Below are 42,299 nucleotides of genomic sequence, written 5' to 3'. Positions count from 1 at the left end.
TTCTTGGTCTGGTCGGTCTGCTGCATGGCAAGGTTCTTTTTCACTAAGGCTTCAAACTCCGCCCGGTTGCTGATAGAGTAGTCCTCGATTTTCTTCAGCACTTCCGCGACGGTCTGCATAAGCAAGTCAGCGTCAATGATGTGTGGGGAATGGCACTTGGGGTTTTTGGCTTTCCCCTTGTGGTACTCGCTGCAATAATCATGTGCCGGGTGTCCTCGGCAAACCGCTCCAAATCCATGTACTCATGGCCGTGGTAGTTCTGCGCCCCGGCCTTGAGCCGCATTTCCTCCATCAGCTGGCCCACGGTCTTACGCTCAGGCATGGCGCGCACCTCCTTTCCCGCGTCCCTGGCCTTTCACAGTCAGGATACCGTCCAGGGTGGTAGCGGTGATCCGCAGGCGCTCAGCGGTGGCGATGTCATTCTTCACGGTCTCGTCGATGCCGTGGCCGCAGACCACCAGCACATGGGACCGGCGCAGATAGTCTCGCGCCATATCCAGCCCGTCCTTGTGTTCCTGGGGAATCTCGTCCTTGAGGAAGGTGGACAAGAACAGAACCGGGCAGATGGGCGAATACCCGGCGTCGTACACCTGGCGGCAGTAGGTGGCAGCGTTCTCGGCGTTCTCATACTGGTTGTTGCTCCAGGGAGCCGTAATGTAGGCAAGAGGTCGTTTCATGGCAAAATCCTTTCTCCCGGTATTGCCGGGCAACAGAAAAGCGGCTGTTTACCAGCCGCCTGTGTTCATATCGTGATTGACTTGTACGGTGTAGTGATTGCTGATCGTGGTGGGCGCGTTGAACAGCACTGCAAGCAAATACTGTTTCATATTGCGGACCTCCGTGGTGTTTTTCTGCATACCGTCCATGACAAATCGGATATGCTCGCTATCCAGCTTCAAGAACCGGGAGCGCACGACTTCATGGGGAAAGTCGCTGCCAGCGATCCGAGTGGTTTTACGTTTGGCACAAACGGTCTCCACCATCAGCTCCACAATCTCGTCCAGGTCCTCACGGTAGGTCGAAAACTCTCTGCACAGATAGTCATACTCGATGTTCTCCAGAATCAATTCCCGATAATTTTCTATCTCTGAGACAGACATCGCATCCCTTCCTTTCCGTTCCGGCAGCTGTGCTGCCGCTGTTTCCCGGAAGGGAATGGAATCGGTACTTGCTCCATGAGTATTTTGTTTTTGAGTATTTGGTTTCTCTATATTTAATTCTGCGGGCTTTTCCGTATCCGGTTTATCCAGATACGGGTTTTCCGTATCTGGTGAAGCCGTATCTGGTACAGCCGTATCCGGCCTTGGCGTTTCTGGCTGCCTGGGCTGGGGTTTCTCATAAATCACATACTCGGTGTCGCTGATCCGGCCTTGTTGGTCCCGCAGCTGGTTCCGCACGATGTAACCGGCGGTTTCCAACTCCCGCAGCGCACTGCCGATGGCATCAACGCCCTCCTTGCAGATTTTCGCAAGTCCACGGGTACTGTCCCTTGAGCGTGTCCAGATACTGCCGCAGGATGGTCTCTCGGCTCATGGCGTTCACCAGGGAGACCTCCATGCCGGAGAGCTGGATGTCTGCGGGCATCAGGTCAACGCCCTCCGGGTGGTGCAGGATACCCTCGCCGGGGCGCAGCGGCTCGTCCATCAGGATACGGCCCATCGCGTCGGACAGGGTAAAGGGCAGCTTGTCCGGCTGGGGGTGGCCCAGGCTGATGGTCAGGCTGCCTTGCGGGTCCCCGTCGATCAGCAGCACTTTCTTTCCGGCCTGCGCCAGCCCAATCCCCAGGTTCGCGCAGGTGGTTGTCTTGCCAACGCCGCCTTTCTGGTTGGCGATGGCGATGATTTGCGTGTTCAATGACTTCACCTCATTTCTGAATTGTTCTATGGCTTCTGGAAATAGAAAAAGCCGCCACTTCAAAAATTGAAAGTGACGGCCTTTTCTTATCCCGGAATGAAATTCCCCGGAAACGCAAAAAGCGCCCAGTAGAAAATACTGAGCGCTTGGCGATTAGATTTATTCTCTTTTGTTCAAATTAGGTCAAATTCAGACAAACCGTTTTCACGAAAAAGGTCTCTTGGAGATGTATAAATAAACATCCCCTTGGCATCCCAAAATCGCGTCTCGGTTGTCCTATTTTTTAACCCATAAGCCCTCTTTTTGGGGTGGTTGTCCACCATTTAACCCATAGAAAACGGGTTAAAAGAGGCTTCGTTCTGTCAAATTGCGTCAAACCATTTGAAAAGGAAAAACCCCGGAAACCGCGTAGTTCCGGGGTTTTTGACCACTTTTGATAAAGTTTAGCGCTTGCTGAACTGCGGAGCGCGACGGGCAGCCTTGAGGCCGTACTTTTTACGCTCTTTCATACGAGGATCGCGGGTCAGGAAGCCGGCTTTCTTCAGCTCCGGACGCAGGTTCTCGTCATAAACCAGCAAAGCGCGGGACAGACCATGACGGATGGCGCCAGCCTGTCCGGAAACACCGCCGCCGGAAACGCGGACAACGATGTCGAACTTGTTCTCCAGGCCGGTCAGGGCCAGAGGCTGACGAACAACCAGCTTCAGGGTCTCCAGACCGAAATACTCGTCGATATCGCGGTCGTTGATGGTGATCTTGCCGGTGCCGTTGTATACACGAACACGGGCAACAGAGTTTTTACGGCGACCAGTGCCGTAGAAATAAGATTTCGTCTCGTACATCTCGTTTGCCTCCTGTTACAGTGTATAAGCTTCGGGCTTCTGAGCAGCGTGGCCGTGCTCGCTGCCTTTGTACACGCGCAGACGTTTCAGCGCGCTGGCACCCAGAGAGTTGCCGGGCAGCATGCCCTTAACAGCCAGCATCATAGCCTTCTCGGGGTTTTCAGCCATCAGAGTACGGTACTGAACAGCTTTCATGCCGCCGATCCAGCCGCTGTGATGATAGTGATATTTCTTGGTCAGTTTGCTGCCGGTCAGAACCGCTTTGTCGCAGTTGATGATGACAACATGGTCGCCGCAGTCCACATTGGGAGTAAAGGTGACCTTATTTTTGCCGCGCAGCAGAACGGCGGCGGTGGCAGCGGTACGGCCGAGGGGCTTGCCAGCGGCGTCGATCACATACCACTTGCGGTCAACTTTGCCAGCTTTTGCAAGAGTTGTGCTCATGTGTATATCCTCCTAAAATTGTCTCGAAACAGGTATAAAAATCCTGCTTTTGAAATCGTGCAGATTTGATTATAGCGAAAAGTATGCTTCGCGTCAATACCTTTTTCTTAATTTTTTAATTTATGCATTTCAATCTCTCTCAATCTCTCTCAATCTCTTGTTTTCTCTTGTTTTCTAATGTGCGATTTTTAAAAAAGCGACAGGGTTCTGTTTGCCTTGCCAGCACGGCTGTGCTACTATATATAATGTATCCGCAGAAAGCGCGGAGGGAAGAGATCGAATTCCAATAAGGTGGTTTTGATATGGATTTTGACAGACGCTGTTGGGCTGAGGTGGACCTTGGCGCATTGCGGCACAATTATCGCCTGGTGAAAAGCAAGGCGGAAGACGCGGCAGTGATGGCGGTCGTGAAAGCAGATGCCTACGGCCATGGGGATGTGGCGGTGGTCACGCTTTTGGACGAAGAAGGAGCAGACCGGTTTGCCGTTTCCGGCTTTGAAGAAGCAGTCCGCCTGCGCCGGGTCGGCGTGGCAAAACCAATTTTGATTTTAGGCTATACCGGCGCACACAACGCGGCGGCTTTGGCAGTAAACGATATTATGCAGACTGTTTTTTCGCTGGAATACGCAAGGGAGCTTTCCCGTGCGGCCCAGCGTGCAGGCGTCACGGTAAACGTGCACCTGAAAGTGGACACGGGCATGGGGCGCATTGGTTTTACGGCACGGGATGATTTTGAGGCTGCTGTGGAAGAAATGAATGAAGTTTGCAGCATGCCCGGCTTGGCCGTGGTGGGCATTTTTACGCATTTTGCCGTGGCGGACAGCAACATCCCCGAGGATGTGGAATACACCAAAGCACAGTACAATGTGTTTGAACGCGTAATTCAGGCACTGAAAGAAAAAGGGCATTCCATTGCGGTGGCCCATTGCTGCAATTCCGCGGGCACATTTGCATGGCCGCAGTATCATCTGGATATGGTCCGCCCGGGCATCATTCTGTACGGGTGCGATCCTTCTTCCGATGTACGCCTGCCGGGGTTGACACCCGCCATGAAGCTGAAGGCGGTTGTGTCGATGGTCAAAAATCTGGCGCAGGGAGACAAAGTCAGCTATGGGTGCACGTTCACCGCAGAAAAGCCCATGCGTGTGGCGACATTGCCTGTGGGTTACGCAGATGGTTATCCCAGGGTAATGTCCAACCGCGGCGTGGTGTCTCTGCACGGGAAACCTGCCCGTGTGCTGGGCCGTGTATGCATGGACCAGATGATGGTGGATGTGACCGAAATTCCCGATGTGAAAGCAGGGGACGAGGCAGTGATTTTCGGCGATGGTATCGCCCACAGCGTGGATGATATCGCAGCGGCTGCCAATACGGTTAACTACGAGATTTTGTGCGATATCGGCCGACGCGTGCCTCGTGTCTATGTGGAAAACGGCAGGGAAGTGGATTTTGTCAATTATCTGGAAGGAGAATGAGCCGGATGAAAAAACTGCTGGTAGTGGTGGATTATCAGAACGATTTTGTGACCGGTGCGCTGGAAAATCCGGCTGCCCGGAAACTGGAAGACGGCATTGCTGCAAAGGTGACCGAATACGAGCAGAGCGGCGGCTACGTATTGTTTACACGGGATACGCATCCGGAAAATTATTTGCAGACGCGTGAGGGAATGTTTTTGCCGGTGCCTCATTGCGTTCGGGGAACAGACGGCTGGCATCTGTACGGAAAGCTGGCTGCTTATGAGAATGAGGTGCACCCCAACGTGATGGTAGTGGACAAACCGACATTCGGAAGCGCCGCTCTTCCGGGCCAGGTGCTGACGCTGTGCGGCGGGGCACCGGACGAGATTGCGCTGTGCGGTGTGGTGACGGATATTTGTGTGCTGTCCAATGCGATTGTGCTGCACAGCCACTTTTTGAACGCGCCGGTTACAATCCACCGTTCTCTGTGCGCGGCGGCAACAGAGGAGAATCACGAGCGGGCATTGGCCGTTTTGGCGGGAATGGGATACAATATTGTTTAAATGAAAAGGCGTGCGAATTTTCCGCACGCCTTTTCTTATCCGGTGTTATTCTTCTGCTGCCTGCAGATGGCCGGTGTTCTCGATCTCGGCGATCATGTCCACGCGTACCTGATGGCGGCCGCCTTCATACTCTGCGTTCAGCCATTCGTCTACGATCATTTTCGCGGTTTCCACGCCAATCACGCGAGCGCCGAAAGCGATGATATTGGTGTTGTTGTGCTGTTTGGAAAGTTTGGCGGAGTAAGGCTCGCTGCATACGCATGCGCGAATGCCTTTTACTTTATTGGCAGCCAGCGAGATGCCGACGCCGGTGCCGCAAATCAGTACGCCGCCGTCCACTTCGCCGGCCGCAACCATTTGAGCAACTTTGTAGCCGCTGATCGGGTAGTTGAAGCGCTCGGTGCTGTTGGTACCCACATCGACCATTTCAATTCCTTTGGCCTCCAGATAAGCTTTGATTTCTTTTTTCATCTCCACGGCTACGTGATCGTTTCCGATTGCCAGTTTCATATTCAATGCCTCCTGTTAAATTGGTCAAAAATCTGGCCCTTTTGTTTCAAAAGGGCCAGATTTCAGTTACAGATACTTGGGATCCGTCATACGTTTAAACGCATAGATTGCAGCGCCCACGGTTCCGTTGGCCTGGTTCGGCCGGGAATAGCGCAGTTCCAGATTGTTTTCCGGATAGGGCTTCCGCGCATAGCGATGGACGGCCGCTTCCAGCATTGCATGGGGGAACCCTTCCATTTGCAGAAGGCCGCCGCCAAGTACAACGCAGTCAGGATCAAACAAATTGACCTCTGCGGCGACCGCCTGGCCCATTCCTTCCACAAACTCCTGCATGATGCCGGAATCCATGTGCTCTGCAAAAATCTTTTTGATCGATGTCTCCGGGAAATGCTCGGCCTGGATGCTTTCCAGCGCCACGCCGGAGACAACTGTTTCCAGGCAGCTGACATTGCCGCATTTGCATACACGCTTGTTTCCATAGACGGGAAGGTGCCCCAATTCTGCCGCGACGCCGTTTCTGCCCAGCATGATCTTTCCGTTTACCAGAACAGCGTTGCCGATTCCCGTTCCAAAGTAAATGCCCGCCACGCAATCGCAGCTTGTCAGGCCAAGATCAACCAGATCAAAGAACAAAAGATTGTTCACGTCGCGGTTGATGTAAACAGGAATTCCCAGGGCACTGCCCAACTCTTCCACAACGGCGTAATTGTCCGGGATGCAGGCGATGTTGGGCGTTTGCACCACGACGGTACGCTCGCGATTAATGGTGGACGGAAAGCCAATGGAAACTGCCAGCGGCATGGCACCGTCCAAATGGCGGCCGCAATAGGTTCGGATACATTCGGCGAGTTTTTCCGTCGGATGTCCCACTTCCGCAAAGATACTTTGTGTGTCCAACCGCTCAAATGCGGTCATATTCTGTTGCTCATCCACCAGCGCAAAGCGCATATTGGTGCCGCCGATGTCTATGCCAAGTACAAGACGCTCAGATGCACTCATGGTGTCCTCCCCCTTTTTACGGTTTTACCCCTGTTTCTTCCTCAAACTGTGCTTTCATTTTATCACAGGCAGTCTGAAGGTCAACATCCAGAGAGAACAGACCGGAGGAACCGAGAATAAATACATCGGCGCCGGCCTCGTACAGGCGCTTGAACGTCTTTTTGTTGCACGAACCGTCGATCATGATTTTGTAATGCCAGCCATTTTCTTCGCGCAGGCGTTTGGCCTCGGCGATTTTGTCCAGAATCTCGGTGATAAACGGCTGGCCGGCAAACCCCACGTCCACCGTCATCAGGGTCAAAACATCAATTCGATTCAGATAGTGTTTGCAATAGGACAGAGGTGTAGCCGGATTCAGCGTAACACCTACCTGGCAGCCCGCATCCCGAATGCGGTTCAGCGTGCGGAAGCAATCCGTGTTGATGGTCTCGGCATGAGGACTGATCATGGCCGCACCGGCAGCAGCGCAGGCATCGATCCAGTCATTGGGATTGGTGGTCATCAGATGCACGTCCATGGGCTTTTTGGCCATCCGAGCGCAGGCTTTCATGAAATCAGGGCTCAGTGTAATATTTTTGCAATAATGGCCGTCCATGATATCGATGTGATAACCATCCATGTTTTGATCCAGTATTTCGATCTGGTGCTTGATGTCCAAGAAATCCATGCACATCAGGCTTACGGAAAACTCAGGTTTCATACATAATCCTCCCGTGAAAAATCAGTTTTTGCGGCTGGCGCCGAAGAAACGGTCCAGGGTGACGGCCAGAATCAGCAGGCAGCCCATGGCAAGCTGCTGATAGTAGCTGGAAACGCCGACCATGTTCAAACCGTTGTTGATTACGCCGATGATCAAACCGCCGATCACCACTTTGGGAATCTTGCCGATGCCGCCGAAGAAGGAAGCGCCGCCGATGATAACAGCCTCAATGGCATAGGTTTCATAACCGGTACCGGCATTGGGCTCGGCAGCTGCCAGACGGGCGATGTTGACCATACCGGCCAGAGCAGCGCATACGCCGGAGATGCAGAAAGCCAGGATGGTGTGCTTTTTGACGGTGATGCCGGCATACCAGGCAGACTGCGCATTGCCGCCCAGCGCATACAGGTTGCGGCCACATTGCAGCTTTGAGGTAAAGATGGTGAGGATCGCAGCGGTGACCAACGCCACGAGAATGGGAACAGGAATCACATCAAACAGTTTTCCGCCGACCACTTTGGAGAAAGAAGCAGGCAGGCCGGACACCGCACGGGCGTCGGTAATAATGTAGACAAGGCTGCGCAGAATGGCTTGCGTACCCAGCGTGATGATGAAGGGGGCAGGCCGGTAGCGGTGACCAGAAAGCCGTTCAGAAGGCCGATGATCGCGCCGAACACCACGACGCCGATGAGAACCGCCAGCAGGGGATTCATGCCGGCGTTGGCCATCAGCTGTGCGGTCAGTGCACCGGACAGAGCCATGGTAGAGCTGACGCTCAGGTCAATGCCGCCCAAAAGAATGGCAAAGAACTCGCCCAGACCCAGCAGAATGGTGATGGAGCTCTGCTCCACGATTTTGATCAGGTTGGAACTGGTGAGAAAACTTTCCGGGCGCAAAATGCCGAATACGATGATCATGATGGCCAGGATCGTGATGGTACTGTAACGGTCCCAGTAGTCCGTAAAGGTGAACTTTTTCTTCTCAAGCGTTTTCAATTTCCATTCCTCCCTGTGGTCACGCGGTTTCACTGACGGCCACTTCGCCGGTGGCAGCCTTCGCCAGTTTCTCTTCGGTTGCGTCTGCAATGTCGTACATTGCCGTGATCCGGCCATCGGCCATGACGGCAATCCGGTCGCACAAGCCCAGCAGCTCCGGCATTTCGCTGGACACCACGATCACGCCGATCCCGCGATCTGCAAGACCGCGCATCAATTTGTAATTTTCGCTCTTGGTACCTACGTCAATGCCCTTGGTGGGTTCGTCAAAAATCAAAAGTTTCACGTCGGCTGCCATCCATTTGCCCAGAATGACTTTCTGCTGGTTGCCGCCGGAAAGCTGCGAGGTAAGTTGCTCAAGAGACGCGCATTTGATTTGAATTTCCATCCGCTGCTTTTCCGCGATTTTTTTCTCCAGAGCATCGTTTGTAATACCGCCCATGCCATCCAGAGAAGAATTCTTCAGCTGATAGGCGATGGAAATGTTGCGCTTGTTGCTGAAGTTTTGGAAAAATCCGGTCTCGCGCCGGTTCTCGGTCACAAGACCAATGCCCTGGCGCAGCGCACTGTACGGATTTTTGATGTGCAGCTGTTTGCCGTTCAGCCAGACCTCGCCGGAAGCGATAGGGGCGGCGCCGTAAATGGCGCACATGGTCTCACTGCGGCCCGCGCCGACCAGACCGGAGAAGCCGAGGATTTCGCCTTTGCGCAGGGAGAAGGAAACGTCCTTCACGCGCCCGTCTTTGCGGGTGAGATGCTTGCATTCAAAGAGAACATCGCCGAACTGATAATGTTCTTCCGGTGCGTGCTGATAAGTACCTTTGATTTCGCGCCCAACCATCAGGCGGATCATGTCGTCGGTGGTCAGGTCGGAAACCTGATACGTGCCCACATAACCGCCGTCTTTCATAATGGTGATGCGGTCGCCGATCTCAGCAATTTCGGACAGCTTGTGGGAGATGAAAACAACGCCTTTGCCCTCTTCTTTGAGCTGGCGAATGATGGTGAAAAGCTTCTGCACTTCCTCTTCGGTCAGGGAAGAGGTGGGTTCGTCCATGACGATGACCTTGGCGTTGAATGCCACTGCTTTGGCAATCTCCACCATCTGCTTTTCACTGATGCTCAAATCGCCTACATTGGTGGTGGGCTTTCGGTGAGACAGGTTGACTTTTGCCAGAAGTTCTTCTGTGCGCTTGTTCATGGTGGCGTAATCCACCATGTGAGCAGGTCCCACTTTTTTGCAGGGCAGACGGCCCATAAAAATATTTTCACGAATGTCCAGCCAGTTGACCACACTCAATTCCTGATAGATGATGCTGATGCCGCCTTCCGCGGACAAATGCGGTGTGAGGCGTTTGTATTCTTTTCCGTTCAGAACAATGGTTCCTTCATCCGGTGTGTAGGCGCCGCTCAGCACCTTCATCAATATGGATTTGCCGGCACCGTTTTCGCCAAGCAGCACGTGGACTTCACCGGGCTTCACATCAAAGTTGATGTGGTCCAGCGCCACGACACCCGGAAAGCGCTTGGTGATTCCGTTCATTTGGACAATGGGCTCCATCGCGTCCTCCCCCTTCAAAAAATCGTTTGACTGCGCACTTTTCAGATGCTGTCAGCAGGATAGACATTCCGGCCGGGCCGCAATGCCCATCGCTCACAGCATCTTTCCATTAAGATTCCGACCATGCAGGCGGGGCCTGCATGGTCGGAGTGAAACGTTCGGATTTTATGTCAGGTAGTCAGCCGCGTTGTCAGCGGTGATCAGGATCGCGTCGATGCCCGTGGTGGGAACTTCAGCGCCCGGCTCCATGGGAAGATCTTCCTCAACGGCCTGCACCATCAGCTCCAGGCCTTTCGCGCCAACAGCGGCGGGGTCCTGCGCAACGGTTGCGCACAGCTTGCCGTCCGCAACAGACTGGATGGCGTCGTCATTGCCGTCGGTGCCGCAGACTTTGATGTCCTTGCCGGAAGCTTCAACGGCTTCCTGAACGCCCATGGCCATGGTGTCGTTGCAGCAGTAGATGGCTTTCAGGTCGGGATGCGCAGTGATGTAGTTGGTCGCCAGGTCATACGCTTTGGTGCGGTCCCAGTCAGCGGGCTGGCTCTCAACGATGGTCAGGCCGGCTTCTTCAAAAGCGGCTTTCGCGCCGTCGCGGCGGTTCTCACCGGAAACGGCACCGGCTTTGCCTTCGACGATGGCAACTTCACCTTCGCCGCCGATCTGCTCAATCAGGTACTCAGCGCCCATGCGGCCAACGCCCACGTTATCCGTGGCAACATATGCGGTGCAGGCGCCGCCCAGTTCGGCCAGAGCTTCCATGTCGACTTTCTCGTCGATGTTGACGATTTTGATGCCTTTTTCGGTGGCGTCAGCAATCGCGTTGTTCAGGTTCACGTTGGAGATGGGGGCCACGCCGATGGCTTTGTAGCCTTTGGAGATGGCATTTTCCAGCAGGGTGACCTGGCCTTCTACGTCATCCTCGGTGTTGGCTGCGTAAATGTCAACTTTGATTCCCAGCTCATCCGCTTTGGCCTGAATGCCGTCGCGCATGCTCTGCCAGAACTGGCTGGAGAGAACTTTCAGGATCACAGCATACTCAGCGTCGCCGCTTTCTGTTCCAACGCTGTCGGCCGGTTCAGAAGTGGAGGCGGTGCTTGCTGCGGTGCTGGTGCTGGAAGAGCTGCCGCCGCAGGCGACCATGCTCAAACCCATGACCACAGCCATCATGACTGCTACGAGAACTTTTGCTTTTTTCATGTCTTTATCCTCCTAAAAATTTGTGCCTGGCGATGCAGGCCGGGGAACGATTCCGGTGAAAACGAGTAATCGTTTTCGCAACGCCATAATAATATTATTTGTCCAAATAAAAGTCAATACAAGGGAAAGATTTTCATCAATTTGGTGAGTAATCGTTTGCTCAAATTGTGCAATTTACCTGTGAATATAACAAAACAACAACAAAAAAGCAGCGCACTGTCAGGCAGCGCGCTGCGAAAAAAGACGATTACCGCCGCGTGGAAGCTCGCACCTCCAAATAGACCGGTAATTGATAATACGTTTGTTTGGGCATTTTACCGCAAATCATTTCCAGAAGGAGTCCCGTGGCCAACTGAGCCATTTTGGAGACATCCTGATGTACACTGGTGATTCCGGGCCCGCAGGAAATTGCCAGCTGACTGTCGTCGAAACCGGTCACCAGGACATCCTCCGGAACGGAAAGACCGTGTTCGCGCAGGGCAATCAGCGCGCCGGCCGCGATGGTGTCGGTGGTGCACATGATGCCGTCAAAATGAAAGTTCTGTTCCAGAAGCCAGGTGATGGCATTGCGGGCTTTCTCACTGGACACCTCGGGCAAATCCACATACAAATGAGGGTCTTCTTCAATGCCATGTTCCGCGAGAGCCCTCTGAAATCCCCTGTAGCGGGAAAACTGGTTGGTGTCGCTGCTCAGGCACTTCAGAATTACCAGGTGCCGACACCCGGCATTTAAAAGTTCCTGTGTGGCCAGGTAGCCGCCTTCTTCGTTGTCGGACTCGATCATCACGCCGCTGCTGTTCTGGCTGCGGGACGGGCGGTCCACATAGATCACGGGCACATCGTCCAGTTCTGAGTAATTGCGCGTGCCGGAAATCAAAACAATGCCGCTGACATTTTGAGCGGAAAGGGTATGGATGTGTTTGCGCTCCAGTTTTTCCGATTCGTTGGTATTGCAGATCAGGCAGGAATACCCGTGCTCGAAGAAATTCATTTCCAATTTCAGAACCAGGCTGGAAAAGTGGGGGTTGGTGATGTCGGGTACCACAAGTCCTACAACGCGGGTCCGGTTGGTGCGAAGCCCCTTGGCGCTCATGTTGGGGACGTATTCCGTCTGCCGGATGATGCGGCGGACGCGTTCCTCTGTCTCTTTGGAAAAACGCCCGTTCTGGTTGATCACACGGGAGACCGTCGCGGTTGAAACCCCGGCCAGCCGGGCGATTTCCTTAATGCTTTTTACTTTTTCCACTCGGTTCCCTCCTGAACTGCACGGAACATACAGTAATTTATTACTGTTTTCAGTATACTGTTGCTGTACAATATTTGCAAGCCGAATCCAAAATACAGAAAAAGCGGGCGGCTTTTCGCCGCCCGCCAAGGAACATCAGGCCCCTTTGTATCCATCGGGATTCATGCTCTGCCACTTCCAGCTGGAAGCGCACATTTCTTCAATTCCGTACTGTGCTTCCCAGCCCAGTTCTTCCTTGGCTTTGCGGGGATCCGCGTAGCACTCGGCGATGTCGCCGGGCCGGCGGGGATCGATCACATAGGGAAGTTCTTTTCCGCAGGCTTTGGAATAGGCATGGATCACGTCCAACACGCTGTAGCCGTGGCCGGTGCCCAGGTTGCAAATGAACAGGCCGCATCCGGTGGCGAGTTTTTTCAGCGCCGCCACATGGCCGGTGGCCAAATCCACTACATGAATGTAGTCGCGCACGCCGGTGCCGTCGGGCGTGGGATAGTCATTGCCGAAGACATGTACTTTTTCCAGTTTGCCCACAGCGACTTTGGCAATATAGGGCACCAGATTGTTGGGGATTCCGTTGGGGTCTTCACCAATCAGACCGCTCTCATGTGCACCGATGGGGTTGAAATAGCGCAGCAAAGCCACATTCATGGTGGGATCGGCTTTGCAGACATCTTTCAGAATCTGCTCCATCATCACTTTGGTGGTGCCATAGGGGTTGGTGGTGGCACCCGTGGGGAAATCCTCGGTGATGGGCACAGTGGCGGGATCGCCATACACGGTGGCAGAGGAAGAGAACACGAAGTTCTTGACGCCGTATTTGCGCATGGCGTTCAGCACGGTCAGTGTGCAGCCCAGGTTGTTGGTGTAATACTCCAGCGGTTTCTGAACGCTTTCGCCGACCGCCTTGTAGGCGGCGAAATGGATGACCGCCTCAATCTCAGGATGGCTGGCGAACAGCTGATCCACCGCGGCCGCATCGCACAGGTCCACATTTACAAAAGGAACCTTGCGCCCGCTGATCTGCTCTACGCGGTGCAGCGCCTCTTCACAGGAGTTGTACAGATTGTCGGCCACAATGATGTCGTAACCGGCCTTCATCAATTCAATGCAGGTGTGGCTGCCGATGTATCCGGCGCCGCCGTTTACCAAAATCGCCATGGAAAAAACACTCCTTTTTCAAGTTCACGGATGGTTGTTCTTCTATGTTCATTGTACGGCCCGCGAGGCATTTGTTAAATGGATTTTTGCATACAAATTTTGCAGAATTAACTTATTCAATGCGGTTCTTGCCGGCGAGCACCTTCACGCTGGACGCGTATTCGCTGGGAGTCATGCCTGTGACCTTTTTGAAATGACGGGAAAAATAGTGGATGGAATTATATCCCAACATGGAAGCAATTTCCGTGAAGTTGTAACGTCCCTCGCGGATGTATTCCTGTGCAGCGCGGATCTTCAGTTCGCCGAAGTACTCCATCACGCCGCCGCCGGTTTTCTCGCGAAAGATTTTTTGCAGATAACTGCGGCCTACCAGATTTTCACGGCACACGTCGGCCAACGTCAGGCGCTGCGAAAGATTGGCATGAAGATAAGCAGTCACATGGTCCACAAAATCCTGCTGATTGCGCGTGCGAATCAGACTGGAAGGCTTTTCTTCGCGATGAAGCGTCTGTTCCTGACGGACCAGGGAAATCAGCATTTGCTCCAGGTGAGAAGAAATCATCCCGTCCGCACCAAAAGGCGCATCCTCGCGGCGGATCAGGCGGGTGGTCAGGGGGTCATTCAGCGGAGTGCTGAATGCGGATTCTGCCTCCTCCAGAACCGCTGCCAGATGCATACGTACCGTGTCACCTACATCAAAGCGGCGCCCGTCAAAAAAATGCATGGCGGGGTCGCGGCAGACAAAGCTGATCACGACCAGGTTGGGAGCAACCCCGGTGGTGCGCAGGGCGTGAAATTCGCCGGGCTGATGGAAAATCATCTGTCCCTTGTGAAGCCGATGGGTTTCCTCGCCGGCCAGAACGTCCAGTTCGCCTTTGTCCACATACAGAAATTCCCAGAAATCGTGTTGTTCGCCTTCAAAGTAGTAATTGCTGGAATACTCGAAATAGTGAACAGACACAATGGCCTCCACGCACAGAGCAGATTTGAGCGGCAGTGCCTCATATCCCATACAGCTTCCCTCCCCACGTTTTTTCTTACCTCTTATTTAAGCATATTTGCACGAAGTTGTAAAGCAGATTGTGCAAACAATAAAGGCGGATTATGCAAATTTTGCAGTTGCAGTCAAAGTGGATTTCGCAGCGCCTGAGAGGGATTTGAAAACAATTTTAGTTGTTTTGCACAAGGATGCCCCCCAAAGATTGTACACGGAATTTGGAATTTTTTACAGTAAAAACTTTAAAAATCACGTTGTATGTGATAATATTTTTGTATAAGTTGCCAAGGACGCTGGTCCGGCGACGAACGAAAGAGGGTAAGTAGTTTATGAATTATGCAAATGACCACATCCGTAATGTCATGCTTGCCGGCCACAGCGGTTCCGGCAAAACCACCCTGGCAGAGGCCATGCTGTACCTGACAAAAGGAACAGATCGTTTCGGCCGCGTGGAAGATGGCAATACCGTATGCGATTTTGACCCGGAAGAGATAAAACGGCATACTTCGCTTTCGATGGCTCTGGCACCTGTGGAGTATGACGGAGTAAAAATTAACCTGATCGATACCCCGGGTCTGTTTGATTTTGAAGTGGGCCAGCAGGAAGGTATTGGCGCTGCAGAGAGCGTTCTGATCACGGTTTCCGCCCGCAGCGGCCTGACCGTAGGCGCCCAGAAGGCGTACAAGCTGGCTTTGAAAAACGGCAAGAGCCGTATGATTTACATTGGAAAAGTAGATGCGGAACATGCTGATTTCTATAAGGTGTTTGAAGATTTGAAGAGCGCTTTCGGACCGTCCATCTGTCCGGTCGTAGTTCCCATTGAGCAGGCCGGCGGCCGCGTGTTCCTGAACCTGATCACCATGAAGGCTTACAGCTATGCGGCGGACGGCGCAGCGCGCGAGGTGCCGGTGCCCAGTTACGGTCACCGCACAGAGGGCCTGCTGGAGGCCATGCGCGAGGCCGTTGCGGAAACGGACGACACGCTGATGGAGAAGTTCTTCGAAGGCGAGCCGTTTACGCAGGAAGAGCTGACGGAAGGCGTGAAAAATGGTGTCAAGACGGGTGCGATCACGCCGGTATTCTGCGGCGCCACCACGCTTTTGGCCGGTGTGGATCAGGTCCTGTGGGGCGTGAAAAAGCTTCTGCCCAGCGCCGCACGTGCGGCCGGAGCCGAAGCCGCCGACCGGGACGGCAACCCCGTGGAAGTGGATTGCGTGCCCGATGCACCCCTGTGCGCCTATGTCTTTAAGACTGTGGCGGATCCCTTTGTGGGAAAACTGAGCTATGTAAAAGTAGTTGCAGGCGAATTGAAGGCTGACAGTTCGGTGGTGAACAGCCGGACCGGCGAGCCGGAGCGCCTTGGAAAACTGGTGGCGCTGAAAGGCAAAAAGCAAACCGACATTACGTCCATTGGTGCGGGCGATATCGGTGCGATCACCAAAATGGCCAACACAAAAACAGGCGATACGCTGTGCGCTCCCAGCCGGGTCGTGGCATTCCCCGCTCCGGTCTTCTCCACGCCCACATTGTCCATGGCGATCAAAGTCAAACAGAAAGGCGACGAGAGCAAGATCAGCGGCGCGTTGCAGCGTTTGATGGAGGAAGATCCCACCATCGGTTATGCTATTAATACGGAAACCGTGCAGCAGATTCTCTCCGGCTTGGGCGAGCAGCATCTGGACGTTGTGTGCGCCAAATTGAAGAGCAAATTTGGTGTGGAAGTCAGCCTGACGGAACCGCGCATTGCATACCGCGAATCCATTCGGAAAAAATGCAAGGCACAGGGGCGCCATAAGAAACAGACGGGCGGTCACGGCCAGTTCGGTGATGTGTGGATCGAATTTGAGCCCACCACAGAGGGCGATTTCATCTTTGAGGAAAAAGTGTTCGGCGGCAGTGTGCCCAAAAACTTCTTCCCGGCAGTTGAAAAAGGCCTGCAGGAGGCGGTTCACCACGGCGTTTTGGCAGGATATCCGGTGGTCGGCCTGAAAGCGACACTGCTGGATGGCAGCTATCATCCGGTGGACTCTTCGGAAATGGCCTTTAAAATGGCGGCGAAACTGGCTTATAAGGCGGCTTTGCCCGAGGCTGGCCCCATCCTTCTGGAGCCCATCGGCGCCTTGAAAGCGCATGTTCCCGGAGATGTGACGGGCGATATTATGGGCGAAGTCACCAAGCGCCGCGGCCGTGTTCTGGGAATGAACCCGGAAGAGGACAATACGCAGGTGGTAGACGCAGAAGTGCCGGTCAGCGAGATGCATGACTTTACCAATTACCTGCGCCAGGTGACGCAGGGCCGCGGAAGCTTTACTTTTGACTTTGTGCGGTATGAGCCGTTGCCTTCGATGCTGGAAGGAAAAGTGATCGAAGAAGCGAAGAAATTTATGGATGTCAAAGCGGACGAAGAATAATTTGTATGAACGGGACGGCACCCCATGCAAGCGGCTTGCGCGGGGCGCCGTCCTCTTCCGTGTGCATAGAGCTGACTTAAAATGCATACACTGAAGCAATGCAAAAACAGGGCGATAAGAGCATATCAACAGACATCGGTCGAACATTTTTTTCATATTACCGCTGCTTTTTTGCTATTTCGTCACAATTTGCACAAAAAATGTTAAGGTGCTTGACATCCCATTATAAAATGTATATAATATCTCGTATTGTATGCTTGTCATTCTGGAATGGCATGCCATATTGTTAGAATGAAGGAGACCGAACACCATGGAGAAAGAAATCGTAATGACATACGCGGGCCTGCGTGCCATCGAGGAAGAGCTGGAAATGCTCAAAACGGTGAAACGTAAGGAAGTGGCGGAAAAAATTAAGATTGCACGCGGCTATGGCGATCTGTCTGAAAATAGTGAGTATGATGAAGCCAAAAACGAGCAGGGAATGGTGGAAGGACGCATTGCGCTTCTGGAGAAAATGCTCAAACACGCCCGTGTGATTGATGAAGATGATTTGACCAATGATGCGGTCAGCGTTGGCAGCCATGTAAAACTGCGCGACGAAGACGGCGAGTTGGAGGAGTATGACATCACCGGTTCGACGGAAGCGGACCCTCTGTCCGGCAAAATTTCCGACGAGTCCCCGGTGGGCGCGGCGCTGATCGGTCACGCGGTGGGCGACAAGGTGGAAATCACGCTGCCCAACGGCGCGACGATCTGCTATGAAGTTCTGGATATCAGCCGTTCTGCCATCTGATTGAAAGATTTATTTCAACAAAAGACCTTTTTTTAAAAAACAGGTGCCCAGGCACCTGTTTTTATGTTATACTACAACTGCACGTCAGTGTATTAAGGCAGAATCGGGAGGACAACATGGCAAGTGAAGAACGAAACACAACAGCTCAGCCGGAAGAGCAGGAGCTGAGTGCGCAGGAATACAACGAATTGGTTGCCGTGCGCAGACAGAAATTGAAAGAGTTGCAGGAAGCCGGAAAAGATCCCTTCCAGCAGACCAAATATCCCCAGAGTGATTTTGCGGCTGAGGTCAAAGCAAACTTTGTGGACGTGCCCGAAGGGGAGCATGGTCAGGATGTTTGCATGGCCGGCCGTATGATGTCGAAACGCGTGATGGGAAAAGCGAGCTTTGCCGATCTGCGGGACCGCACGGGTGACATCCAGATGTACATCCGCCGGGACGACGTGGGGACGGAGGAGTATCAGGCCTTCAAAAAATTTGATATCGGCGACATTGTGGGCGTGAAAGGCTTTGTGTTCCGCACCAAAATGGGCGAGATCAGTGTTCATGTGAAAGAGATCGTGCTGCTCAGCAAGAGCTTGCTGCCTCTTCCGGAAAAATTCCACGGCCTGAAGGATACCGAAACCCGGTACCGTCAGCGGTATGTGGACCTGATTGTGAATCCCGACGTCAAGGAGACCTTTGTAAAACGCAGTGCGATCCTTCGCGAACTGCGCAGCTACCTGGACGGAAAGGGCTTCCTGGAGGTGGAAACGCCGATTTTGACGCCGTTTGAAATCGGTGCGGCCGCGCGGCCTTTTATCACACATCACAATACGCTGGATATGGACATGGTGCTCCGCATTGAGACCGAGCTGTATTTGAAACGGCTGATCGTGGGCGGCATGGAACGTGTGTATGAGGTTGGCCGCATCTTCCGCAATGAGGGAATGGACCCCAAGCACAATCCGGAGTTCACCACCATCGAGCTGTATCAGGCATACACGGACTACCACGGCATGATGGACCTGGTAGAGGATATGATGAAGACGGTCGCCATGAAAGTGTGCGGAACGCTTCAGGTGTCCTATCAGGGCAAAGAGATCGACCTCTCTCACTGGGAGCGCATGACCATGGTAGAGGCGGTGAAAAAGTATTCCGGTGTTGACTTTGATGAGGTTGAGTCGGATGCACAGGCCGTTGCACTGGCCAAGGAGCATCACGTGGAATTGCCGGAAATCCCCACCAAGGGCGCGATTCTGGCGGAGTTCTTCGATGCTTTTGTAGAGGACAACCTCATTCAGCCCACCTTTATTTACGACTATCCGGTGGAAGTCAGCCCGCTGGCAAAGCGGAAACCCAACGACCCCATGTTCACCGAGCGCTTCGAATATTTCATCAATGCAACGGAATTCGGCAATGCGTTCAGTGAGCTGAACGACCCCATTGACCAGAAGGGACGTTTTGAGCGCCAGGTTGCCGAGCGCAAACAGCTGGAGCCTGCCAGCAAGGCACAGGTGGACTACGACTATGTAATGGCGCTGGAGTATGGTCTGCCTCCCACAGGAGGTCTGGGCTTTGGTGTGGACCGTTTGGTGATGCTGCTGACCGATTCGGCTTCCATTCGGGACGTGCTGCTGTTCCCCACCATGAAGCCTTTGGACTAAAATTCCACAATATATAGTGTCTGATGAAATAGGACGGCGCAAGATGTAGTAAAAGAGGCTTACAACTACAACTTTTCTACAACTTTTGCTTGAAATCAGACGGCATCAGACGGGCCAAAATGAAGGGCAAATCCGTGTTTTTTATGCGGATTTGCCCTTTTTTGCAATTTTCACATTAGCACCAAATTACCCTTGATTGCCTCTGCTTTTTCCCTCATGTTTTCTTGTGTAATATGCGTATAAATATCCATAGTTGTGGAAAAATCAGCGTGGCCCATCACCTGCTGGATAAACTTGATGTCGTTCGTGCTTTCACAGAGCCGCGTGCAGAATGTGTGTCTCATGTTATGTACGCTAAAATGCGGCAGCAGTTCCGGCTCACGATCTTCCAGTTCAGCCTGATCCATTTCTTCGGCGTTGTAGGCGATGGAGATACGCTGGATGGCCCGATTGATATTATGGGCACTGAGAAAGTAACCTTCCCGATTCCTAAAAAGGAAACCGTGATACCCATTCATCACAAGGTCTTCCGGATAGAGGGTGTCCATGACTTCAATCAATGTGCGGAGCTGTTCAGCAACCTGCGGATACAGGATAGGGATGGTGCGGGTGCCGCTGGCCGTTTTAGGGGTGGTGATATGAAAACCTGCTTTCCCATCGATCACACGATAGATCAAGTTGTGATTGACAGAGATGGTGTTGTTCTCCAGGTCCACATCATTTTTAGTTAAGCCAGTACATTCTGCAACACGCATTCCCGTACCGAGCAGCACGACCATGACAGGCAGCCAGTGGCTATACATCGGTGACTTGGAAATGAACCGAAGGAAGTTCTTCTGCTGTGTCATGGTCAGCGCGATTCTTTTCTTCGGGGGTGCCCCGGCTCCCTCTGTTTTGAGAGAGCGGTAGACACCTTTGCTTGGATTTTTTCGGATGTAGTCATCATCGACCGCCAATTCAAGCGTGGGGTGAATCAGGTTATTGATGCTTTCCAAGGAATTGATCGCAAAGCCTTTTTTCAAAAGCTTCGTGTAAAATGTCAGGATGTCGCTCTTTCGGATGTTGGGCAGGGGAATGTTGGCAAACGGCTCATCCTTCACATAGTTGCTCCAAAGATATTCGTAATTCGCCCGTGTAGAAGCCTTTAACTGGATCTTCGTATCCATGAGGACTTTGAACATATCATTTAGGGTGATTTTCATATCAAGCAAGTGGTTGTCCGGGTGTTCAGCGTCCTGCTGTTGTTGGCCTCGGTTTGGTTCTGGCTGGATGGCTCTCTGCCGCTGGCCTACGGCCTGATTTTGGTAATCGCTTCTTTCATGGTGTTCAACGATTTGGAAAACGCCGGGAATATGGCCTCTCTGCTGCAAATGCTGGCGGCCTCGATGGATACGGCAAACTCCATTGATGACACGCCGGTGATGGACGAGAAAGGCACTGACATTACGCCGAAGTCCAGCGAGATCGTGTTTGACAAGGTGGATTTTTCCTACGCAGACCGCAAGATATTGGATCAGGTCAGCTTTACCATTCCCGAAAAAACGACTACGGCCATTGTAGGCCCTTCCGGGGCAGGTAAGACAACGATGTGCAACCTGATTGCCCGCTTTTGGGATGTGAACGCCGGGAAGATTACCATAGGCGGTACGGATGTACGGGATTTCAAGCTGGACAGCCTGATGAAGAATATCTCGATGGTGTTTCAGAGCGTGTACCTCTTTGCAGATACGATTGAGAACAATATCAAGTTTGGATGCCCGGATGCCACCCATGAGCAGGTGATTGAGGCGGCGAAAAAGGCTTGCTGCCATGACTTTATTTCCGCTCTGCCGGAGGGTTATGATACTGTGATTGGCGAGGGCGGCGGCACTCTGTCCGGCGGTGAGAAACAGCGTATTTCCATCGCCCGCGCCATGCTGAAAAATGCGCCCATCATCATTTTGGACGAGGCAACAAGCAGCGTTGACCCGGAGAATGAGGATGAATTGCAGCGGGCTATTGAGGCGTTGACCCATGACAAGACCATCATTATGATTGCCCACCGGCTGAAAACCGTTCGGAACGCCGACCAAATCCTTGTGTTAGACAATGCCCATATCGTCCAGCGTGGCACTCATGCAGAGCTGATCCAGCAGAAGGGCCTATATGCCGACTTTGTATCGGCCAGACAGGAGGCCATAGGCTGGAAACTGGCTCAGTAAAGGAGGTTCAGATGAAACTTCATGCGTCGGGTGAAGATTACCTGGAGGCTATCCTTGTTCTCCAAAAGAAAATGGGCATGGTACGTTCAGTTGATATTGCCCGGCACATGGGATTCATCAAACCGAGCATCACCCATGCCATTACAACGCTGCAGGCCGGCGGATTTGTTGAACGGGATGAGGACGGCTTCATTCGTCTGACCGATGTGGGCCGCGAGGTGGCTGAGCAGACCTATGAGAAGCACTGCTTTTTCACGGAAATGCTCATAGAGGCCGGCGTGGATCAAGAAACGGCTGAGGCCGACGCCTGCCGGATGGAGCACGCTATCAGTGAGGACAGTTTTCAGCACCTGAAGGTCAAGCATCAGGGATAAATCTCGTTTAGAAGGAGCGGGCAGAGAAAACAGATCTTTGCCCGCCCTTTTTCTCTGTGTTGAAGCTGCAAGATTTTGATGAAAATAACCGCCTGATGGGAAAAGTTATCGTTCAGTCAAAATCCAGCGATCTTTGACATTTACACTTAATATGGCGTTTTGAAACCATAAATAGATAGAAAGAACGGGAGGGATGTCTATGAGACGGAAAAATCAAAACAGCAGAGGTAATTTCAAGTTACAACAGGCGGTCTTATTCCAAAGAGAATGAGGCTGCCTTTTCTTTTATAATCCGACAAAAATCAACAAAGTTTTCGGAACAACACTGCACCTAAGATAATTGGCAGGCCCGCCGCCTGTTCATAACAGCGGCGGGTTCGTGTGCAAAGTGTGGTTCAGATGGCAGGGAGCCAGAAGTGCATGATGGAAAGATGGATCATGCACATAAAGAGGTTCGTCCATCTGCTTACATTTCGACACACAGCTTACTTTGCAATACGGTTCTTCCGCCGCCCTTTTCCTTTTCACAGGAGCAGGCGGGAACATCGCAAATCGAGCGATAAGCCTCCTCCTGCGGGCGCCGGAAGTCATGACGGACTTCTTTATGTGTATCACTCGGCCGGTAGCTCACCTTTGCGGTGTGCGGCCGGCCGCGTTTCTTTATATGGCAAGGCAAGACGCCCGTTAGTTCGGTGTCGGTCTCCGCCAAAGGTTCAAGAATTCCCTTAAAATTTTTGAACTATTTGGAGGATAAGGCCATGTGGCAACGAAATAATGGACGAGCAGAGGAAGAACTGCAAATCAAGTTTACAGGTTACTTAATCCAGGCAGTCAGACGAACCCAGCGGGATTATCTGAAGGCTCTTTATGCGTACAGCAATCAGGAGACCTTGACGGATACGATTTTTGCCGTGAGCCAGACGCTGGAGCAGGAAGTGATGGAGCGGCTGCCCCTCTGGGAGAAAATCGAGAGCAGCGCGCTCCTGTATGCCTTGAAACAGCTGGACGAGCGGGAACGGTATGTGTTCCTGGCCCGCGTGCTGGACAAGCGCCCATTCGATGTGATCGGTGTGCAGCTGGGATTGTCGTATAAGGGTGCGGCTGCGGTGTATTACCGGGCCATTCGGAAGTTGAAGAAGAGCATCGAGGGGGTGAACGGATATGACATTTGAACAGATGCTACGGCGAGCCAAGGACGGTGACCATGAGGCCATCACAAGCATTTTGCTCATGTATCGGCCCCTGCTGCTCAAGTATGCCGTGATCAACGGCAGACTGGACGAGGATCTGTACCAGGAGTTGTGCATCACGCTGATGCGGGCGATTGACCTGTTCCGGATTTAAGTCTATGAGAAAGGCCCTGAGATCACCGTCTCAGGGTCTTTCCCGTGGGCTTAAAAATTGACTTGCCGCCCGGGAACACCTTGCGCTGCAAGCTGTTCCGCCCAGCAGATTTATTCAGATGCAGCAATACTTTTTTAAATTATTCTCAAACTGCCTCATTGCATGGCAAAGGTTGCTCCACTATAATTAAGACGGGAGGTGTTGAGAGATGGCAAATGAAGATAAAAAAGATTTTAATGCAATGCTACACGATAGCAAGGATATGCCTAAAGTTCAGACCATTACTGATCAGAAAAGCATTGAGAAATATGGCGGAAGCAGAATGTACTTTGCCCCACCGATTGACTATGACAAGGTGATGAAACAAATTCCTTACGGCAAAGTAATCACTATCGGAAAAATCCGTGAATATTTTGCTGAACTGAACGGGGCGGATTTCACAGAGCCTATCACAGCCGGGATTTTTGTATCTATTGCAGCATGGGCGAGTTACCAGCGTTCCGAGGATGAAACCCCGTATTGGCGAACCTTAAAGGCAAATGGGGAATTGAACGCAAAATATCCCGGCGGTATAGAAGCACAAAAGGAAAAGCTGGAAGCAGAAGGTCACACAATTATTCAGAAAGGACGCACAAATATAAAATATTTCGTTAAGGACTATGAAAGTGTTCTTTTTAATTTGAAATAAGAAGTTTTAATTTGCTAAACGCATTTATTATCAGACCGGCCAGCCCTAAATTATCAAAACTGAATACCAGCTGGCCATCGGCGGCACCACTGAACAGGAAATCATTGAGACCTGTTGCTAATTCAGCAAGATTCGCATTGGCCTGACCTATTGGAAACAGGCCTGTTCTGTGTTATACTAAAATCAATGGAGGGGGTGAAGGCGCGATGAGTCCATTGGAAAAGAAACGGATTGCAGCGGTCAAGACGGCCGACGCGATCAACGCCATTGAGGGCGCGCCGATTTCCAGCTATGCACGGTCGCTGTCTGCCAGCTGGGCCCGCGGTGAGCTGACGGGCGAACAGATGAAGCAGGCATTGCTGGCATATCATCGCCGGATCGCGGAGCAGGAGCGCCAGAGCCGTGTCTGACCCGTACCTGTATGAAGATGTGCCTGTCTTGAAAAACAAGCTGGGCATCAAAAATGAGCAAACACTGGATCGCATCGAAGCCGAGCAATCCAGAGCAAATATGATGCTGTTATACGAACAGGGCTTTCAGGATTTTTCTCCGGATGGCCTGCGGGAGATTCACCGGACCCTGTTTGACGACATTTACGAATGGGCCGGTCAGTACCGCATCATCAATATCGAGAAGCGGGAGAAGCTGCTGGCAGGCCGAAGCGTTTGGTACAGCAACGAAGACAGGATCGAGGAAGATCTCGACGAGGCGTTTGGGCGGCTGAGAACTGCTCACTGGAACGGCATCAGCCGGGAACAATTTGTTCATCAGCTTACCAGTCTCTTTCCGCCAATCTGGCAGGTGCATCCCTTCCGGGAGGGCAATACCCGAACGGTTGTAATGATGATGACCTTTTTTGTGGAGCATCATGGATACTTTATGGATCAGGAGCTGATGGCTGCCAGTGCCGGCTATGTCCGCGACTCTTTTGTGATGGCCTCCCTGGATCAGTTTTCAGAATTTGAGCATTTGGAGCGCGTACTGCTGGATGCGGTTTGCGATGAGCCGATTGATTACAGTGAGGAGAGCCTGGAGGAGCCGACTGAGATACCGGAGAAATACCGCAAATATCAGAATGAGCCCTATGTGCCGGAGCCGCACTACCGGCGTGAGGAATAAAAGAAGCGCACAGCGGAAGAAAATCCGTTGTGCGCTTGCTTTATTTTGGTGAGGTGCCTGGGGCAACAAATTTGTAACCGTGGCCTCGGACGGTCTCAATGATACCGGCGCCCAGCTTGCGGCGGAGCTTATAGACCATGCTGGAGATCCCGGTCCAGCTGGCGTCAAAGGAGTCCGCCGCGACAGCCTCATAGATTTGGCGGGCGGAGAACACCTGCCCCGGCCGGCGGGCCAGCAGAAGCAGAATATCAAACTCCATCGGCGTCAGCTCCACCGCCTGGCCGGACTTCCACACCAGCCTGCATTGCGGATCGATTTGCAGAGAGCCAAAGAGCAGCGGTGTGTCTGCGGAGGCGGTTGCCGTGGAAAAGTCTGCGACAGACGAGAGGGCCGATATTGCTTTGCTAAAAAGGGCTTCTTCATCGTCCCTAAATGATAGAATTATAAACTTCCCAAGCAGCTCACCTCCAATCGTTCAAACTTCGCCCGCTTATTATCTTTTGGAATGTGCGGGGCGAATCATCAACAGGACGATACCCACGGCAAACAATACGCACTGAACGATAAGAACTGCAGCCGGCATAGAGAAGCCAGGGTCTAAAGTCCCAAGCGTTAATGGGTACTCGCCAAAGAACTGTCCATTCCAAATTTTCAAGGCATCAGGCAGTGGCAGGGCCATGCACCCGAAGGGAATTAACATCCATACATAGACCAGCCAAGGCCGGATCTGACCCAACAGCCAGCCGCTCCCGAGCGCAAATATCAGCGCCGGAACCAATGTGATCAAAACCGGGAAAATCAGTTGTCCCCAACTGTACCAGCTAAAATACTGTCCGTAAAAGAAAGCGGTCTCCGCGATACAAACCAAAGCCAGTAATACGGTTCCGGTCAAGGCTGCGGCGCATCGGGTAAGGGCATATCGTCTCGGAGAAACCGGGGTTGCATCCGTAAGGATATTTACTCGCTGCGCTTTACCGGATGTGAAGAATGTCAAAAAGAAGAGGGCACCAATCCACAGCAGTGGAATCATGCGGCTCAGGTAATCCCCGAAACTCCAGGGAGAGAACGGGGCGGTGTGTGACACCCCTAAAATGGTCACGCTGTTCAGTACCTGCCATCCATAGAACAGCAGGATCAGCAAAAGGCCAAAAAAGAATTTGTTCCACAACAGGCGTTTGCACTCATATTGAAATATCTTAATCAAGGTTCAAATCCTCCTCTGCCAGCCCGCAGGCGTTTAAGAAATCCTGATAGGTCAGATAGGGATACATGGGGTCCAGTTCCCGGTTGAACAGACGATTCAGGATTTGATCAAAAGCATCTTCGCCGCCCACCAGCTGCTCTGCTTTCAAAATTTTGAGCGGCATCTCGCAGTATTGCCGCACATAGGTCAGGTTCCCTGTAATCTCCAGCTGCTTGTCCTCCGGCAGATTCGCCAGGTAATCGGGATTGCGCACATAGAAATCCAAATAGTAGTCGTCCACAGCCTGCTGCCATTGGTCGATGTAATGTTCCTGGGCGTAGGCGTCCCCATATAGTTCTTTGACGATACGGTAGGTGGTGTAGACGGTCAGACCTTCGGCCGACCAGGGACTTGTGGCATCCGAAGTATCAAACATATTGCCAAGGCCCCACCATTGGTGAACAAGCTCATGGATCATCACTTCGCCTGCGCCGCCGCCCTTATCAGCATTTCCAAGGTTATCAGCGGTGAAGTCTGCCTCGTCAAGCAAGCTGGCGCCATTCGTGGCATAGCCGCCGCCAGTGACCCGGCTTTGGATGAGCTTGAGCGTTTCACCTGTCCCAAAGGACAAAGAGCCATAGTGCTCAGTACAGTAGTCCACCACAGATTTGACTGCCTCTACTGCACCCGCGGCTTCCATAACAGATTGATGTTTGCGGCCGTAGTAGAACTCAATGGTCATGCCGCCAGCCTCAATATTCTCACAAATATAATCCCCGGCATAAAGGATGCCGCCCGTGCCATTGGCCTCATAACGCCAGGTTTTGGTGCTGTTGTCGTGTTCTGCAATCACCTCTGCTTCACTGGAGCCAAATGGAATCGCAGTCATGGACGCAGGCAGTGTAATTTCAATGGTGGCAGGGTATCCATTTTCGCCCGGCATAACATTCATCAGGCGCGGGGAAAGAGCCGAGTTCTCCAGACACAGGTATTCTGTGCTGATCTCTTTGCTGCCCTGCATCGTGGACATATTGCGGCTCTCCTGCGGAAAACCACTGTATTCCATGACCAGCTCCGCTTGTTCATCAGCAGGAAGGGTCACTTCCAACATGGCCTCATTGTACTCCTGGTACTCGCTCACCGAGAAGGGTACATCTGCGCCGTTCACCTGCACATTGGAGATGGTATATCCGGGATTGATGCCAAAGGCCACATTTTGCTTCTGACCCGAAGTGTTCTGGAATTGATAGGATGCCGTGCCGGAAAGAGAGCCTGTGGAAGTATTGGGGAACACTTGTGCGCTGCGTCCAGTGCAAACTACATTTTCTGCGTAGGGCACCTCATAAAAAGTCATCGCCATTTCGTCCGGATTGCTTTGGTCAACCAGCGGCTGTGCGGCATAGGCAGTGCCGGAGCAGACTAACAGGAGCAGGGCAATGGCTGGACGGTAGATCCGCCGTGTGCTTGCGGCTAGGGAACCAAGTACCCCCTTCCCATATTGTCGAATGCAGAGATAGGAAACCGCCCAGACCCCGGCCAGGGCCGCCAGCCAGGTCAGGCGCATCCAGGCAACCGAGCGGAAGATGCGGAAGTTAGAGAAGTCATCCGACAGTGCCCAAACACAGGGATTGAGCCAGCAGAGCTGCCAATCATCCGCCCAAACGGTCAGGCTCAAGGCTGCAAAGGCGGCAAACAGCACCAGAGACAGGTCAACCCTCCGTGTAAACTGATAGGCGGCTGCAGCGGCCAGAATGGACAGCGGCAGGGCTAGCCCCATCAGGAGCAGATAGGCCAGTACAAAATCCATGCCGCCAAATACTGAACCAATGAGGTGCATACTGATGGGGAGCCAAACCAGCATCGTAAGGGCCACGGTCACAACCGCCACTGCCAGTAGAGCCAACAGGCGAACCAGGGCCATAGTCAGTGGAGATACTGCCGCGTCCATCAGAACATCCGCCCGGCTGCGGCTGACGCGATCCAGTTCAAATATTGTGAGCAGGCCAAACAGGATGCCGCCAACAACACCGCCAGCGATGGCAGGATTGGCAAGGTAGAGGGAGAGCATTGTAGTGGCCGTGGCCGGTTTGTAGAGGAAAAGGCCAGCTGCCGGGGAGATTACAGTCAGCAGAATCATAAGCCAGGTCAGCCGGTTTTGAAGCAGCCGTCCAAACTCCAGAGGGAAAAGCCGAATCGTCTTCATTGTGCCACCTCCCGGGAAATGAGATAGAGGTAAGCATCTTCAAGGGAGGGCTCATCCGCCTGCGCATAGGCCGGGAGTTTATCTGCGACTGCACGGCAGCGGATTCCCTGGCTGGTATTGACCCGGGCAGTAATATGTAGCCCCTTTTCCTGAACCTCGTCTTTCTCCCAAAAGACGCCCACATGGCCAGCAGCGGACTGGATCAACTGTTCCGGTGTTCCGGTGAACAGGATATTTCCGTGATTGATAACCACGATCTGGTCGCATACCGACTGCACATCTTCGATGATATGGGTGGAAAGCAGCACCAGACGGTCTTCTGCAGTGCGGGAGAACAGATTGCGGAAGTGAATCCGCTCTTCCGGGTCCAAGCCCACCGTGGGCTCGTCAAAAATCAGGAAGGGTGGATTCCCCAGCAGAGCTTGCGCAATACCTACCCGCTGACGCTGGCCGCCGGAGAGGGTGCGGATTTTGGATTTTGCCTTTTCTTCCAAATTAACCGCTTGGATTGTCTTTTGAATTGCGGCTTTGGAATTTGAGATCCCCTTGAGCGCAGCCATGTAGTCGAGAAACTGTGTGACCGTCAGCTCATCGAACAAGCCAAAGTCCTGCGGCAGATAGCCGAGTCTCGCCTTCAAAAGCCGGTCTGTTTTGGCAAGCGGCTGCCCATCCACCAGGATATAGGCAGAATGATTGTAGAGAATGACTCCTTCCAGGGTCCGGGCATAATCCGGATTGTCGGGGTCTTCCGTGGGGATCTCGAACTGCAGGGCGCCGCCGGCGGGAATTTTCACCCGCTGGAAACTCATCATCTGCAGGCCGTCCGCATCTTCCGCGATCTCATCGCTGCTGAAATCACCCTCCACCATCGCAGGGAGCAGGAAAGTGTTCCGCTCAGGAGTGTTCATCATAGAAGTGTTCTGTTCGTACATAGTTCGTTCCTCCTTAAAATTGGATGGTTGGCAGCCACTCAGGCGGCCAGCTGGTTGATACGGCTCCACTGCCTTGCCGGCATGGAGAGAATGTTGTAACCGATGCCCTCCAGTGCAGTCGCCCGGTCATAGTCCTGAACATCCTGGCTGTGGCGGGTCACCGCATTGGATAAACCATAGAGCGTCAGGTCGTTGCCCTCGATCAGCCGCTGCAGCACACCGGAACTTTCCTCATCGGTGATGTGGAAGTCCTTGCTGACCAGCTTGACAATACCGGGGACATCGGTGGTATTTATGCGGGCCTCCTTGGCCTCCCGCATCATGTTGACTACACGGGTAAAGCGCACCTCGTCTACCACGGCCCGCACCGTGTCCTGGATCTTCATGGCAAAGGCTTTGTCGTCGGCCTCCAGCGTCTTTTCCGAATACAGCTGATAGTTCTCCGAAGCCTCATTGACGCGGCCCACATGAGTGCGGCGCGTCTGGGCATCGTTTACAACCATACCGTTACTGCATACCAGCCGGTAGACCAGCGGCTGGATGTTCACCGATCCGAGTCCCACCTCGCTGTTGCTGATGATGATGCCGGACTGAACGATGTCGCCCGGCACGACCTCGGCCTCCAGGCGGGTGTTGACTACCTTGATATACATGCGGCTTTCTGTGAGCTGGCAACTCTCAAAGTGCATTCCCTCCATAGGATAGGCCTCCACCATGATCTCCATGAGTACGGCGTCGTCCATGCTGTATTTGCGCTTGGCAAGGGTCATCATCCTGCGGTAAGTGCTGTTGCAGGAGTTGGAGTGGATGGTGGTGCAGACGGTATGGCCGGTGCGGGAGCTCTCGGCGGCTGACAGGCTTTCCGCAGCGGACCGCATCTCGCCGACGCCGATGACATTGGGGTGCTTGCGCAGCACCCGCTCCAAGAGGAAGTCCTGGTTGATGTTCAGCGCCGGATTTTCGCTGGGCCGGGTCAGCAGATGAATGACGGAATTTAAGATATTCCCGTTTTCATCCCGCTTGACCAGATCAAACTCGCGGCTGCCTTCTTCTATGGTGATAAGGCGCTGGTTGTTGGGTACATTGGAGAGCAGCCAGGCCATGATAGTGGTCTTGCCGGAGCCGGTGGAGCCCGCGATGCACACGCTGACGCCATACCGGATACACGCCATCAGAAAGTGAAGCATCTCTGCGGTGGCGCTGCCGGAATCGAGCAGTTTCTGCTCGGAGACTGTCTGCTGGTTGACGATACGGATGGAGGCGTTGATGCCCACATCCGGGTCTACAATGGGCGTCTTATCCACAGAGATACGGATGTTTTTGTCCAGAAAGCCCACCACACTGGGCATGGTGTCGTCAATGACCATGCCGCAGGCATTGAGCATACGGCGCACCACATCAATGGCGTGCTGCGGGGAGGAAAACTTATCCGGGATCTTGATGCTGCGCCCGCCGGCCTCGATCACTTCGATGTCGTTGTAGGCGTTGATGTTGACTTCCTCAATGCCGGGCTTGTAGATCCACTTCTTGAGGAAGGAGTACCCGGCCATATCCTCATAGAGCTTTTCGCACAGTTCCTCGGTAGTCAGCCCTTCGATGGCGTATTTCCGCTTGACAATATACTGCACCATCAGCTCTTTGAGCAGTGTGGTGGCCCGCTCGGCGTTGCCCTCGCCGGCCTCGGCAATGGTGGAGGCGTGATTTTCAGCAAAATACCGCTGCACATCCTCCAGCACCTGGTCATAGGTCAGGTCCTGGTTGGCCACCGGCGCGAAGAATATGTCGTTGAGATTATTCATCGGCGTCATCCTCCTCGAACTCGTCCTCGTCGTCCGCATCCTCTGCCGCCTGCTCGGCCAGCTCCATCTGCTCCAAAGCGTCCAGCACCTTGTTGAGCGAGGCGGTGTACTTGGGATTGCAGTATTTGATGGCCTGGAACATCCCGCCTTCGGTGGCGCAGCGGTCAATTTCCTTGCCGTAGGGCAGCAGCCCATCCCAACCGCCGATGATATAGCCCATCTCATCCAGAGCGTGGAAGGGGCGGGCCATGCCGGCAAAAGTTATGTGCCGGTCATAATGGAACCGGCCATCTACCAGCAGGGGCTGATGGGCCTTCAGATAGTTGACGCCCTTTAAGTCGGGGGTAAGCAGGCGGATGACCAGATCACCGGACTCGATTGCTGCCGGAGTGAACACATTGGTCATGCTGGAACTGCAGTCCAGAATGACGAAATCCACCAGCTTTGCGGCAGCGTTGACCAGCTGGAGTACCATAGCATATTTGACTTCCGGATAGCTCAGCGGATTCTCACCGGCGGAATAGCCCATCAGGCCGATGAAAGGATAGCTTTTGAGCACCGTAACATGGCTTGCCACCAGTGTAGTGTCGATTTCCACGCTGCTTAGGACCTGCCCCACCGAGGCGTTGGTCTGGATGATCTGCTCCGGCAGCCAGACCGGGAGCATGGGGACGCTGATCTCCGCGTTGATGATGATGGCTTTCCGCTTGTCGCGGGTCAGGGCTTTTGCCAGGATGCAGGAAAACATGCTTTTCCCGCTCCCCGGGCTGCCCCAGACAGTAATGACTTTTCCCATAGGAAACTCCTTTCCCAAGGGTGGAATGCCCTTGACTTTTTGCAAAACAAATGTATAATATAAGATAGATTATCATAAAATGAATTATGATAAAGGAGGCGTTAACATGAAGTTTATCGGCAGACAACGAGAACTGGAGTCTCTTGAAAGGGAATACCAAAAAGACAGCAGCTTTGTTGTGATTTACGGCAGGCGGCGTGTAGGAAAAACAACACTAATTAAAGAATTTATCAAGAGTAAGCTGGCATTCTACTTTCTCGCAACGGAGGAAGTGGAATCACAAAGCATAAAACGGCTGTCTGGTGTTGTGTCCCGGGTAACACGGAATCCGTTGCTGCAGCGTGCAGCCTTTTCCGACTGGCTGGATTTGTTCCATATCATTGCGGAATTCCGGCCGGAGGAAAAGAAAGTCCTGGTTATTGATGAATTTCCCTATCTGGTTAAGTCCAATCCGGCGTTCCCGTCTATTCTGCAAAACGCATGGGACGAAGTTCTCAAGGACAGCAATGTGATGCTGATTCTTTGCGGCTCCTTGATTGGAATGATGCAAAAACACGCGCTGTCTTATGACAGCCCCCTGTATGGCCGCCGGACTGCACAGATCCGGTTGGCGCCTTTACCGTTCCCGGATGTGTATGCCGCTCAGCATCTCTCTTTTGAGCGTGCGGTGGAGCAATATGCGATTACCGGCGGCGTACCCAAATATCTGGAGTTTTTCAACGATCAGGAAGGACTGCTGGAACAGGTGGAGTCTGCGGTTCTCTCGAAGAACGGTTTTCTGTATGAAGAACCAAACTTTCTGCTGAAAGATGAAGTGGTATCCGCTGTCAACTATTTTTCCATTATCCGCGTGATGGCGGATGGAAACCACAAGCTGGGGAAAATTGCGGGAGCTCTGGGGACAGAAACTTCCGCGCTGACGCCATATCTTTCCACGCTCAGTGACCTTGGCTTTGTCGTGAAGGAAACGCCGGTTACGGAGAAAAATCCGGAGAAGTCCCGTAAAGGCCTTTATTTCATCTCTGATAACTTTGTGCGTTTCTGGTTCCGGTATGTCTATCCATATAAAGGGGAACTGGAACTGGACAATACGCAGATTGTTCTGGATGAAATCCGAAAAGACTTCGTACAGAAGTTTGTGGCCTTCGCCTATGAAGATATCTGCAGATCCATTTTTGCAGACCTTTGCAGGGAAGGTGCCATTGACTTTGTTCCCTCGCGGATCGGAGCTTACTGGCTGAATGATTTGGACAGCGATACGGAAATTGATGTGATGGCGGTGGACCATCAAAACAAGCGATTCTTTGCCGGCGAGTGCAAATACCACAATAAGCCGGTGGATGCGCCTGTCTTTTTTGCTCTCCGCGATAAGGTGCAGGCTTCTGGCGAAATCCAAAAGGTATGGAAAAGCTATCAGCCTATTTTTGGGATATTTTCTAAAAGCGGTTTTACCCAGCGTCTTGTTGACTTGGGCAAAGAAAATCCGCAGCTTTTCCTGATTAACGAGGATCATCTTTCTACCCAGCAGTGAGGAAACGGGCGGTGAATCTGTTCACCGCCCATTTTTATTCGCCGTCTTCCGGGATGCTGTCCGCAGGAGTTGTTTCCACACCGCCTTCCGTATTCTCGGTGCCCGCTTCGCCTGTGGACTCGCTATCTGCGGCGCCTTCAGCAGTTTCTCCGCCATCCTGGCTTTCAGCATTTTCTTCAACCAGTGTTTCGGGGAAGTAGATCTCCTGAAGCGTCTTGTCCTGCTCAGCCAGCAGTTCCTCGGCCAGCTGGTCGTTGTTGCGGGAGATCAGCGCCACATGGGCCACGCCGTCATTTTCCATCTCAGTAATGATACGGGCCTGCTCCGGGCTTGCCAGCACAGTGATGGTGGCAGACTGCTGCGGCTCTTCGTCCTCGGTAGGCTCCTTGGTGTTGTCCACATTGATACCGTCAGAGTCGGTGACCGACAGCACCTTGACAAAGCGCAATTCCGGCACCTCTTCCGCCGTCTCCAGGAAGTGATAAATGCGGATGATGTCGCCCGGCTGCAGCTTATCCGACAGGCCGGAGGCCAGCGTTTTCACAGTCAGCGAAATGGCGACCTTGCCAGAGGGGATGTCGTTGAGCGCCACATCCGAGGAAACAGGGACGGTACTGACCTTGCTGGTGAGGATATAGTCGCCTGCGGCCAGCTCGGCCGTTACATACAGGCCCTCCACATCCTCCATGCTGTGGGCCACATTGGACGGGAGATTGTACCCGCCCACTTCTACGACTTCGGCATTGTCGCTGGTGATCTTTTCGCCCTTCAGCACCGGCTGGGTGATGCGGACGATCTCCGTCTTGCCGTTGGTCTGCCGGGCAATGGTGGGCAGTGCCACAAATGCGATGACCGCCGCCAGAACCAGGGACAGAATGCCGAAGATAAATCGGTTGTTGAGTTTCATAAGCATCTCTCCTGTCATAAAAATAGTTCAGCCAGCGTCGCCACAGAGCAGCCGCAGGCCAGAAAAGGTAAAAACGGGATCGCGGTGGGCTGTTTGTCCCGCAAGAGCCGCCGGTACAGCAGCACCACCGGCATGGCGAAGCCGGCGGCTACCAAAAATACCAGGGCCATGCCGGAGGGACCATAGACCAGACCCAGTACCCCGCAGAATTTGATATCCCCGCCGCCCATGCCGCTGCCGCCGGTCGCCATAGCAGCGGCCAGCGGGATGCAGAAGCCCAGCAGCGCGCCCATCAGCGCCTCGGTCACAACAGGCCAGATAAAAATGGGCATCCGGTCATACTCCAGAATGAAGTAGACCTGGATCAGCGGGGCCAGCGCGGCCAGGGGGATAAAAAAGACGAGCGCCCGGTCGGGCACCCGCCTGTATAGGATGTCGTAGACGGCAAAACCCGTCACCACCAGAAAAACAGTGAGCAGGTATGCCATCCACACATTACTCTCGATTGGTGTACCAGTCATCATAGAGGCTCCCGTCAATGGAAACATAGTCATTCAGGTTGATACTCAGCATCCCGTCCGGCGTCCAGGTATCCCAGACCTGGGTGAAGACGGTGTAGTTCGTCGCATCCGGGAACCAGATGGGGGTAAAGTGCACTTCCCGGCTGTAAGTAGAGAACTCATTGGGCTGGAAGGTGAATTTGGCGCTCCGGCCGCTGGACACCCGCTGCAGCAGGCGGAGATAGGTTTCATACTGGAACTCCGGGAACACCGAAAAGGCCGTCTGCGGATGGGTGATGTGGCTGGTGGGCGCGTCGGTGGAGAGCGTGGCTGTCACATCCTGCTTGACGCCGTACCCGCTCTTCATGGACTTTCCGGAGGCTGTCGGTACGATATCGTCCGGCATCAGGGACATAACGCCACTGATGGAGGCAGAATAGCCGGTGTACTCATATTCCCAATAGCCTTCATCGACCCAGTGCCCGCCGTCTTCCCCATGGTCGCACCAGACCCATACCGGCACCCAATAGCAGCTCCAGACGCCCCAGTTAGCGGTGAGCTTCTGCGTTTCGTTGGGCAGGGACGGTACCGTATAACCGGGGTTGGTATCAGTCGCCACCGGGTCAGGCGGAATATGCTCATTCAGGTCCACAATTTCCGCCACAAAGGTATCCTGGGCGGTATAGGCCCCGCTGACGGATACCGTGATGGTGACTGTCTGCGGTGTGGTGGGGGTATGCCACTTGACCCAGACCACCTGGCTGTCACCTGCGGGGATCACCACATCGTTGACTCGGTAGGTGGTGCCGAGGATGTGGAAGGTCACCGAAGCGGGATTATCCGGCGTCAGGTCGGTATCCGTCCGCAGGGTGACAGAGGTAATGACATCGGTATCTACCCGGTACTCCACATCGGGGGCTTCAATATCCCCCTCGGGCGGGGCTTCATCAAACCAGACAATGCCGACGCCCAGTGTATTGATGATGTCGGAATTGTTCTGCGTCCCGGTGGTGTTGCCGGTCCAGGCGGAAATACCAAGGTCGCTGAACTCCAGAAACATGGACAGCGGCAGGTTCTTATGGGTCAGCGAGGTCATGGTCCGGCGCAGGTTGCCGCCGGACATCTGATCGTAAAGGCCGGCCTCGGTGGCCGTCATGCAGTAATATTGGCCGTTGTGGGTAAAGTAGGCGATGGGCTCGATCAGCAGCTTATATTCTCCAGCGATCATCCGCTCATAGTCCACACCCGCAGCCTGGGCGACCATCATGCAGGCATATTCCGAGCAGAAGTACCGCTTGATGGCGTCAATGTTGCTCTGGCCCTTGCTGCTGACGATGGTGGGCATGGACTGCGCGGGCTTGATGCAGGAATAGGCCACCCCGGACTGGAGGGAGAGGCCAGTGCCGCTCAGGTACTGCAGTTTGTTGACTTTGCCAAAATGAAGGATGCTGCTTTTCTGCGTCCGGTTGGAAAAGTCCAGCGGTGAGGACACGGCAGCACCGCTTGCTGCGTCTACAACCGTGATACGCACGCCATCATTGCCGGGATTCCAGAAGTTTGAGGATGTGCCTTGCCCCATCCCGCCGCCGCCACCGTCAATGTTCCCGTTGCCTCCTGATGCAAATGCCGTGGAAGGGATGAGACAGAACACCAGGGCGAGGCTGCATAAGAGGGCGAGAAGTCGTTTCAAATACATCACGCTCCGTTCTTTTTGAAAATAAGAAGGCCGCCACAATCCCGTGACGGCCCTTCAGGTCCATATTCAGTTGTAGGTGGTCAGCCGCCCATGTTGCCGACCTGCTTGTTCAAATCGCCGTCGCTGTCGCCGGTGGACTGCTGCACATCGCCGGGGACTACCCAGCCAAATACCGGATCATAGACAGCGCCGCTGCCATTGCTGGAGCCGGGGGCCGGCTCATTGCTGGAAGTGGATTCCTCTGCGGGAGGAGCAGTGACTTCCGGTACTGCCGGGTCGGGATTGACCTCATGCTCTTCGCCGGGGTCTTCGATCTCCGTCTTGCCTTCCGGCACAGGGGGAGGCGTTTCTTCCGGCTTTTCCGTATCGGTAAAGTCGATTTCAACCTCGCCCTCGGATTCTGAGGTCACCTTGGGATATTCCTCTTCGGCGCTGGAAGACTGACCGGGCGCATAGGCATCTGCGCCCCCGCCTCCGTCGCCAGACTGCACACCGCCATCCGACCAGTCGCTGCTGGTGCTGCTGGGCGGGGATTCATTCGGCCGGAATTCTTCCGTGCGGTCCCGGCTCACGAACCAGCAGATGCCCAGAATGGCAACGCAGAGGACGGCCAGGGCCGAAACAATAAAGCCTTTGGATTGAAAAAACTTCTTCATGTGTGTCCACACTCCTTTTTGCTGTTATATAAAGCCTATACTGCGGAGCTGACTGGATTTCAACAGCGCCGCTAAAATTTGGTGTTGTGGTAGCCGGTCAGCTCCACCCGCTGTGTGATGGTGGGGTAGCTGTGGCCGAACATTCGGATGTAAAAATCTACATCACAATAGAAAATATATTCCACCCGGTCGCCCACCACATTGAACTCCAGGCTGATGTCGGATACCTCATAGTCCTCGGTGGAAAGCGGGATCTTCTCCGCCAGGCCGCCGGCGACAGTGGCCTCCAGCATTTCCGTATAGTCATTGCTGGAATAGAGGGTGCGCAGGTATTCCTCGAAGTTGGTTTCTCGCTGGGAGCGGTAGGTGTCCGCATAGATGGTGGCGCTCAGGTTGTTCAGCTCCATTTTGGCGCCGTTGCGGATGTTGATGCAGGTGATCCGCACCGAGGCGTACAGGAGCAGGAAAGAGATGAGCATGACGACCCCGACTACAAAAAAGCAGGCAAAGAAAGTGATCTCGCCCCGCTCGTTGCAAAGCGGCCGGCGCAGCCGTGAAAGAAAACGCTTCATAGGCCACCTCACTTCCAGTAGTGCTCGCTGACGCCGGAGCCGCGGGCAACCACCGTGATGTTGACCAGATCCAGGTTCCAGAAGCCGCCCAGTTTGGCCTCGCCCTCAATGGTGATGTAGAAAGGGGTCCCCAGCTGGATGGCCCGGGACATCCCGGACGGCGTAGGCGTCTTGTATGTGGCATCGATGGAGTATGTGATATTCTCCGCGCCCTCGATCTCCGAGCACAGGAAGTCAAAGAGCGAGTCGGTCTCGCTGTTGATGCCGCCGGACAGCTGGATTTGCTTGACCATCTGATCTGCCGCATGGTCTAACTCCTGTTTTGTGGAGATGATGCCGAACAGGTCGATGATAAAGGCCAGCAGGATAACGGCGATGAAGATGAACACCACCGTGGAGAAATAGTTGGCCTCGCCCCGTTCGCTCTTCAATGTCCTGCGGACTTTTTGCAGGAAAGTATGAATGTGAACCACCACCTTTACTTACAAATGAAAAACAGCCGTCCCGACCGGAACGGCTGCATTACAAAGTTTTGACTGTACCAAGTATAGCAGATTTGGATTTACGGCGAAAGGGCAGGACTGCGCCAATGTATGGGCAATCCTGTGCCAATTCAATGTGTTGTTGTTAAAAACAAGAACGACAAGCACACATCATCTTAACTGAAGATAATGTGTGCTTGTCAAAGCAACGGAGGCGAGTTCTATACGGTCTGCATGATGCTCACGAGAAAGCCTACGCACAATTACAGCAATGATTCAACCAGTTGATAGATGTCGGTGAATGGATTAACGGCGATCCCAAACGGTTTATTGCAGTCATTTTGAATATGGTATTGTTCTACACGCTTGGCGTTCTGGATCGCATCAGTTGTATGTTCAGATAACTGCGCATACACATCGCCGGCTTTTTCATAATCCGAGAGGTAGGCGGTCAAGGCTGTCTTCACTGCAGGGTAATCTTTGAAAAATTTTGTTGTGTACTGAAAATGCAGCAAATACCAAAACTCAAAGCAGGGATTCGAGATTGCGATGTGAATTCCCTTTGCATCTGCCAGTTTCCTTGCTCTGGAGAGCAAGGTGTCCTTGGCGGCGATAGGATCAGGATTATTATAGTTTACATCACCGTCAGCAACGACCCACACCGCATCCCCATTTGATGCAGAAATCTGATTTTTATTTTGATATTCCACGGCTTTCCGAATCAGGCCAAGGTAATCGGTTTCACCTCCTTTGGTGCGGCTGCCGACCACACGAATGTCAATATTGGTCTGGCGGCTGCGATAATGTTCAAAATACTTCGGTTCAGTTTGAGAACCCTCTGTTACAATCAGAATGACAGGTTTTAGTTTTCTGCGCCGCTGCCCACGCTTTTCAATTTGTCCGCGTGCCATTTACAGCCCTCCCTTGATAAAGGGAATCGCACCAAAACGGCCGATCAAATAACCCTTTTCTACTTTAGTGTCTTTGCGAACGGAAAAATCGTAAAGGGAGAACAGATCGGTGGCTGCTGTCTGTTCGTCTTTTTCTGTGAACCAAATTTGATCTCTTCTCAACAAATCCAGATCAAGAAGATTGGTGCTGTGAGATGTGAAGATCAACTGAGCACCCTTTGGATTGAATTCTGTGCTGTCAAACAGGGATACCAGATGCCTGGTCAATAGAGGATGCAGATGTGCGTCCATCTCATCAGCCACAAGAAGCGTTCCCTGGTCTAAAGCCTTTTTCACAACGCCGATCAGTTTGAAGTAACTGTTGGTGCCGTCAGATTCCTCTGCCATATTTAACGCATAGGATAACGCATTTCCATTGGTATCCTTTACCGTGTGAATGGCCTCAATATTTGCAAAGCTGTCACCGTGCTGCGAAGGAGCAGGCTCTGCATCGCGCATTTGCAAAGCCTGTATTCCCAAATCTGCAACACGCAGCATAGATGCGATCACGCGCCGGTAATCATCATCTTTCAGCTGCTCTGCCTCAAGCCCATAAGCGTCCGCCACGGAATTCTTCGTGATAATCTGACAAGAAGCGAACCACTCCAAAACCGGAATCACTTTAGAGTAACTCCAGTTTGATGCAACTGACAAGTAGAGTTTGTTCGCAGAAGTGCGCTCCTTGAGCGTGTTTTGTTCATCTATATCCACCGTAAAACGAAAATCTTTGGTATTTTTTCTCTCAAAAATAAGCGCCTGTCTGCCGTTGGGATAGTAATATAGGTATTCTTCTGTAACAGCCTTATCTGTCACAGAAAAACCATACGCATATCGGATACCTTCAGTGGTAAAGATGACCTCAAAGCTGCTGGGGCGCGTTGGCGTTTCCGGATCAAACTTGAAAGGCAAACGGTCAATGGTCTTATGAAGCTGCTGGTTATGTGAGGTCAGCACATAGTTTACCATGAACCAGAACGCGTTTAGGACATTAGACTTCCCCGAAGCATTGGCTCCGTAAATGACAGCAGACTTCAAATAGCTTTTATTTCCATCCATGATAAGATGCTCTGGATGCTCATTATCCTTGCTGGCCAGCAGGGATAATACAACCTTATCTTTGATGGATAGAAAATTCTCCACACTAAATTGAATCAGCATAAGCGACCTCCTAAACCTTTTCTTTTATATATTATAGCCCGTATTTTGTGAAAAATCAACGCAAACGCAAAATAAATTCTTTGAAATGGGAATTTGGAAGGAAGCCTATGTGATAAAGATATACAGCGGTAGATCTGATAATGACAAAAAAGAAACCTGGAGAGCAGTTCGTTACTACTCTCCAGGCACTTTTGCTTTTACAGGTTCTGCCGGATGATCCGCGTGATGATGCCCACGGCCACGCCCCGCTCCATATCCAGGCGGGTGACGGCAAAGGACACATCATCCTTCTTTCCGGGCATCCGGTAGTCGTAGCAGGAGTGGGCTACCGCATTGACGCCATTGGCGAGCCGGACATAGACCACGCCTTTATGAACATCGGTGACCTTTCCTGCATACTTGCCCTGGATGCGGCACTTCTGCAGGTTGTCCCGGTCAGTGTTTTCCGAAGTGCTCTTGATGTCGGCCCGGATGCCCAGATCCTCCAGGCTGTTGCGCCGCACACTGAGGATGCGGACCAGCACTTCATCGCCCACAGAAAACCGCTCATGAGCGTCGCCGATCCAGTCCCAGGCAAGGTCGCGGGCCAAAATCGAGCACTCCACCCCAAACACCTCCACACGGACGACCTTTTCCGCCACAGCGATGACCCTGGCCTGGACAATCCGGCCCTCGTAGACGCGGTACATCCCATCCGGGTCCAGATCGAAATAGAAGGTCTGGCGCTTGCGCATCATGGCCTCCCGGCGGCTGGCTACCACGCTGCGGGTCTTGGAGTCGATGCCCCGCACCACAAAGTCAATGTCGGCGCCCAGCATATTCCCCAGGATCTTGTTCTGGCGCAGCATCAGGTCAGTGTATTCCTGGCCGGAGGGGCTGCGGCCCAGATTGATCATCATTTCCTTCAGGGGGATGATGATGCGGAATCCCTTGTAGTCCACCACAGCCACCGTCTTGCGGTTGTCCAGCTGCTCAATGCCGCCCAGTTTGCCGGTGAGGATGCGGCGGGTGCGGTAGGCGTTGTGGATCTCATGCCAGATGATGTCCTCGCGGTCTTCCTGCGTCTCCACATCTTCCCGGCTGCGGATGGTCAGGATTGAAGGCTCACTGCGGCGGGGAGCGGCGGTGCGTCTGGGAGTAGAAGTGGGAGCAGGGGCGGCCTCTGCCAGCGGTTCGGCCAGCGAGGCAGGAACTTCTGCCGCAGCCGCTTCACTATCATCAGACGGCACATCTTCCTCAGCGGGAGCCATCGGCGCAGGAGGCTCTGCTTCTGCGGGAACTCCTTCCGCCGGCGCCGTATTTTCGACCGGTGCGGTCTTTTTCCTGCGGGTGGCCCGCTTGGGCTTGGGCGGTTCCGGTTCCTCAGCCGCTCCAGAAACAGGCTCACTGGGGACATCGGCTGCACCATCATCAGCGGGAACAGCAGAGGCACCTTCGCCATCATCACTGTCAGAGCCCTCTGTCAGAGCGGCGTCATCATCGCCGGGAAGGGCGTCTGCCACCGTAGCATCGGTGTCCATCTCACCAAACATCTCGCTTTCGGTGAGTTCCGGGAGGCTGCCGTCATCCTCAATGGTGGTTGCCTCTTCATCCGGCTGGTCCATAGAGGCCAGCAGCTCATTCAAATCGCCGCCATCAGCGGGTGCCGCCATATCAGCCTGCGCTTCATCAGGGGGCGGAGCGTTCTCCACGGTAACCGTGGTCTCAGGTGCGGTATTTTCCTGCTCAAGCAATTCTTTTTTCTTGGTTGCCATAAGTAAAAACCTCCTCGTATTATAAAGTAGTAGTGTTTATAGACCCTCTCCAAGGTCTATATGCTATACTGTTGGAGATAC

General features: G+C 53.2%; 39 protein-coding genes and 6 pseudogenes. 13 read left to right on the top strand and 32 right to left on the bottom strand.

Annotation, left to right across the window (positions count from 1 at the left end; genetic code table 11):
* From WMO24_RS03460 to rplM, 7 genes and pseudogenes are all read right to left on the bottom strand, one after another.
* A pseudogene (locus tag WMO24_RS03460) lies at positions 1-197 on the bottom strand (recombinase); the annotation flags it as partial.
* Positions 167-322: pseudogene (locus tag WMO24_RS03455) on the bottom strand (DUF5720 family protein); the annotation flags it as partial. The pseudogenes WMO24_RS03460 and WMO24_RS03455, both read right to left, overlap by 31 nt.
* Positions 315-677, bottom strand: a complete 363-nt coding sequence (locus WMO24_RS03450; RefSeq protein WP_002576354.1) for a DUF7768 domain-containing protein — start codon at positions 675-677, stop codon at positions 315-317. The gene WMO24_RS03450 and the pseudogene WMO24_RS03455, both read right to left, overlap by 8 nt.
* Before the next feature lie 48 nt (positions 678-725).
* A pseudogene (locus tag WMO24_RS03445) lies at positions 726-1,484 on the bottom strand (DUF6017 domain-containing protein); the annotation flags it as partial.
* A pseudogene (locus WMO24_RS03440) lies at positions 1,480-1,854 on the bottom strand (ParA family protein); the annotation flags it as partial. The pseudogenes WMO24_RS03440 and WMO24_RS03445, both read right to left, overlap by 5 nt.
* 443 nt (positions 1,855-2,297) lie before the next feature.
* The gene (rpsI, locus tag WMO24_RS03435) at positions 2,298-2,696 is read right to left on the bottom strand and encodes a 30S ribosomal protein S9 (protein WP_349214935.1); all 399 of its coding nucleotides are present in this window, start codon (positions 2,694-2,696) and stop codon (positions 2,298-2,300) included.
* Positions 2,697-2,711: 15 nt separating this feature from the next.
* Complete coding sequence (gene rplM / locus WMO24_RS03430) at positions 2,712-3,140, bottom strand: 50S ribosomal protein L13 (protein ID WP_349214934.1); 429 nt, start codon at positions 3,138-3,140, stop codon at positions 2,712-2,714.
* A 302-nt stretch (positions 3,141-3,442) separates the two neighbouring features.
* Between rplM and alr the strand changes: the two genes are divergently transcribed.
* The gene (alr, locus tag WMO24_RS03425; RefSeq protein WP_349214933.1) at positions 3,443-4,615 is read left to right on the top strand and encodes an alanine racemase; all 1,173 of its coding nucleotides are present in this window, start codon (positions 3,443-3,445) and stop codon (positions 4,613-4,615) included.
* Between the two features lie 5 nt (positions 4,616-4,620).
* Complete coding sequence (locus tag WMO24_RS03420; RefSeq protein ID WP_349214932.1) at positions 4,621-5,160, top strand: cysteine hydrolase family protein; 540 nt, start codon at positions 4,621-4,623, stop codon at positions 5,158-5,160.
* Positions 5,161-5,205: 45 nt separating this feature from the next.
* Here WMO24_RS03420 and rpiB read toward each other — a convergent pair whose 3' ends face one another.
* From rpiB to WMO24_RS03375, 9 genes and pseudogenes are all read right to left on the bottom strand, one after another.
* Positions 5,206-5,670 (bottom strand): ribose 5-phosphate isomerase B, encoded by a 465-nt coding sequence (gene rpiB / locus WMO24_RS03415; RefSeq protein ID WP_349214931.1) that lies wholly within the window; start codon positions 5,668-5,670, stop codon positions 5,206-5,208.
* Positions 5,671-5,736: 66 nt separating this feature from the next.
* Positions 5,737-6,669: an allose kinase gene (gene alsK, locus WMO24_RS03410; RefSeq protein WP_349214930.1), complete on the bottom strand. Its 933-nt coding sequence runs from the start codon at positions 6,667-6,669 to the stop codon at positions 5,737-5,739.
* A gap of 16 nt (positions 6,670-6,685) precedes the next feature.
* Positions 6,686-7,369 carry a D-allulose 6-phosphate 3-epimerase gene (alsE, locus tag WMO24_RS03405; protein WP_349214929.1) on the bottom strand — a complete coding sequence of 228 codons (684 nt, stop codon included), beginning with the start codon at positions 7,367-7,369 and terminating at the stop codon, positions 6,686-6,688.
* Positions 7,370-7,390: 21 nt separating this feature from the next.
* A pseudogene (gene alsC, locus WMO24_RS03400) lies at positions 7,391-8,286 on the bottom strand (D-allose ABC transporter permease).
* 97 nt (positions 8,287-8,383) lie between these two features.
* On the bottom strand, positions 8,384-9,925 hold the full coding sequence (locus WMO24_RS03395) for a sugar ABC transporter ATP-binding protein (protein WP_349214928.1): 1,542 nt from the start codon (positions 9,923-9,925) through the stop codon (positions 8,384-8,386).
* A 165-nt stretch (positions 9,926-10,090) separates the two neighbouring features.
* Positions 10,091-11,122: a D-allose transporter substrate-binding protein gene (alsB, locus tag WMO24_RS03390; RefSeq protein WP_349214927.1), complete on the bottom strand. Its 1,032-nt coding sequence runs from the start codon at positions 11,120-11,122 to the stop codon at positions 10,091-10,093.
* Between the two features lie 247 nt (positions 11,123-11,369).
* Positions 11,370-12,368, bottom strand: a complete 999-nt coding sequence (locus tag WMO24_RS03385) for a LacI family DNA-binding transcriptional regulator (protein WP_349214926.1) — start codon at positions 12,366-12,368, stop codon at positions 11,370-11,372.
* 135 nt (positions 12,369-12,503) lie between these two features.
* Positions 12,504-13,526: a UDP-glucose 4-epimerase GalE gene (gene galE / locus WMO24_RS03380; protein WP_349214925.1), complete on the bottom strand. Its 1,023-nt coding sequence runs from the start codon at positions 13,524-13,526 to the stop codon at positions 12,504-12,506.
* Between the two features lie 112 nt (positions 13,527-13,638).
* Complete coding sequence (locus tag WMO24_RS03375; protein ID WP_349214924.1) at positions 13,639-14,538, bottom strand: AraC family transcriptional regulator; 900 nt, start codon at positions 14,536-14,538, stop codon at positions 13,639-13,641.
* A 314-nt stretch (positions 14,539-14,852) separates the two neighbouring features.
* Here WMO24_RS03375 and WMO24_RS03370 point away from each other — a divergent pair, with 314 nt between their 5' ends.
* From WMO24_RS03370 to lysS, 3 genes are all read left to right on the top strand, one after another.
* Positions 14,853-16,934: an elongation factor G gene (locus WMO24_RS03370; protein WP_349214923.1), complete on the top strand. Its 2,082-nt coding sequence runs from the start codon at positions 14,853-14,855 to the stop codon at positions 16,932-16,934.
* 310 nt (positions 16,935-17,244) lie between these two features.
* The gene (greA, locus tag WMO24_RS03365; RefSeq protein WP_349214922.1) at positions 17,245-17,727 is read left to right on the top strand and encodes a transcription elongation factor GreA; all 483 of its coding nucleotides are present in this window, start codon (positions 17,245-17,247) and stop codon (positions 17,725-17,727) included.
* A 116-nt stretch (positions 17,728-17,843) separates the two neighbouring features.
* Positions 17,844-19,373 (top strand): lysine--tRNA ligase, encoded by a 1,530-nt coding sequence (gene lysS, locus WMO24_RS03360; RefSeq protein ID WP_349214921.1) that lies wholly within the window; start codon positions 17,844-17,846, stop codon positions 19,371-19,373.
* A 170-nt stretch (positions 19,374-19,543) separates the two neighbouring features.
* Here lysS and WMO24_RS03355 read toward each other — a convergent pair whose 3' ends face one another.
* Positions 19,544-20,575: a site-specific integrase gene (locus WMO24_RS03355; protein WP_349214920.1), complete on the bottom strand. Its 1,032-nt coding sequence runs from the start codon at positions 20,573-20,575 to the stop codon at positions 19,544-19,546.
* On the opposite strand from WMO24_RS03355, the pseudogene WMO24_RS03350 reads away from it, so the two are divergent.
* From WMO24_RS03350 to WMO24_RS03320, 7 genes and pseudogenes are all read left to right on the top strand, one after another.
* Positions 20,576-21,574: pseudogene (locus tag WMO24_RS03350) on the top strand (ABC transporter ATP-binding protein); the annotation flags it as partial.
* A gap of 11 nt (positions 21,575-21,585) precedes the next feature.
* Positions 21,586-21,948, top strand: a complete 363-nt coding sequence (locus WMO24_RS03345) for a metal-dependent transcriptional regulator (RefSeq protein ID WP_349214919.1) — start codon at positions 21,586-21,588, stop codon at positions 21,946-21,948.
* A 758-nt stretch (positions 21,949-22,706) separates the two neighbouring features.
* Positions 22,707-23,120 (top strand): sigma-70 family RNA polymerase sigma factor, encoded by a 414-nt coding sequence (locus tag WMO24_RS03340; protein ID WP_040647377.1) that lies wholly within the window; start codon positions 22,707-22,709, stop codon positions 23,118-23,120.
* Complete coding sequence (locus WMO24_RS03335) at positions 23,110-23,292, top strand: helix-turn-helix domain-containing protein (RefSeq protein WP_006573903.1); 183 nt, start codon at positions 23,110-23,112, stop codon at positions 23,290-23,292. The genes WMO24_RS03340 and WMO24_RS03335 overlap by 11 nt, the downstream gene beginning before the upstream one ends.
* A gap of 208 nt (positions 23,293-23,500) precedes the next feature.
* Complete coding sequence (locus WMO24_RS03330) at positions 23,501-23,980, top strand: MGMT family protein (RefSeq protein ID WP_118425565.1); 480 nt, start codon at positions 23,501-23,503, stop codon at positions 23,978-23,980.
* A 206-nt stretch (positions 23,981-24,186) separates the two neighbouring features.
* The gene (locus WMO24_RS03325; protein WP_349214918.1) at positions 24,187-24,390 is read left to right on the top strand and encodes an antitoxin VbhA family protein; all 204 of its coding nucleotides are present in this window, start codon (positions 24,187-24,189) and stop codon (positions 24,388-24,390) included.
* The gene (locus tag WMO24_RS03320; protein WP_349214917.1) at positions 24,383-25,099 is read left to right on the top strand and encodes a Fic/DOC family protein; all 717 of its coding nucleotides are present in this window, start codon (positions 24,383-24,385) and stop codon (positions 25,097-25,099) included. Before WMO24_RS03325 ends, WMO24_RS03320 begins: the two co-directional genes overlap by 8 nt.
* Positions 25,100-25,139: 40 nt before the next feature.
* On the opposite strand, the gene WMO24_RS03315 is transcribed toward WMO24_RS03320, so the two are convergent.
* From WMO24_RS03315 to WMO24_RS03290, 6 genes are all read right to left on the bottom strand, one after another.
* Positions 25,140-25,394: a winged helix-turn-helix domain-containing protein gene (locus tag WMO24_RS03315; protein WP_349214916.1), complete on the bottom strand. Its 255-nt coding sequence runs from the start codon at positions 25,392-25,394 to the stop codon at positions 25,140-25,142.
* Positions 25,395-25,592: 198 nt separating this feature from the next.
* Positions 25,593-26,303: a hypothetical protein gene (locus WMO24_RS03310; RefSeq protein WP_349214915.1), complete on the bottom strand. Its 711-nt coding sequence runs from the start codon at positions 26,301-26,303 to the stop codon at positions 25,593-25,595.
* Positions 26,296-28,485, bottom strand: a complete 2,190-nt coding sequence (locus WMO24_RS03305) for a M1 family aminopeptidase (protein WP_349214914.1) — start codon at positions 28,483-28,485, stop codon at positions 26,296-26,298. The genes WMO24_RS03310 and WMO24_RS03305 overlap by 8 nt, the downstream gene beginning before the upstream one ends.
* Positions 28,482-29,417: an ATP-binding cassette domain-containing protein gene (locus WMO24_RS03300; protein ID WP_349214913.1), complete on the bottom strand. Its 936-nt coding sequence runs from the start codon at positions 29,415-29,417 to the stop codon at positions 28,482-28,484. Before WMO24_RS03300 ends, WMO24_RS03305 begins: the two co-directional genes overlap by 4 nt.
* Before the next feature lie 38 nt (positions 29,418-29,455).
* Positions 29,456-31,216, bottom strand: coding sequence for an ATPase, T2SS/T4P/T4SS family (locus WMO24_RS03295; protein WP_349214912.1), 1,761 nt, complete (start codon positions 31,214-31,216; stop codon positions 29,456-29,458).
* Positions 31,209-31,964: a CpaE/TadZ family protein gene (locus tag WMO24_RS03290; protein WP_353963948.1), complete on the bottom strand. Its 756-nt coding sequence runs from the start codon at positions 31,962-31,964 to the stop codon at positions 31,209-31,211. Before WMO24_RS03290 ends, WMO24_RS03295 begins: the two co-directional genes overlap by 8 nt.
* 154 nt (positions 31,965-32,118) lie before the next feature.
* Here WMO24_RS03290 and WMO24_RS03285 point away from each other — a divergent pair, with 154 nt between their 5' ends.
* Positions 32,119-33,543, top strand: coding sequence for an ATP-binding protein (locus WMO24_RS03285; protein WP_349214910.1), 1,425 nt, complete (start codon positions 32,119-32,121; stop codon positions 33,541-33,543).
* A 34-nt stretch (positions 33,544-33,577) separates the two neighbouring features.
* On the opposite strand, the gene cpaB is transcribed toward WMO24_RS03285, so the two are convergent.
* The 9 genes from cpaB to WMO24_RS03240 all read right to left on the bottom strand — a co-directional run bounded on the left by cpaB (position 33,578) and on the right by WMO24_RS03240 (position 42,218).
* Entirely contained in the window at positions 33,578-34,450 is an 873-nt protein-coding gene (gene cpaB, locus WMO24_RS03280) for a Flp pilus assembly protein CpaB (protein ID WP_349214909.1), read from the bottom strand.
* Between the two features lie 14 nt (positions 34,451-34,464).
* Positions 34,465-34,974 carry a prepilin peptidase gene (locus tag WMO24_RS03275; protein WP_349214908.1) on the bottom strand — a complete coding sequence of 170 codons (510 nt, stop codon included), beginning with the start codon at positions 34,972-34,974 and terminating at the stop codon, positions 34,465-34,467.
* On the bottom strand, positions 34,946-36,646 hold the full coding sequence (locus WMO24_RS03270; RefSeq protein ID WP_349214907.1) for a DUF8193 domain-containing protein: 1,701 nt from the start codon (positions 36,644-36,646) through the stop codon (positions 34,946-34,948). The genes WMO24_RS03275 and WMO24_RS03270 overlap by 29 nt, the downstream gene beginning before the upstream one ends.
* Positions 36,647-36,726: 80 nt before the next feature.
* Positions 36,727-37,302: a DUF6550 family protein gene (locus WMO24_RS03265; protein WP_349214906.1), complete on the bottom strand. Its 576-nt coding sequence runs from the start codon at positions 37,300-37,302 to the stop codon at positions 36,727-36,729.
* Between the two features lie 71 nt (positions 37,303-37,373).
* On the bottom strand, positions 37,374-37,874 hold the full coding sequence (locus WMO24_RS03260) for a hypothetical protein (RefSeq protein ID WP_349214905.1): 501 nt from the start codon (positions 37,872-37,874) through the stop codon (positions 37,374-37,376).
* Positions 37,875-37,882: 8 nt separating this feature from the next.
* Complete coding sequence (locus WMO24_RS03255) at positions 37,883-38,305, bottom strand: DUF4320 family protein (RefSeq protein ID WP_227603392.1); 423 nt, start codon at positions 38,303-38,305, stop codon at positions 37,883-37,885.
* 314 nt (positions 38,306-38,619) lie between these two features.
* Entirely contained in the window at positions 38,620-39,267 is a 648-nt protein-coding gene (locus WMO24_RS03250; RefSeq protein WP_349214904.1) for an RloB family protein, read from the bottom strand.
* Positions 39,268-40,464 (bottom strand): AAA family ATPase, encoded by a 1,197-nt coding sequence (locus tag WMO24_RS03245; protein ID WP_349214903.1) that lies wholly within the window; start codon positions 40,462-40,464, stop codon positions 39,268-39,270.
* A gap of 197 nt (positions 40,465-40,661) precedes the next feature.
* Positions 40,662-42,218 (bottom strand): S1 RNA-binding domain-containing protein, encoded by a 1,557-nt coding sequence (locus WMO24_RS03240; protein WP_349214902.1) that lies wholly within the window; start codon positions 42,216-42,218, stop codon positions 40,662-40,664.
* Between the last annotated feature and the right edge of the window lie 81 nt (positions 42,219-42,299).

Origin of the sequence: Ruthenibacterium intestinale (assembly GCF_040096265.1) — a bacterium.
GTDB lineage: Bacteria > Bacillota > Clostridia > Oscillospirales > Ruminococcaceae > Ruthenibacterium > Ruthenibacterium komagatae.
The sequence above is the reverse complement of the archived record's forward strand: the minus strand, read 5'-3'. Positions and strand labels throughout refer to the sequence as shown.

Coding starts and splice junctions, on each gene's coding strand:
- alsE (WP_349214929.1), bottom strand. CDS start 7,369: ATGAAACCTGAGTTTTCCGTAAGCCTGATGTGCATGGATTTCTTGGAC.
- rpiB (WP_349214931.1), bottom strand. CDS start 5,670: ATGAAACTGGCAATCGGAAACGATCACGTAGCCGTGGAGATGAAAAAA.
- WMO24_RS03300 (WP_349214913.1), bottom strand. CDS start 29,417: ATGTACGAACAGAACACTTCTATGATGAACACTCCTGAGCGGAACACT.
- WMO24_RS03335 (WP_006573903.1), top strand. CDS start 23,110: ATGACATTTGAACAGATGCTACGGCGAGCCAAGGACGGTGACCATGAG.
- cpaB (WP_349214909.1), bottom strand. CDS start 34,450: ATGAAACTCAACAACCGATTTATCTTCGGCATTCTGTCCCTGGTTCTG.
- WMO24_RS03370 (WP_349214923.1), top strand. CDS start 14,853: ATGAATTATGCAAATGACCACATCCGTAATGTCATGCTTGCCGGCCAC.
- WMO24_RS03305 (WP_349214914.1), bottom strand. CDS start 28,485: ATGAAGACGATTCGGCTTTTCCCTCTGGAGTTTGGACGGCTGCTTCAA.
- greA (WP_349214922.1), top strand. CDS start 17,245: ATGGAGAAAGAAATCGTAATGACATACGCGGGCCTGCGTGCCATCGAG.
- WMO24_RS03325 (WP_349214918.1), top strand. CDS start 24,187: ATGAGTCCATTGGAAAAGAAACGGATTGCAGCGGTCAAGACGGCCGAC.
- WMO24_RS03245 (WP_349214903.1), bottom strand. CDS start 40,464: ATGCTGATTCAATTTAGTGTGGAGAATTTTCTATCCATCAAAGATAAG.
- WMO24_RS03395 (WP_349214928.1), bottom strand. CDS start 9,925: ATGGAGCCCATTGTCCAAATGAACGGAATCACCAAGCGCTTTCCGGGT.
- lysS (WP_349214921.1), top strand. CDS start 17,844: ATGGCAAGTGAAGAACGAAACACAACAGCTCAGCCGGAAGAGCAGGAG.
- galE (WP_349214925.1), bottom strand. CDS start 13,526: ATGGCGATTTTGGTAAACGGCGGCGCCGGATACATCGGCAGCCACACC.
- alsK (WP_349214930.1), bottom strand. CDS start 6,669: ATGAGTGCATCTGAGCGTCTTGTACTTGGCATAGACATCGGCGGCACC.
- alr (WP_349214933.1), top strand. CDS start 3,443: ATGGATTTTGACAGACGCTGTTGGGCTGAGGTGGACCTTGGCGCATTG.
- WMO24_RS03250 (WP_349214904.1), bottom strand. CDS start 39,267: ATGGCACGCGGACAAATTGAAAAGCGTGGGCAGCGGCGCAGAAAACTA.
- rplM (WP_349214934.1), bottom strand. CDS start 3,140: ATGAGCACAACTCTTGCAAAAGCTGGCAAAGTTGACCGCAAGTGGTAT.
- WMO24_RS03450 (WP_002576354.1), bottom strand. CDS start 677: ATGAAACGACCTCTTGCCTACATTACGGCTCCCTGGAGCAACAACCAG.
- WMO24_RS03340 (WP_040647377.1), top strand. CDS start 22,707: ATGTGGCAACGAAATAATGGACGAGCAGAGGAAGAACTGCAAATCAAG.
- WMO24_RS03265 (WP_349214906.1), bottom strand. CDS start 37,302: ATGAAGAAGTTTTTTCAATCCAAAGGCTTTATTGTTTCGGCCCTGGCC.
- WMO24_RS03375 (WP_349214924.1), bottom strand. CDS start 14,538: ATGGGATATGAGGCACTGCCGCTCAAATCTGCTCTGTGCGTGGAGGCC.
- WMO24_RS03330 (WP_118425565.1), top strand. CDS start 23,501: ATGGCAAATGAAGATAAAAAAGATTTTAATGCAATGCTACACGATAGC.
- WMO24_RS03420 (WP_349214932.1), top strand. CDS start 4,621: ATGAAAAAACTGCTGGTAGTGGTGGATTATCAGAACGATTTTGTGACC.
- WMO24_RS03290 (WP_353963948.1), bottom strand. CDS start 31,964: ATGTTTTCCTGCATCCTGGCAAAAGCCCTGACCCGCGACAAGCGGAAA.
- WMO24_RS03285 (WP_349214910.1), top strand. CDS start 32,119: ATGAAGTTTATCGGCAGACAACGAGAACTGGAGTCTCTTGAAAGGGAA.
- WMO24_RS03355 (WP_349214920.1), bottom strand. CDS start 20,575: ATGAAAATCACCCTAAATGATATGTTCAAAGTCCTCATGGATACGAAG.
- rpsI (WP_349214935.1), bottom strand. CDS start 2,696: ATGTACGAGACGAAATCTTATTTCTACGGCACTGGTCGCCGTAAAAAC.
- WMO24_RS03240 (WP_349214902.1), bottom strand. CDS start 42,218: ATGGCAACCAAGAAAAAAGAATTGCTTGAGCAGGAAAATACCGCACCT.
- alsB (WP_349214927.1), bottom strand. CDS start 11,122: ATGAAAAAAGCAAAAGTTCTCGTAGCAGTCATGATGGCTGTGGTCATG.
- WMO24_RS03295 (WP_349214912.1), bottom strand. CDS start 31,216: ATGAATAATCTCAACGACATATTCTTCGCGCCGGTGGCCAACCAGGAC.
- WMO24_RS03260 (WP_349214905.1), bottom strand. CDS start 37,874: ATGAAGCGTTTTCTTTCACGGCTGCGCCGGCCGCTTTGCAACGAGCGG.
- WMO24_RS03275 (WP_349214908.1), bottom strand. CDS start 34,974: ATGATGACTGGTACACCAATCGAGAGTAATGTGTGGATGGCATACCTG.
- WMO24_RS03270 (WP_349214907.1), bottom strand. CDS start 36,646: ATGTATTTGAAACGACTTCTCGCCCTCTTATGCAGCCTCGCCCTGGTG.
- WMO24_RS03345 (WP_349214919.1), top strand. CDS start 21,586: ATGAAACTTCATGCGTCGGGTGAAGATTACCTGGAGGCTATCCTTGTT.